The following is a 56,989-nucleotide window of genomic DNA, read 5'->3' on the forward strand; positions in this document are numbered from 1 at the left end:
ATTGGTGGTTTTAATGGTAAAAAGTCCCAATTTGAAGAACAGACTTTATAATTTGGTTTATGCAATTGGGAAGTGGTCCATGGCAGATGTATTTGTGGTGGGTATCTTTATCGCATTTTTATCAACAAGGTCCAATACCGCCATTGATGCATTGCTTCTTCCTGGTTTTAATTATTTTGTGGCGTACTGTATTATATCATTAATAGGCATCCAAATGGTAAAAATTGATAGAAAAGTGTTATTTTAAAAGGTATTTTGATAGTGAATAACAGTTTATGAGTAAGATTAGAATTTTGGTGGTAGAGGATGACCCATTGCATATGGAAAAGCTGGAAATGGCAATTGAACAACTCGATTACCATATGATCAGTGTAGCAGATAACGCAGAAGAGGCGATGAGGGTGATAAGAGCTACTAAACCTGACCTGATTCTGGTGGATATCAATTTGAATGGAGAAACTGATGGTATTACTTTGGTTGAAAAGCTAAAAGATGTCAAGCTAATGCCTGTTATATTTACAACATCTTATGCAGACAAGGAAACAATTGATAGAGCCAAAGTAACGAATCCATACGCATACCTGATTAAGCCATTAGAATTGAAATCACTTCAAGCGGCAATAGAGTTGGCTATATACAACTTTTCTAATGATAAGGTTCAACAAAGTCCTGCCGATGATATGGACTTTGCCTGGGAAGATGATGTACTGTTCAAAGATTCATTCTTTATTAAAGTGGCTGATAGAATAGAAAAAGTAAAATACGATGAAGTATTGTGGATAGAGTTGGCTGAAGAGAAGTACATTAACATAGTTACCAATGACAAAAAATTGAGAATGCGTTGTTCTTTACGTCAATTAAAAGATAAGATCTCATCCAATGTCCTTGTAAGGGTCAATAGAACACACATTGCTAATGCTGCAAAAATTGATAGCATCAATGAAGGCAAGCAGACAATTATAGTAGGTGGAACCGAAATACCTCTTGGTAGGACTTATAAGCAGCAACTTCTAAATAAGCTAAATCTTTTGAATTGATTGATGAGCATTACAGATTCTTAATTCAGGATTTCATCTATTTCTGTCAAATATAATATTCCTCATTATTATCGTTAATATTGTCTAACAAAGGGACAGATATGATATTGAAGAGCATTCCAATTTTATTCATTTTTTGTTTATTCGTTTTTACCGATGCTTTGGCTCAGACCACCCGGGAGTCAGATACAAAACAAGAAATACCGTCAAATATTCAGACTGTAAAGAAGAAGAAAAAAGCGAACAAAAACAGCTATAAGTATAAAATGGATAATGCCATTAAGGAATATGAAGAGCTACAGAAGACAAACGCCAAGAAGAAATCCAAAATGCAGAAAGACATGCAAAAACCACAGTATTCTGATCCTACCTATTTTGGTCATAAAAAGAAACCTAAAAAGAGGCCCCTCAAAAAAAGAAAAATGTGCAAAGAGTGTGGAATTGTTCATTAGTGTAAGTTGAAAATGTAATGAAAATCAATGAATATATTGAACACACTAAACTCAATCCTGATTTAAGAGAAACTGATGTTGATAGGCTTATTGAAGAAGCAATTACATATTCTTTTGCAGGAGTATGCCTTCCTCCATTTTGGGTAAAGCGAGCCGGGCGAGAGTTGGAAGATACTGATGTCAAATTGATAACTGTAGTCGGATTTCCACTAGGCTACCAAATGACAGAAGCTAAATTGAAGGAATGTGAAATGGCTATAGAAAATGGGGCTGATGAGATTGACATTGTAATGAACATATCTGCTTTTAAATCGGGCTTGCCCTGGGTCAAAATTGAATTGGCAAAATGTTCAGCATTACTTCACCAAAGTAATGTTGTAATGAAAGTGATTATAGAAACCAGTCTTCTTACCAATGAGGAGATTGTAACTGTAGCTAAAATGTGTGTTGATTCGGGTGCAGATTTCGTAAAAACTTCTACAGGATTTTCTTCTGCAGGAGCCAAAACAGAACATATCAGGCTTATAAAAAGTGTTATTCCATCTCAAGTACAAATTAAGGCATCAGGTGGTATAAAAACATACGATCAGGCTATGTCAATGATAGAGGCAGGTGCTGCCCGCATTGGAACATCTTCAGGAATCAATATAATCAAATCATTAGCCGGGTAAATGTGAAAAGCATAGAAGTAACAGTAATTGGAATTGTTCAGGGTGTTTTCTTTAGAATCTCTACTCTGGAAAAGGCTACTTCAATAGGAATAAAAGGGTGGGTAAAAAATTCTCCTGATGGGAGTGTTTTGATTCGGGCTGAAGGCACGGAAAAAAACATTAGTGAATTTCTTGATTGGTGTAGAATAGGATCCAAAAATGCGGTTGTCAAAAACGTTCTTATCAAAGAAAAGGGCTATGAGGGATTTGAAGGATTCAAAGTAATTCGTTAGCCAACTTTACACGTAGCAGGCATTTTTACATACAATCTTTTGACTCCATTACGTGAAAGGACTTTCAAATCAAAGTATTCGTTGATTATAGCCTTGAGGCTGTTTTCGATAAAAAAGGTGTTTTTACCTTTTTCATTGAATACAGTCATTTGCAGAATGCCTTTTACAAATGTTTTGTTATTTAGTAATTCAGCTAGCCACTCCTTATATACACTGCTCCAATCTTCCGTAAATTTATCGAAGTGACTTTTTCCATCCCAAATGATTTCCAGTTGAGTATCGCCATATTGATACCTGTAAATAGCTGCAAGATTTTCATAAATCCCTTCCAATATAGTGGAGTCTTCTAATTGATGAGTTTGGATTTGTCTGGTAGTGTCATCAATTATTCCAATAGGATTGAAAAGCCTGCCATAGGCAGCTACAGTTTGTTTAAACAAGTGGTGGCACAAAATATTGGTGCTAACCATTTGAGCCTCTTTCAGGATGTAATTTTTATCCTTTTTGAAAAAAAAATGCGATATGAAATGGCTTTCCAGAATTTTAACTTTGCGGTTAATAAGTGTATGCAAAATTATATATTCCCTGAGTTAATAAAAAATTAATAAAAAATTTATCTTCTCAGGAGTTTGATTAGTTAAAATGGACATTAATATTGCATTGAAATCGACAACAAGATGTGTTTTTTAATAAGGATTGGTTTCTTATTTAATTTGTTGTAAATTTTCATAAGAAAATTGATTTCGTCCAGCTCTATGTATTTAACAAGTTATTTGAATTACCCATTCTTAATTATTTGGGTGATTTACAGATAATAAATTCCTATTTTTAAACAATAAATTTTGTGTTATTTTTTTTAAAATGATTAACCCTATTGATTATTTAAACAGTCTTATTATGAAACAAACAATTCTACTTTTATGCATCCTGATAGGTTCTTCCATATTAGGAAGTCAATTGGCTTTTGGCCAGGGAGTTACCACTGGTGGGCTAAACGGCCAGATTACAGATGGTACAGGTGAAACTCTTCCTGGAGCTACCGTTGTAGCAGTTCATGTGCCTACAGGATCAAGATATGGCAATGTGTCCGATTTGTCTGGTTTTTATAGAATTCCGAACATGAAGGCAGGAGGGCCATACAAAATCACAATTTCTTTTGTTGGTTTTGAGAATTACGAAAAGGAAGACATATACATCACGTTGGGTCGAAATGTCAAATTGGATGCAGTATTGTCTCAGTCAGCTACTGAATTAGAAGAAATTATTGTTTCTGCTGGTCAGGGAGGTGTATTTGATGGTAATAGAAATGGAGCTTCGACTGCTGTTTCGGCTGATCAGCTGGCTCAGCTACCAAATGCTTCCAGAACATTGAATGATTTTGTGAGGTTAACTCCTCAGGCAGCATTTACTTCTACAGGAGGAATTTCTATAGCAGGTTCAAATAACAGGTACAATTCCATTTTTATAGATGGAGCAGTAAGTAATGACGTTTTTGGTCTGGCAGGAAATGGCCAGAATGGTGGTCAGGTTTCTGGGTTGTCATTAATTAGTATGGATGCGCTGGAGCAGATTCAGGTAGATGTATCCCCTTATAATGTAACTCTTGGGGGTTTTTCCGGAGGTAGTATCAGTGCCGTGACCAGAAGTGGAACAAATGAGTTTGAAGGATCTGCTTACTATCTGGTGAGAAACGAAAGTTTATCAGGTAAAACGCCTGGTTTTCTTGAAGTAGCAGGCCAGGAAAGAAAGAAGCTTGAAGATTTTACTGCCAAAACTTATGGTTTCAGACTGGGAGGACCAATTATCAAAGACAAACTTTTCTTTTTTGTAAATGGTGAGATTCAAAGAGATGAAACACCAAATCCATTTGATTTTGGCACCTACACTGGCGGAGTGTCAAGAGCTGAAATAGAGTCCTTAATTGACGCTGTAAATGCAATGGGATACGACCCAGGTTCGTATGAAGACACTAAGAGCGAATTAAAAGCGGAAAAAGTAATGTTTAAGTTGGATTGGAATATCAATGACAACCATAAATTAACATTCAGACATAGTTACAACAAGGGGGAGAATTTCTCACCTGGCAGGTCATCGACATCCAGTATTAGGTTTGCGAATCAAGGTGTGTTCTTTCCAACTACCACACATTCAAGTGCCTTGGAGTTGAATAGTAGCTTCGGTAATAAATCGAACAAATTGATTATCGGAAGAACTTCAGTAATTGATAACAGAGATCCATTGGGAAATCCGTTCCCTTACGTAGATATTGTTGCAGGGGATATAGAATTGGGTAGTGAAGAATTTTCTACAGGAAACTATTTAAAACAAAACATAATTACCATTACTGATAATTTTAATGTTTACAAGGGCAAGCATACATTCACATTTGGAACTCACAATGAGTTTTATGATATGAATAACGTATTCATTCGTCAGAATTTTGGTTCCTACGATTTTGATGATATAGCTGGATTTTTGGCAAATGAACCAACCTCTTTTGCCAGAAGTTACTCTTTAGTAGATGATAAAACTGGAGATGAAACTGACGCAGCAGCAAAATTTAAAGCAATGCAGTTGGGTTTCTATGCTCAGGATGAGATTCAGGTAAATGACAAATTAAGAGTGACTGGAGGAATCAGGGTTGATATTCCAATGTTTACTGATGATCCTATTGACGATGGCTATTTTAATAGCACTGCTGCACCGGCTATTGAAGCTGCCGGATATGATCTGAAAGGGGCTGAGGCAGGAAAAGCTCCGGGAGCACAGTTGTTATTTGCTCCCAGGCTTGGATTTAATTATGACGTAAATGGAGACCAGACTACACAACTTAGGGGAGGTCTGGGAGTATTCACAAGCCGAGTACCTTTTGTATGGCCGGGTGCTATGTACAACAACAATGGAGCTACAGTAGGTGGTACTTTCCAAAGTTCAAATTTAGATGGAGAGTTCAACCCTGACCCTTATGATCAGAAAACGGTTGCTGATTTTGGAGGAACTGATGCAATTCCACAAGGACAAATGGATTTATTCGCTAAGAATTTTAAATATCCACAGGTAATCAGAACAAGTTTTGGGGTGGATCACAAGCCATTCTGGGGATTAATAGCTTCAGCTGAATTTATTTATACAAAAACACTGAACAATGTATTTTATGAGCAGGTGAATCTTGCTCCTCCAACCCAGAGATTTGGTGGAACTCCGGATAACAGATACAGGTTTACAAATGGAAGTATAGATAGCAATTATACAGCGGTGTATTTAGGATCAAATACAAGCAAAGGACATACTGCAAATTATACATTGTCTCTTCAAAAGCCATTTGATAATGGTTTGACAGCCAGTTTGTCTTACAACTACGGAACAGCTACATCAATATTTGAAGGTACATCATCTCAAAATTCATCTCAATGGAGAGGCGTTTATGCGATCAATGGCAGAAACAATGCTACTGTTGGTACTTCGGATTTCTCTGCCGGATCCAGGATTTTGGCTGCTGTGTCGTACAGAAAAGAATATGCAGGTTTTATGGCTTCTACTATTTCTGTGTTCTACAATGGACAATCTGGAAGTCCCTTTTCATATACTTACAACAGTGGTAGATGGACTGGTGAAGACTCAAGAGAAAGATCACTTATCTATGTACCTGCAAACAGTAGCGAAATAGTATTTGATGAGAGTGACAGATCGGCAGCAGCTCAATGGGCGGATTTGGATGCTTATTTATCAAACGATCCATACTTGAAAAACAAAAGAGGACAGTATGCTGAGAAAAATGAAGCAAGACTGCCTTTCTCAAATATCGTTGATATGAAATTTTTGCAAGAGTTTTTTCTGGAAAACACAAACGGTAAAAAGCATACTTTACAGGTTTCATTTGATATTTTCAATTTTACCAATTTGCTGAACAAAAATTGGGGTAAAAGATGGCAGGTGCCAAATGGAGACGGAACTTCATTGCAGATATTAGATTATGAAGGAAATATTAGCGGATCTAATGGTGAAACAATTCCTACTTTTTCTTTCCCTTCAGGAGTGGATAAAATGGAAGACAAACTTACCAAAGATGATTCCGGCATAATTAGTTCAAGATGGCAGATGCAATTTGGCTTGAGATACAGCTTCTGATTTTAAGAAAATAGTCAATATTGAGGCTGCCTTTTCGGGTAGCCTCTTTTTTTGTCTTAACTTTGATTCATGAATAAATCAATACTTATAGCCGGATCGGTTTTTGGTCTGCTTACTGTCGTTGTTGGAGCTTTTGGTGCCCATGCACTTCATGTCACGTTACTGGAAAATGGAAGGATTGATACCTTTGAAACTGCGGTGAAGTATCAGGGTATTCATGCTTTGGCACTTCTTATCATTGGGGTGTTGTCAGAAAAAGTTGATTCTTCCAAAATAATCTATGCCGGGTACTCAATGGTAATTGGTGTATTGATTTTTAGTGGCTCACTTTACATTTTATCCATCACGAATATGACCTTTCTGGGAGCCATCACACCGATAGGAGGATTATTTATGATAGCAGGATGGGTTCTGTTGATATTGGGAATATTAAAAACAAAATAGGGTTTTATTCATTGATTAAATTGATCGAATGACATGCGATAACTCCTGCAGTTTCTGTTCTCAATACACTTTTACCAAGGCTGATTTTTTGAAAACCTTTAGACAGAGCTACTGCTACTTCTTCTTCAGTAAAATCACCCTCAGGCCCTATTAAAATCAGTGTATCAGTACCCGATTTGGCTATTTTATGTAGGTAGTCGGGATTTTTATTATCTACAAAAGCAATGAATTTTTGTTGTGCATTTGACGTAGTTTCTAAAAATTCTTTTAGAGATGAAAGTTTATTTATTTTAGTCTTAAATAAATTTTTAGATTGTTTTAATGCACTTAATGTTTTCCTGTCTAGCCTTTCCAGATTGATTTTTTTTCGTTCTGTTCTTTTGGTCGTAATGAATGATATTTCGTCAACACCTAATTCAGAGGATTTTTCTACAAACCATTCCAATCGGTCATGGTTTTTAGTAGGGGCAATTGCGATATGTACGGTATGAGGTTTGTGTTTATTTGAGGCCTTTTTATCAAGAATACTAAATTCGCATTTTCTGAAATTATCGGCAGTGATTTCACAAGAAAATACATTTCCTTTACCATCAATTACATCAATTACATCTCCCTTTTTTTTTCTTAAAACTTTGATACAATGATTGGATTCTTCGCTATTCAAAAAGTTAAAATGTTCGGGATCGTCATTGTAAAAGTAGTTCATCGATTTTTTTGTGCTAAGATAGAATATAGTTTCCATTTGCTATAAAACCATAGCTCATTGTGGTAGTAACTTTTCTTTTCATTTACCCTCTTTTAATTTTATTTGCACCAAAAATGAAAATATTACGAATAATTCTCCCTTGATTGGAAACAATTTGCGTTTTTTGTTAAAATTTTACAGGAAACACACCCACTAGTCCTGATATTGTTGAATTCCCTATTTTAAAAACTATTTACTATGGCACAATTACGTTTTAAGGCACTGGAATTGGTGCAATCAAGAAAGAAGATAGAAGTGAAATTGCCATCTGGAAAGATATCGGATTATTTTGGCACTAAAGCTTTTGGCAGAGAGCAAATGCAGGTTGCACTTTCTCCTCAGGCTTTTAGAAAGCTCGATAAAGCTATAAAAAAAGGACAAAAAATAGATTCGGAAACAGCCGAATCCGTTGCGGCTGCATTGAAAACATGGGCCATAAGCAAAGGAATTACACACTATACCCATTGGTTTCAACCATTAACAGGAGCTACAGCCGAAAAACACGATTCCTTTTTCAACCCTTTGAAGGGAATAGAGGAATTTAAAAACAGTGAACTTGTACAACAAGAACCGGATGCTTCGTCCTTTCCGAGTGGGGGTATCAGAAGTACTTTTGAAGCTCGTGGTTATACAGCCTGGGATCCAAGTTCTCCTATTTTTATTATAGATACTACGTTATGTATCCCTACAATATTTGTGGCATATACGGGAGAAGCATTAGACTACAAAGCACCTCTCCTTAAGTCTATTCAGGCAGTTAATGATGCCGCAACTAAGATATGTAAGTTGTTTGATAGGAATGTATCGCAAGTAATACCTTCATTAGGTTGGGAGCAGGAGTATTTTGTAGTGGATAGGGCACTTTATGACGCACGTCCCGATTTGGTGTTAGCCGGACGTACTGTATTTGGGCACAATCCAGCCAGGGGGCAACAACTTGATGATCATTATTTTGGATCAATCACTCCCAGAGTATTTGAATTTATTAAAGACTTTGAAGTGGAAGCGCATCAATTGGGTATTCCGATTATGACCAGACACAACGAAGTAGCTCCGGGGCAGTTTGAGTGTACTCCAATGTACGAGGAAATCAATAAGGCGGTGGATCACAATCAATTGCTGAAAGATGTGATGGAACGAGTGGCATTGAAACATGATCTGAAAATATTGTTTCATGAAAAACCATTTGCCGGATTGAATGGGAGTGGTAAGCACAACAATTGGTCGTTACAGACAGACACAGGTGTTAACCTATTTCAGCCTAGCAGCAGTGCCCGTGAAAACCTGCAATTTTTGGTGTTTTTTGTTTGTACCATTAAAGCTGTCTATGAACATGCTGATTTGCTCAGGGCAAGTATTGCCTCTGCTGGTAATGACCACCGACTTGGGGCCAACGAAGCTCCTCCGGCTATCACCTCCGTTTTTATTGGTCAACAGTTGACTAGCGTGCTGGACGAAATGGATAGCAAAGGGGATGTTAAAGTGGAAAAGGGGGATAATATCTACATGAAAATGGGAATAGATAAAATTCCTGAAATCATTTTAGACAATACAGATCGCAACAGAACTTCACCTTTTGCTTTTACGGGAAATAAATTTGAGTTCAGAGCTGTAGGCTCTGATGCCAACGTATCCAATCCGATGATGGTACTCAATCTGATTGTAGCAGATCAACTGGAAAAATTCTATAAAATTGTCTCAAAAGACCTGGAAGCAGGAAGAGATAAAAGAGTTGCGATAGTCGAAGTTTTGAGAGATTATATTAAAAAATCAAAACCAATACGATTTGAAGGGGACGGCTATTCTGAAGAGTGGGTGAAAGAAGCGAAAAAGAGGAAGCTTACCAATGCGAGGAATACACCATTGGCTCTTGATGCGTATTTATCTAAGAAGACATTGGATTTGTTTAGGAAAAATAAGATTTTGAGCGAATTGGAAGTGGAGGCAAGACATGAAATCATGCTGGAAAACTATATCAAAATGATGCAAATTGAGTCCAGAGTAATAGGGGATTTGGCGTTGAATCATATTATTCCTACTGCCATTTCCTATCAAAACAGATTAATCGAAAATGCAAAAGGACTGAAAGAATTAGGAATCGAAAACAAAGAAAACCTTCAGACTATATCTAAAATTTCCGAGTATATAAACAACATCAGATCACTTACTCAGGAGATGACTGAAGAAAGAAAACGAGTGAATAAAATTGAAGACCCCAGGGCAAAAGCAATAGCCTATTGTGATGAGGTGAAAGATAAATACTTTGATAAAATTCGATATTCGGTAGATAAACTAGAGTTGTATGTTGATGATGAAGACTGGCCTTTGGTAAAATACCGCGAGTTGTTATTCCTCAGATAGAACTAGTCTTTTGTCAGCCTGTAAATTAGTACTGCGGCTCTTTTGGTTTGCATTGGCAATGTGCTCAGATCACCTGTTTCGTCAATGGTATGACCATGACTTCCACCAAGCCCAAGACCATCAAGTCCCATGTCAATGTACTCTGAGGTGAACGAAATGTCGGCTGCTCCGGCATCTCCCGGATCAACAGGGTTTACTTTGCCAAATCCAAGATCCTGACTGACCTGGCTGAATTTTTCCAGAAGTTCATAATTACTGTCAGTAAGGGAAAAAGGAGGATACCCTCCTGAAAATGTGATGGTAGCATTTGTTTGAGGTAGATGATTGGCAACTATGGTTTTCATTGCTTTCTGAGTTTTTTGGAGCTGCTCAACAGAGATACACCTGATGTCTCCAGCTACAGATAATTCTTTAGATACGACATTATCTTTTCCAAATGCAGTGCCACTATTCAGGTTCGTGTCATGGGTAATGGTGGTTCCACCAACGATTACACCGGGATTAAAGGTCAGATATTTTTCAGATGACAATTGTTCGTAAAACTGATGGAGTATTCTTGATGCCTCATTGATGGCACCAGCCCCAACTTGAGGTTTGAAAATCTGTGATGAGTGAGATGCTTTTCCTGATACGTTGAGTATCCAGTCGGAGGAGCTTCTGCGGGCAACTACAGCTGTTGAGGGATTACCATCTCCATTTTCAAATCCGAGTGCAATGTCTGCCCATTTAGCGGCATCCACCAGAGCTTTTTTGGATAAATCTAAAGGCCTTCCACTTTTTTCCTCATCACCTGTTAGTACTACTGTAATATTTAATTTGCTTAAAAGTCCTTGTTTATGCAGTGCAGTTAGTGTTTGGAGTATGATCACATTTCCTCCTTTCATATCAGCAACACCAGGCCCTTTTACCATATTTCCTTCCAATGGAATCCATTCCTGATTAGGGCTGTCTTTTTCAAATACAGTATCGAGATGACCAATCATCATTATTTTTTTTCCTGTGCCTCCTTCAATTTTAGCAACTACATGCCCTGACCTGTTGAAAGCACTGCCGTCTTGCCAATATGCTTCCATTCCAAGTGCTTCGAATTTCTCAATAAATACCTGCCCTACTTCTCTTACACCTTTAAAATTCATCGTGCCACTGTTGATGTTCACCACTTCTTTGAGCAGAGATATGGCTGTATCATTTTCTTCATCAATGAGTTTAACTAGTTTTTTTTCAACTTTTGACAATTGAGCAAAACCTGAGATATTTAAAAAGAAGAATAGAAGTACGTAAATCGTGAGTTTGTAGAAGTACATGTAACTGTAGTGTTTTTTTGAAGAGTAAGTATAAATAAGATTTTTTATTATTTGTACCTTTAATCTACTTTGTGTCCAATTTTAAAAAGTTAATTCGTCTATATACCACAGTCTCAAATCAAATTAAATGAAAAAAACACTTTTTTTGTTACTAATATTAATTGGTTTTTCATGCTCAAAAAGTACTCAGACCAAGAGCATAGATGATATATCATGGTTGTTGGGAGAGTGGGTGAGTGATGATTCAAAAGAAGGAGTAGTCACAAAAGAACTCTGGTGGAATGAAGGAGGTAACATGCTTGGAAAAGGCCAGGTGATCAAAAATGGAGAGGCTGCTTTTACAGAACTCCTGTCATTGAAAATGGTAAATGATACTTTGACTTATGTGGCAGACGTTCCACATAATTCTGAACCAGTTGCCTTTAAATTGACCAAATATACTAATGACAGTTGGACATTTGAGAATCCTGACAATGATTTTCCCAAATCTATAGAATACATCAGAAATGAGATGGGGTTTAAGGCGATTGTGTCGGGTAAAAAAAGAAGCTTTACTTTAAATTTTAAAAAGATCTAACATGCCTGTTGTGAAGTTTACAGCTAATTTGAAGCGGTTTTATCCTGCCCTCAATACGATGACAGTTGAGGTTGATTCTATCCCTGAATTGCTTGATAGGCTGGAAAGTAAATTCCCGAAATTCAGGCATTATATAGTGGATGAGCAGGGTAGGCTAAGAAAGCATGTGAATATTTTTATAGGTGAAGAACTGATTAGGGACAGAATAAAATTGACTGATCCGATAGGACGGAATGATGAAGTGTACATTATGCAGGCACTTTCAGGAGGGTGATTTGTTACAAAATTATCAACGATCAAAATATTGAAAAATGACTACTTCAAAACAAAATTTATTGCTTGGTACCCGCAAGGGATTGATCATTTACAAACGTGAGTCCGAATCATGGAAGTATGACAGTACTCATTTTCTTGGGATACCTGTTTCCTTAACTTTTATTGATGAACGGAGCGACACTTGGTGGGCGTGTCTTGATCATGGACATTGGGGAGTTAAGCTGCATCGGTCTGTAAATCAGGGAAAAGATTGGGTAGAAGTAGAAGCACCAAAGATACCGGAAGGAGAGGAGGTAAAGGAAGGTGTTCCTGCTTCAGTGACCTACATCTGGGCATTTGCACATGGAGGAATGGACAGGCCGGGAGTATTGTATCTCGGTACTGATCCGGGAGCTCTTTTCAAATCAGAAGACAATGGTGATACCTGGTTTTTGGTAAGATCGCTATGGGATCATCCGACAAGGAAGAATCAATGGTTTGGTGGAGGTAGAGACAATCCCGGTATTCATTCTATCATTGTTGACTCCAGAGATTCCCGGCATATTTATGTAGGGATCAGTTGTGCAGGAGTATTTGAAACAAAGGATGAAGGAGTCTCATGGAATCCGTCTAATAAAGGCATGACTGCCGAATTTTTACCAAAACCTGACGCTGAAGTAGGGCAGGATCCACACCTGGTAGTTGGATCACCGTCTAATCCCGATGTGCTTTGGAATCAGAACCATTGTGGAATTTATGTAACACATGATGGAGCTAAAACCTGGAAACCTGTGCATGAAAAAGGTGGAATTGCCAATTTTGGCTTTGCTGTTGCTGTTCATGAGGAAAATCCTGATATGGCCTGGGTAGTACCGGGAATATCAGATGAAATCAGAGTGGCAGTCGATAAAGCACTGTGTGTCTGTCGTACCACTGATGGAGGAAAAAACTGGACGGATTTTAGAAAAGGTCTTCCTCAGGAAAATTGCTATGATATTGTATATAGACATGCTTTGGATATTGATGGTGATTCCCTTGTATTCGGCTCTACAACCGGAAATGTCTATACATCAAGTGATCTGGGAGAATCCTGGAGTTTGATTTCTTCCGATTTACCGATGGTGTATTCTGTAGAGTTGGGGTAACGGTTAACTCATAATCGATAGTATATAGTGTTAAATCAGAATAGGCTATTATTCTCACTTTTACAAACTGTTTTTAATTTGGCATAAAAAAAGTCGCTCCTGATAAGGAGCGACTTTAAACAATTACAAATTAAGTTTTTAATATGGCTTGCCTGTTCCTTGTAGCAACCATTGTTTAGAATAAGGACTGTCTTTTCCTAACGCACCAGAATATTCTGTGATTTCCAGATTTGATATGGCACTGTTTACATTGGTTGTGTTGTTAACCAATTCATCACCACCATAACCAAATCTGATTGCGGGCACATCAGCTGTAGCCCCATTACCCACACTCATAACAGGAAATCCTGTTCTTTTATAGTCATTCCATGCTTCAGTAGCGGATGTAAAGCTCGCAACCCATTTTTGAGTGATTATTTGCTCTACTGTTCCGGCAAAGGGTACATCTGCTATAAATGTAGCATATTCATCTTCTACACCCCATGTTTCAAGTGAACTCATAATAGCAGTTTCATAGTGAGTTTGAGCATCGCCTACATTCCAGCCATTTATAGCCATTTCAGCTAATGTAAAATGCATTTCAGCTGCAGAAACCAACCTTGATTGTAGCATATCTCCTGTTGTAGCATCACCATCCATAAACGTTTCCGTTAACATTGATGCATGAATATTGTGTCTTCCCTGTCCACCAACTGTATTGCCGTTGTAAGTATTATTTGCAGAAAGTAAAATGCCTGGTGCAATTCCCACGTATTCACTGTCATCAAAAGTAACATCATTGGGATTGTAGTGCCTGGTAAATTCCTCGGTTCGTCCCCTATAATCACTCCAGTTTCGTAAAATGTCACTTACGACACCATCAATTCTCATTTTATCTTCATCATATCCGGTTATTAATAAATCTTGTTCCCATCTCACTTGTACCGGAGCAAACCAAACACTTATTCGAGGATCATTAGTAGCATTCATCTGATCAATTAGTGTTTTACATGCCTGATATCGCGTTGAACTTGCCTCATCCGTGTAAAATAATGGCCAAATATCATTCGACTTACCAGTATAATCAAGCGTGGCATCTTCGGATGAAGCTGAAATGAATTTTCCACTTGAAACAATTGCTTCTATGGCAGCCTTAGAGGCTGTGGATTTCTCAGATATTCTTACATAATATCTGATGAGCAGAGAATTTGCAAATTTTTCCCATGCTGCCATATCTCCCTCAAAATATAAATCTACACTACTGTCAATACCAGTTTCATTACCAGTTTCAAACAGTGTAGCTGCTGCTTTCAAATCATCTATTACTGACATATAAACATCTTCTTGTGAGTCATATTGTGGATAAGTAAATTCATCACCACCTTCATCACCTTTTAGTGCATAAGTATAAGGAGCATCTCCCCAGTAGTCGGCTATTTGTCCGAATAAAAAGGCTCTCATAGTTAAGCCCACTCCTTCGTGAAATGGAAAACCGTCTCTATTGGCAGTTTTTATCAACAATTCATTTGTTCTTAAAATATTGAAGTAACCAGTCCAGTCTTCACCACCCCAATCATAAAAGTTGTGTCCTCCTGCCCATCCGGACAATTGGGTATGCTGCATTGCTCCTCCCATATTACCTAAACCTAAATTGAGGTAGTTTACAGCAGAAGGTCCCAGCACTGAGGGCATTAATAAATTAACATTTGCATTTACAGGGTCAATGGCAAACGGATTGGTGTTTATTTCCGATAATTTGTCATCACAAGCAGACATTGTCAAAAATGCCAATGCCATGACCAGAATTCCTTTTTTATATGATATATTTTTCATTTTTATTGAATTACAGGTTTATTAAAAACTTAGATTTAGCTTGAAGCCGAGCGAGCCACTCCAGGGCATTACATTTTGCCTTTCGTATCCTTGTTTGAATTGGCTTGCGGTATTTCCCTGAGTCCCACCATTGGCCTGGAAAGCTCTTTCGGAATCAACTCCGATATCAGCGGCATTCCATAGCATGATGTTTCTTGTATAGATAGAAACAGTAGCAGAGTTGATTCCTTTTATTTGAGGTAATTTGTATCCGATTGATAATTCTCTCAATTTGATGAAAGAAGCATCAAAAGTGATGTTTTTGTTGTAACTCCAAGGATATGCCTCAGTTATAGGAATAATGGTAGTTCCGGGACCTCCAAGGTGTTCTGTATATTCGTCATCAGAGAAATCGTCAGGAGTATCTGCACCTGCTGTTTGTACCACGCCTGGTATAAATGCACCGTCGTGTTCACCATCGTATTCTAATCCTCCAGTTTCAGCAGTATGACCACCTACTCTTGGATAGTAACCCGTTCTAGGGATTATGTATTCTTCAGGGTTGGATTTTAAGAACGCTATCAGTTCACTTTCTGACATTAGACCACCCTGGATCAATTGATCCAACTGTCGTTGTGATTTCCAATCAGACTCACCATATCTATAAGTGTAAGAAAGGAATTCTCCTCCTTGTCTCCAGTCAAAACTTGCATTTAATGTGAACCTACCATAAGTTAAGCTGGTCTGCATGCCCAGAAGAAAATCAGGATTGAAATTTCCAACTTTTTCCCAATCTTCTACATCTTCCAGACCGATCCATTCGGGACCATCAATGATAGGCCACTTGTAGTATTCAGAATTGGGATCTTGCACCTGAGCTATGCCATAGCCATAAATATCACCAATTTTCTCACCCAAAAATGTATATGCTCCGCCATTATCCTTCCAGATTTCTATCCGGTCAAGATCGCCTGTTAATTCTTCTACTGTTGTAGAGTTTTTTGAGAAGTTAAAATTTAAATCCCATGTAATTCCATCCTTATTTGCGATCGGAGTGCCACCGATTACAAATTCAAGACCCTGACTTCTTAACAAACCTCCGTTTACTATTCTACTGCTATAACCTGAAGATAAAGGGGTTACTTGTGGGAAAATTTGATTTTCGTTATCTACACTGTAATAGGTTCCACTAAACCTCAATTTATTATCAAACATATTGAAGTCGATTCCAGCTTCTATAGAAGTTGCTGTTTCTGGCTTTAAGTTTGGGTTTTTCTGAGTGCCTGATACACTCTGAGTAATTAAAGAATTCCAGGTCCCTGTGGATAAAGATTGTTCTAAATTATACGGATTGGTATCATTACCTACCTGAGCCCACCCTGTTCTAAACTTCAATAAACTAACCTTCTCTGGTAAATTGAATGTGTAATTTGCCAACCAACTCAATGATGCAGAAGGATAAAAGTACGAATTGTGTTCAACTGGTAATGTACTTGACCAGTCATTTCTGGCTGTCAAATCTAAATACAACATACCTTTGTATCCAAGAGAAGCCAATGCATATAAACTGTATATGGCCTTTTCTGAATATTCATCGCTTACGCTAATGTTATCTAGTGGGATGTTGCTGACAGTATAAAGTCCTGGTACAACCAATCCATTATTTCTATTGTCTGACCCAATTCCAGATCCTATTTGAACACTTTGTCTTTTTTGTTTCATCATATTACCTCCAACAGAAAAGTTTAGATCTAAATCTCCCATTGTTTTTGTATAGGCAGCAAGAAAGTCGGTATTAGACTCCTGATAGTTAATATCAGCGACTGTATAATTTCCTTTACGCATACGGTCAGCACTGAATGGGATTTTAGTTTCACGGTTTTCACTGTAAGAGTCCAAAGACTGACGAACTTTCAATGAAATATTATCTGTGAATTTATAAGTCAGTGCTACATTTCCATATATCCTGTCCCTTACAAATGCGTTTGTCATACCATAAGCAATAAAATATGGGTTATCTCCTTCCGGTGGTTTATTTTGTTGTATTCCTTCCTGACCGGGCATCCAGTAATCTTTCAACAAGTTCATGTCAATATAAGAAGAAGAATATACGGCCTGCAAAGGATTGTTATTACGATCACCAGTACTTGGAATGTCGTTTGAATTCGCTCTGCTAATAGTAATATTGGAAGTGAAATTTAATTTTTCAGTAAGGTTGTGATTGATACTGGTTTTAAGACTATTAGTAAATCTATCCTGATTAGGAATCATGCCTCGCATGGACATATTAGAATAAGATATCCTGAAATTTCCTTTTTCATTTCCTCCTGTTAAAGCCACACTATTTGTAGAGGTGATTCCTGTTTGCAAGAATTCTTTCATGTTGTTTGGATATGATCTTAACTCTGTTGGTTCATCATATCCAAACTGATTGACAACATTACCTGCATCCAATTCAGGACCAGCCCAGTAGGCAGTTCCCTCATCTAAAGTGGAATTACGTTCTCCATTAGCATATTTATAATGGAAGTCCAATAATTTAGTCGGCCACTCGAATAGCGTACTTGAAGAAACTGTCACTCCTAATTTTTTGGAGCCTGAGCCAGATTTGGTAGTGATAATAATTACCCCATTACCTGCCCGAGTGCCATATAATGCCGCTGCACTGGGTCCTTTCAACACAGTCATACTGGCTATGTCATTGGGGTTGATATCCGATATTGCATTACCATAATCAACCTGATTGTTGTTTCCATTTTCTGATACATTATTTAGACCATTGTTCATTGGCACTCCATCTACTACAAATAATGGTTGATTGTCTGTAGTCAATGAGCTGGCACCTCTTATTACCACACTTACAGAAGAACCTGCACCTCCGGTTTGGTTAATGGTAACACCTGCTACTCTACCAGCCAGGGAGTTTACAACATTATCTTGAGAAACCTGATTTAGTGCATCTCCACCAACTTCCTGAACAGAATATCCTAAGGACTTAGTTTCTCTTTCTATACCTAAAGCTGTCACTACTACTTCGCTTAGTTCTGAAATGTTCTCAGACAATGCCACATCAATTACTTTACGGTTTCCAACGGTTATCTCTTGAGCATTGTACCCCACAAATGAAAATACTAAAACGGTATTTTCTCCCGCAACTTCCAGACTATATTCACCATTGATATCAGTAATAGTACCTGACTGCTCTCCTTTTACTATTACGTTTACACCAGGAATTCCTTCTCCATCTACAGAGCTGGTAACTTTTCCTGATACCGCAATGTCCCTTAGCCCATCAGCCATTGCTGATGGTAGCAATACAATTAGTAATCCTAAAGTCACCATAGTGAAAATAGGGGATACTAATTTTTTACATAAGTATTCGTATTTCATAATTTTGATTGTTTGTTTTAAAACCTGTACATTTTACTTTCTTCACATCAAATACCTGCTACCAAATTCTAAACATGGAATTTATATGGCATAAATAAGGTATTATTAGTGTTGTTTATTTTCGCTGTATAGCATCGTATTTTTAAATAAGACGGTATTTTCCCCTGCTGTTGCTATTGAAAAAAAAGATCAGTAGTAAGCAGAAGGGCATAAGTTTTTCTGGTTATGTTATTCTCATGTTTAAATGTTTATGTTAAAAATCTATTATTATATTCATTGTTTTACTTAAGGAAACCAAGGTCATCAGTAATAGGTGTACACGAGCTGTAAGCATGTGATTTTTTGAACCTGTAAAGAGTTTGCATACACAACATACACTGCTATTAATGCCAGCTAAAAAAACATTGGTTTTACGAATGAAACGTGTAATATATCTCTTTCCTGTTTTCAATAATTAAGCCTGTTTTAATAACACTAACGAAAATACAATATATATATGTAATCTTAATTCAGAATATAGGCGTATTATGATGGTATATTGACTCTGTTTAAAACCTTATAATTTCTTAATATAAGGTCTTCTTTTATTGCCATGTTTTAACACAAGCATAAAGAATGAGACACATTTTATTAATTTTTTTATTATAAAATGCACTTGAATAGAAATTGTACTAATTGGAGATGTGATACTAAAAACTTTTAAATGGGAGGAGTGTGATGGCCTGAAGAGTTTAGTGAAAATGAATAATAAATCCAGTCAGCAGGCAGAGGATTTTTTAGTTTATCGGGTTGATTTTTCTGATCTCTAAAATGGATGATTCGGCAGGGTTGTTTTAAAAATTATTTTAGTTAGAGGCTAAATTAGTTGTTGTTTATTGATGTTATATAATTATTTTAATAATTACATATAAAAATTTAATCCGTTTCTTTTTCCATTATTTTTTATTCAAATCATTTAATGTATTGGTAGAGATAACAATTTATTAAATAAGACTTAAATCAAAATAGCTATGGGTAGTTTCTATATGGTTGACATGGTGTCGCCTAAATTACATAGGGGATCGCTTTCAAATAAATGAGCCAATATAGTATAACAATACGCCTATATTCTGAAGAATAGTAAGGGATATTAATTGTATTTTCGTTAAATTTAAGAATGTTGAATAGGGTACTTTTTAATTAATCAATGGATATACCTTCAAATAGAATGAATTGCTATTTGGAATTTTAATAAACTAAAACAATTATTTCAATAACTTTTAACTAAACACATGACCATGAAAAAACATCGACTAAAGTATTTTGGTCTTCTTATTTTTCTTTCGCTACTGATATATTCGTGTGGTGAGGATGAAAAATTAGAATTCCCAACATCAGCTCAAATTTTTTACTCCCTCAGTGATGATCCTGATGAAGCAAAAAAGGTGGCATTTACAGCTATTACTCATAGCGCAGATTCCTATTTATGGGATTTTGGAGATGGTACCACAAGTACAGAGCCTGTAGTTGTACACGAGTATAGTGATGGAGGGTATTATACTGTCTCCCTTACAGTTACTGGTAGCACCGGAACAGATAGTGAGGAAGTAAATCTTGCTATTGATTTGACTCCTTATGTTTTATTAACGGGGGGACCTACCAATACGGAAGGAAAAAAGTGGAAACTCTCTGCAGCACATGGAGCAGGAGGTAATTATTTTGCAAATTCTGATGCCTCTTTTTCATTGTATGGCGATACGCCTAAACCGCTTCCCGATGGTATTTTCGCCACTGAATTTGGAATGGGTAAAGTTTATGATGATGTATATACTTTTCATTTTGATGGTAACTATGAAATTGACACTAAGGATGATCAGGCGGTATTTTCAGGTTATGTTCATCAACTATTGACAGGAGGGAATGTCGTAAATGCTAATGGAGCTTCATATGGGCTTGTTATTGCTTCATACACACCGGATGCAAGTGCCACTTTTACCTATGTTGAGAACGAAGATTTTGAGGTAGCAACAGTTTACGGACCAGAAGGTAAATTAACCTATGAAGGGGTTAGTACATTGGATTTCTCAGGAACTTCTTTTGTAGGTTTTAAAGACTATGAAACTAAAGTGATAGTGAGTGATGTAAAGGACAAATCATTTAATATAGTTGTCTTTGTGTCAGCTGATCCTGGTGCTTATCCTAAGGCAACTAATGCTATAATCCTTACCATGCAGGCAGTAGATTAATGCCCATGAAACTTGACTAGAATTTATTTAACTATTAAATAATAAGACATGAAACAAAAATACATTTTTCAACAAAAGGTCAATCCACTCTTCACGTTAGTGACTTTGGGATTGATGATTGCATTTTCACTGTCGGTTCAGGCTGGTGATAATTTAGACAAGTCCATATCAGGAAAAGTAACCAGCTCTGTAGATGGAGAGGGGATACCCGGAGTAAATGTAGTAATCAAAGGAGTTCAGGAGGGTACTATTACCGATATAGAGGGAAACTATAGCCTTAGTGTAGCTGATGAAACTGCAGTTCTGGTATTTTCCTTCGTTGGCTACAATGCCCAAGAGGTTGTTGTTGGCAATAGATCAGTTGTGGACGTAAAGATGACAGAAAACGTGGAGCAACTGAATGAGGTTGTCGTTACTGCCTTAGGTATCAAAAGAGAAGAAAGGTCATTGGGCTTTTCAGTGGGAAGAGTAGATGGCGCAGAAGCCAATAGAGTGGCTCAGGATAACGTGCTAAATTCCCTGTCAGGTAAGGTAGCGGGAGTTACCATCAACCAAACCGGGGGAGCTGGCTCATCAGTAAGTATGGTCATCAGAGGAGCCTCCTCACTAAGTACCGACAATCAACCACTGTTTGTAGTTGATGGTGTTCCAATAACGAACGGACTAAATAACGTTGCGGAATTCGGAAGCCAAAATAATGTGGATTACGGTAACGCCATATCGGATATAAATCCAGACAATATTGAAAGTATTACGGTACTTAAAGGGCCAAGTGCGGCAGCATTGTATGGTACCAGGGCAGGTAATGGAGTGGTATTGATTACTACTAAAACGGCAGCTAAAGGAGATAAAGCCAAAGTGTCTTTCTCGTCAAATACAGTGTTTGATGTTCCCTTTAAATTTCTTAAAACCCAGAAAAAATTTGCTACGGGTTATTTTTCTTATACACCGGATAATTTTGGCCCGGGAGAATTTCCTGTAGTTACTCCTGCAGAGGCTGCAGGTGCTGGAATGGAACTGGACAGAGGGTATTATGCCATCCAATGGGATTCTCCTCGTGATGCGAATGGCAATCAAATTCCTACTGAACTGGTGTCACACCCAAATAATGTGAAGGATTTTGTACAGACTGGTATTAACACTACCAACAGTGTAGCTGTATCAGGAAGCAATGAAATAATCAACTACAGGATAGGTTATACCAACATGAGAAGTCGTGGATTGATTCCTAACGCTGACTTGTTAAAGGACAATTTTTCATTGAACTCTTCCATTAAAGCAAATAAATCTTTAACCATTAGTAGTACTATAAACGCTGGCAGAACCTGGTCTAACAATAGACCAAATACTGGGAACAGGGGAAGTAATCCTTTGGAAGCTGCCTATAAAATTCCTCAAAATCTGGATATCAATGATTTCAAGAATTATTGGGCACCTGGTCAGGAAGGAGTACAGCAGTACGCACCTGAAAACTATAACAATCCGTACTTTCTTGCAAATGAAGTAAAAAACGGCTTTTCAAGAGATCGTATTATTGGAAATGTTAAAGCTGATTTGAAAATCACAGAAGACCTGTCTTTGATGGGTAGGTATTCAGTGGATTATTATACTGAGGTTCGTGAAACTAAAATTTCACCAAGCTATACCAGAGAGCCCAACAACGGAGCTTATGGTCTTGCCAATAGCAGTAATTTGGAGAAAAATATAGATTTCTTACTGACTTATACTAAGGACTTGGGTGACTTTGGTTTGGTCGTGTCAGGAGGAGGTAATAGCAGGTACACCAAAGGTAAATATTTGTCCAATTCTTCAGGATCAGGAAATGGGCTTATTGTACCTAATGTATATAGTGTAAGCAATATTAGTTCAGGGGCATTGAGCTTCAATAGTAGTTTGTCTGAAAGGGTCATATACAGTGTCTATGGAATAGCTAATTTGTCTTATAAAAATTTCATATACCTGGACTTAACAGCTAGGAACGACTGGTCTAGTACATTAAGGGCAAATGAAAGGTCATATTATTATCCTTCTACTTCTTTAAGCTTGTTGCTTGATGAGGCATTCGATTTGGGAGGAAATGTTGATATGCTCAAATTAAGAGGTGGTTGGGCAAAGGTAGGAAATGATACCAGCCCTTATAATTTGAATGCAGTGTATAACAATGGTGGTCAATGGGGAGATGCTACCATGTTGACTTATTCAACTACCCGTTTACTTCCAAATTTAAGACCTGAGACTGCCACTTCATGGGAGGCTGGAGTCGAGGCTAAGTTCCTTGGTAACCGATTGAGGTTAGAAGGAACATACTATACCCTAGACAATGTAGACCAAGTTTTGCAAATATCTACACCTGGTTCTTCAAAGTACACTGCTAATAATATAAATGCAGGTTTGATCCAGAGTAGCGGATGGGAACTGATGCTAGGAGGCACACCCTTAAAGAATAATGATTGGTCTTGGGATGTAAGTATGAATTTATCCAGAAATAGAACCAAGATTATCGAGCTGGCAGAAGGTGTAGAGTTTTACGAATTTTGGAGTGAGGCAAAATCACGTGCCAGAACATATGTTGGTGAAACAATAGGTGATATATATGACGCCAAGATGGTAGTAGTAGAAGATCCTAATTCACCATACTATCAGTATCCTATTATAGGAGGAGGTGATTCTGAATGGCAGGCCATACAATCAGCCGATACAAGGAATAAGGTTGGAAACTTTAACCCTGATTTTATATTGGGTATGCAATCAACCCTGGCCTGGAAGAATTTCAGTTTAAGTATGACACTTGACTGGAGAAAAGGCGGGCAATATCAGTCTCAGACGTATAGGTATAGTACGGAAGATGCCAGTTCACAAATATGGTTGGATAATGCAATCAACCCAAATGGTTTGGAAGGTGCTGAATTAAGTGCCTGGTTGAAAGAAAATGAAGATCAGTATATCAGGAATGGATTTCATATAGTTGGAGGGTTGACAAAGGAGACTGGTGGTTTACCTGAAAACTTTAGTGGAAAGGTAGTAAATGACGGTTATTTTATTCCGGGTGTAGTACAAACTGCGGGAGCAGATACTCCTAATGATTTCGAGGATGATGTGTATGTTGAAAATCTTGGAGAGTCTGGTACCTTGGTGCTTCCGTATATTGTAAGTTACCCTTGGGATTTCGGTGCTCCATCCTTGTTTGATGCTGACTTTATTAAATTGAGAGAACTATCTATTGGATATAGACTTCCTACCACTTTTACCAATAAATTGAAAATTCAGAGTGCTAATGTTTCGGTATATACCAGAAATGTGATTATATGGACAAAAGGAAAAAATGGAATAGATCCTGAAAGAGCCTTCCAGAATAATTCCTCACGTTTTGTTCAGGGTGTAGAAAGGTACAATGTGGAGCCATGGGTATTTCCTATTGGAGTGAAACTAAATTTAACATTTTAATTACTAAAATTAAATGATCATGTATTTCATAAAAAATAAAATATTAATTGTAGTAGGCTTGATGTTAACAATGGTGTTTTCATGTAAAGACTTAGATGAATTGAATATCAACCCCAATGGGCCAGATCCTGAGGATACAGATCCCTATCTATTGATGGCTACTGTATTGAGTGGAGCAGGTACTTCAGTAGTCAATTTGGGCTATGGAGACTTAGCAGGCGTAATGCAACATACCCAAAAGGATGGATGGGGAGGAAGTCATAATTCTTACGAATGGACATCATCCAGCCAGGGATGGAATGGTTATTACAGGATTTTAGGTAACAACCAGGATATGTTTTTGAAATCAGAGGCATTGGGTTATGAGTTTGCTATGGGTGTGGGGCTGGTAATGAAATCTTATGTATTTGGCCTCATTACAGATTTGTATGGTGATGCACCATATTCAGAAGCACTATTAGGAGATGATGATGCTTATAGAGAACCTAAGTTTGACCGTCAGCAGGATATTCTTAATGGAATTTTTGCTGATTTGGAAACTGCCAATACCCTGTTGTCAAAAAGTGTAAGTGAATACAATTACATTAATAAAACTCAGGATATAATATATGAAGGTAGCCCTTCCAAGTGGAGAAAGTTTGCCAATTCACTGGCTTTGAGGTATTACATGAGATTGTCCGTGAAAGATCCAGGGACTGCTCAGACTGGTATAGCCAAAATAGTAGGAGATCCTACAACATATCCTATTATTACTTCTGCTAATGATGATGCCAATATGGATTATGTAGGAGCCAACTCATCTAATTCATGGCCTAAAAACTATGTATTCGATACAGGAGGTGGATCTGATTTCAGGAGAGTGAAGATGTGTGCTACATTGGTAGATGCCATGAAGTTGTTAAATGATCCAAGGTTGGATCAATGGGCTGCAAGAGTTGAGATTCCTATTGAAGTAAATGAGGATGAAAATAGTACTGATGAAATAACTGACGGCATTCGTTATGTATCCAGAAATCTTGTGGATGATTATGAAGCTGATTTTGGTATTCCTTTGAATACAAGTACTGATTTTGTGGGGATGCCACCTGCAGCTCTACAGACCCCTTCAGCATTTAATATGAGTCCAGATTTGAATCAGGCATCAACTAATCCACACGTTTCCTGGGTGAATGCTCAATTCACTGAAGCTTCCGGGGACAACCTGAAAGCCAGATTAATCACTGCGGCTGAAGTCAATTTTATTTTGGCAGAAGCTGCACTTAACGGATGGATTGGTAATGCTGAAGAATACTATAATGCGGGTATTCAAGCTTCCTTTGAAGCATGGGGCATAGGAGATGAATATGATGACTATATGACTGAAACAGGTGTGGCTTATGATGCTACCCAGGCACAGATTATCAATCAAAAATGGATATCTTCTTGGGCCCATGCTGCTGAGTCTTGGTTTGATTACCGTAGAACAGGCTTACCGGATTTACAGACAGGTCAGTGGGTTAAAAGAGATGCGATACCTGTTAAATTCTATTACCCATTGGATGAGGAGTTTTATAACCAGAGTAATGCAGAAGCCGCCATTGCAAATTTGGAAAAAACTACATTTAATGGAGCTGATCCTCAGAATAGTGCATGGTCAAAACCATGGATTATACAAGGAACAGGAAAGCCCTGGTAAGATTTATAAAATATAAGTAGAATCAAAAAAAAGAGGCTGTCTCAAAAGTCAAATGATTCCCAGATTCCTGACTGTCGTCAGACAGGTATTCTAGGATACAGCCATTGCTGCGTTTCCAAAGGGATGCCGGAACAAGTCCGGCAACTGCTTAATCCTTTTGAGACAGTCTCTTTTTTTATCACATTACAGTATGAAAGTTATAGATGTTTGTCAAGAAACTGATCAATATAAAATTGACAATATTCATTTACCTTGGCAGACAAATCCATTGTATGAGGCCATCCTTTTAATCTGTGATAATCATGTGGTACCCCTGCTTTTTTAAGCCATATATCCAGAGAGTCTGATTGACTAACCGGAACGATTGAATCAATAGTGCCATGAAATGTTAAAGTAGGAGGGTCGTCTGAAGTAATAAAAAATCTCGGAGAAGCCATTTTGTACATTTCAGGTTTTTCATCATATTTCGCTCCTATAAAATTTAAGGGCTCTTTTCTGATTTTAGATTCAGGGGTGGTAAGATCAGCCACACCATATAGGTTAATTACTGCTTTTACTTTTGCGGAATTTTGCGCATAACAACCTTCATTGAACATAGGCTCATCTTCTGCATAGCCTGCCATCATAGATAAGTGTCCTCCGGCAGAACCACCAATCAATACCATTTTGTCAGCATCAATATTATATTCATGAGCATGATCTCTAACCCATTGGACTGCACAGTTGACATCCTGAACCGCTGCAGGAAACTTTGCCACTTTTGCTAATCTGTAAGAGACCGTGACAGTAACATATCCTTTCCTTGCATAATCAATCAAATAACTCAGGTAATCAGACCTTTTTCCGGATTTCCATGCTCCTCCATGGATGAAAATCATAACAGGAGCTGGTTCTTGTTGTTTTTTAGCTTTGTATATATCTAATTGAAGCGAAATGGTATCTATTTTCTTGTATTCAATATTTTTTATTTCCAGAATGTCATCAGGAACCGCTGGTTTTGCTTCTATCAGATCGAGCATTCCTAAAGCGTAAGAAATTTTCAAGAAAGTTTCGTTCATGTACCCGGACGGAGCTTCTAGTGTTCTGTTTGGATCAGTTGTTTTTTTACTACAACTGAATAAGAAAATCAGCCAAGCAAAATTTAAAATTATTACTTTGAATTTCATAGATATATGGGTTTGTTATAAAGTCTTTTTATGTTATAAATTACATGGTGATTTTGTAATTCCCAGCTTCATACTCACTGGTTTTTATTATCAATTTCTTTTTTGTCGGATAATAATTGTAATCTGTATTTTCAGTTAGAGAGATGTTATCTAATTCCACTTTTACTGGTTTTTTGGCCATGGCAATATTCAATATGTGAGGGCATTTTTCACCCAATAGATCAATGTTTATAATATCTTCTTTATTTGAATATTTGAGGGTAGTGCTAATTGATTTTTCTCGGAAAACCTCAAAAGAGTTTTGGTCTTGGTCGGGGTAAACTAAGAAAGTCAAATAACCTTCATCTTTCGGATTTCCAATTCCTGTGTAAGATCTTTTGATATTCATAGGTATAATTGAACCCTCTTTTATGAAAATAGGATACTCATCTAATGGAAACTCCATTTTTAGTGTAGCTGATCCTTCTATGATTTTGGTGTTGTCAAACCAGTATCTCCATTTCCCATCAGGAAGATAGACTTCATTTTCCAGATCATCTTTATAAATTGGGGCGATCAAAAGATTGTCTCCGAACATGTAATGGTATTTTCCTTCTTTGGGAGTTTGAAGTCTGGTGCCTCCTTGATTGGCTGTAACTACATAATGGTACATGTAAGGGATTAGCTCTGTATGTAACCATGAATATTCACGAATGATGTCAAGTTCTTCTTTGCTTCTTTTCCATAACCTGCGTTCTCCATGTCCTCCATTTAAAAACAAACCACAAAATGTTGAAAATTGAGCCCATCTGATGTATAATCTGGGTGGAATATTGCTGCCAGAAAAACCAGCAACATCTGAACCAATTATGCTGTAGCCCAGTTCAGCACTTTTAAGAGTGTTGTCTATGGCAGATTCAAATCCTTGCACACCTTTCATGGCAATATCCACTTTCTCTTCATCTTCTACGATCATTTCATTTGTGACCCACTTATGTTCCTGATCACCAACCCAGTTGACGGGTGATGCGTCGATAGGGGAAAAACCTTCAGGGTGAAAACCCCTGTCCATGGCTCTGGACAATGTAATAAATTCAGGGTTTTGAGAAAGACCATGATTGTATTCATCTCTGTAATAATGATCCATGTATTTGCGGGTGGTCATCCACCCTGATGCTGTCTGATTGTAGAAAAGCGGGAGAGGCCCTAGTTTCTTCCAAAATAATGTTGCTGCACCGTCAAGTTTCCAGCCATCTATTCCCAGGTCAAAAACCCGTTGCTGCATGCCACGCCACCATTTCATAGCTTCAGGATTGGAATAATCTATAAAGCCACCCTTGCCTTTCCACCATTTATTTTCTTTTCCGTCATTAGCCAGATACCCATTACTTTTAGCCTGAGTGTACCAGTCTTCAGATTTTTCGAGCTTCAACCCTTTGTTGTAGCTGTTGACCATAGATGTCATCCAAAGTACTACCCGGTAGCCATTATCCTCCATTTTTTTAAACCATCGATCAGGATTTGGATAGAGTGTGGTGTCAATGTCAAAATCGTTGTACCTATAACTCCACGGGCTGTCAAGAATGATCGTCCTCACAGGAATGTCATGCTCAGCATATCCTGACAATAATTCATCTACATATTCTGCTGTGTTTACGTCATCTTCCCAGAGCCAGCATTCCAAAGCCCACTCAGGTGTTAATGGTGGATTGCCATGCCTTTGTTTGTTGAATGGTATTCCCCAAAATGGATAAACCAAATAGAAGTATGCCAATATGAGTAAGAGCACACAAGTGATGACCAGGTATTTTGCAATTTTCTTAAGCATGGTTTTGCTTGTTTATAGGTTTAATAGATATAGATAGGGTTGGTCAATACCCATGTTGTCCATTTGTCGTCAAAATAAATACTAGCTGTGATCCTGTAATTTCCCGGTTGATTGTTAGTAGGGAATTCATAGTCATACACATTTTCTTTTTCATCTACTATTAAACCGTTTTTGAATAGCTGAAACTTAACGGGATAGGGAGAGAATGCTTTTAGTTTTGGAGCATTTTGAACTAAAACCGAATCACCCAAAATAGCGGTAACACTGTTGTTTTCATCTGTAGAAAAATATTGAAATCCCTGAGCCTTAGCCAGGCTTTCGAAGGATACAAACAGGTGGCCTTTGATGATGTTGTCTTTAATGTTCACATTGGAAAATGTATCACAAAAAACCTGATTACTTACGTGATTGAAAGAATCGAAATAAGAATCTAAATCCCACCTGAATGCCCATCCATATTCATCGGGCTTACCTAATAGCAACTTATCCATCCAATTTTCCTCTTTTATGGAAATGGTGTCGGCATTCGGCCCAACCCATTCTACCAATCCATTTTCCAGGTATCTTGCCCTGAAGTTGTGGTTGTTGTGGGCATCTACGGCTCCTACGCCTACTATCCTTCGATTTTGATTCAAAGAATCCCAAAGGGAATGGATTTTAGTTTGGTCATCATAAAACTCCCTGTAGCACCAGTTCATATATTTGCCACCATTGATGGCATTGTTAATTAAAAGAGAGCTAATGCCATTTTCATCCAAAACGTCAGTATGGATGTTGTAGATTTCCATAGCATGATAATCAGGATTGTCCCAGGGATGAGGCTTTTCTGAGTGCACATAAGTCGCAAGTCCCCCATTGGTTACTACATCGTGAATGATTTTAGTTTCACCATTTTTCCAATCTAAAACCGTACTGTCAAACGGGTTGATCATAAATCCGGAACTGTACTCTGTACCCGACTCAATGATGACACCATCGAACTTGCCGTGAAACCCACGGGGGTAAACGTCCAGTTTTCCGTGGGGATGATCAGAGAGGAAAATGAATTCAAGCTCTGCTTTTTTTGCTGCTGCGAGTATTTCTGGCAGCAGACCTCTGCTATCGTGCGACCAGTAAGAGTGGGAGTGCAGTACTCCTTTGTGAGACTGGAGAGGAATGTATTGTGTTGTTTTTTTGTACTTTAACCTGAAATCTGTGATTTCCTTTTCCAGTTTTGGATATGTTACAAAATAATTCCAAATACCAGGACTGACAAATTTTAATATTATGATCAATAGGAGTGTCAGCAATGAAAATAAAATGTATTTGATCAGATTTAAAATCTTTATTTTCATAATTAGGATTGGTTAATTCATACTTTTTATAAATGAGATAAGAGCTTCAGGTTGGTCAGTTTGGATGCCGTCAACTTTCATATCGATGAGTGTTTTCCACTCTTCTTGCCATTTATCAGGATTATCTTCATCGTCATCTACAAACACTTTGATCTGACTTGTATGTGCTTGTTCAATATAAGAATTTGAAATGTTGCCCATATCACTTGCCAGAAATTTGGGATCGAATATTTCCAAGACCTGTTTGATGTTTTCTTCCTTTCCCGGATCTGGCATGATCAGGCACTTAGGACAATTGGTTTTAATATCCATAAGCAATTTTCCGGCTGATGCCGGTAAATACCATACGGTGCTTTCTTCCATTTTGTACCTCTTGATAATGTCTATTAAAGCCTTGGGATCAGCATCTTTCAAGTCCAGATAGATGCCTATTTTTCCCTGACAAAGTTTTAATATCTGTTGAAACGTAGGAATTCTGGCCTTTTTCCATTCCTTTCCTATTTTTTTGCCCAAATCTAATTTGAGTAATTCCTTTAAAGTAAAATCCCTTACTTTTCCGGTTTTGTTATCCACGTAAGCATCAATGGTTGAATTGTGTACACTGACAAACTTATTGTCTTTTGTAGTTCTGACATCTATTTCTACAAAGTCACATCCAAGGTCAATCGCTTTTTGATAGGCAGCTAATGTGTTTTCAGGAATTCCATTGTGAACTCCTCTGTGCGCAATAACATAAGTGTTGCCGTTTTTTGGTATTGGTAATTTGTTTTGTGCGTAACTTGTATAACTGCTGGTTAGTACAAAGAGCAAAGCAGTCAATAAACCATTTTTCGTTTTTTTTATTCTTCTTATCATAGGTATTGCTTGTACCATTCTACTCCGTCACCAAAGGCTTTATCTATTGGTAAATCCCGGTGTTTGGAAGGATACCATTTAATATCCTTTGGTTCGTTCGCTCTGCTGAAAAGTAATTTACTTGTGATTGGAGAGATGATTTCGTCGTTTTCTGAATTGATCATTAAAAATGGTCTGGGCTGGATGTTTTCCACAAAATTGATTGGATCGATGATACTAAAGAAGTCTTTGGTGTCTTCAGTAAGTGCATCCAGTCCAAACATCAGGCTGAGGTTGCCGCCTGCCAAAGCAATGACAGGGGCTTTTACCCTGTCATCTACTCCGCAAAATATTGTTCCGATAATCCCTCCCAAGCTTATTCCGTAATAACCTATTCTATTGGCATCAACATCATCTCTGGTTTGTAAAAGGTCGATAGATCTTCTCAAATCAAAAACAGTTTGGGTGATGATGTCTCTGGTCCAATAGCGGTAACCATCCGTAAGGTTGAAATCATAATCTTTTTCTTTCCTCACCCCGTGGTTGGCAATATCAATCCGTAATACTGCATATCCACGGTCAACCAAATATTGATGTCCAAATTCGATATAGTCCACTGTCTTTTTATCTCCCAATCCATGAAGCAGGATGACCACAGGTAATGGTTCTTCTTCGCTTTTTGGAATCGTCAACAAAGCATCCACCCTTTTATTGTGGACGCTTGTGTAGCCTATTTCATACAATTTGTAATCGGTTGAATCTGCTATCAATTTAGTGGAATCTTCCAATGGAAGGGAGAAATCATAGTTATAGTATTTCAATACAGATATTTCCTGTTTGGATATGCAGGAAATAAAATTTACCATTAAAGCACATAGAATTATACTTCTAAACATCATAAGAATTAGATGATTTTATCTGGTCTAAACCAAAGTGCTGCCAATTAATGGACATAGACTTTTACACTGTCTGCCACAAACATCCTGGTACTTTCTACATATCCTTCGCCATTTGGATCTGTGTATTTTAAATCAATATAAAATGCTTTGAACCCTGATTTAGGGTAGTCAACACTGGTTTCTACGTTTTCTATGTTTGAAACAGACAAATCCTGGCTTGTCCATTCCTCATCCCTGAAGTCCCTGTCTTCCGAGTCGGCACTCCATATCAAAGCACCTTTCAGTTGGTCAGGTGAAGCAATGGCGGTCAGGTTTATTTTGGAATTTTCTTCATTTATTTTCCAACCGCAAACCGGATATGGTTTTTTCAGAAGAGTGTTACTGAAAAAAGAACTTACCGACTGAAGTGCCTGGGTCTTGTCACCTAAGCCGTGACCAGCATTGGGCACATATTGAATAAAGTTTTGTCCCGGAATACTGTCAATATAGTTTTTGATTGCATCTACCGGCCAGTATTCATCTATCGTGCCGATAATAATCATTTTTGGCATGGTAAGTTTTTCTCTATAAGAATACGGATCCACCATTTTAGTGATGGCGTCACCAGCTTCTGTATGTACCTGCTGAGGGATTTCCAATTTCACATAATCTTCAATTTGGATGCTGTATTCCTTCCAGACTTCTATCTGATAGTTAAGACTGACAGGCATATTGAGTACGTCAATGACCATAGGGGCAATAGCCTCAACTCTGGCATCATTGGCACCTGTAAGCCAGGTTGTCCATCCACGTTTAGATGCTCCTGACACAACAAACCGATTGATTTTGGTTTCCAACTTTTGCTCAGCAAATTCCTGTATGGCATCCATAGATCTTACTGCTGTTTTTACCATTGGAAACAACAACGGCCAGGTATAATCTCCATCATTTTTAAAATTGTGAAGTGTGAATGAAATGAGCTGATCTTCAACCAGGCCGTCATAAAGCGGTTGATTTGGAGTTTGTCTGATGATGGCGCAAATAGCCTTGTTTTTGGCTGCTATCACTCCGAACGCAGCAGCGGTTTCGTCTGTCTGTTTAGATAAATTTGGTTCTCCATCTTTAACCGATCCACCTGTAATAAAAAGCAATCCTCCATCATGTTCTATCACTTCCGGAACCAAAATAGTTAATTGGTGTTTCCATACATGTTCTCTCCATTTTTGAGAGGTAAGTTTGAGGTCGTAGGCAGTTATGGGCATACCTTCAATCGGGTATGACTCCAATACTTCCCATTTATATGATTTATCATCATTGTTGAGGTAACTCTGAAGTGCTGTTTCTGCAGTTACGGGTACGTCAATTTTTACTTCTTCCGCTTTTTCTTTTTTCGTTGAACATTGACTGTAAAGTAAGCACGATGCAATTGCAAGGGATAAAAATAGTTTTTTGGTTTTCATTTTATAATTAATGGTTTAATGTGCCAGGATTTTCCTGAATTAATTTAAGTGCTTCTTGAATATATATTTCACCTGTCATTTCTCCTAAACTGGTTCTGCTGACATATTTATATCTGTCAAAGCTGTTGAAATCTTCCTTGGTAAGGATATATCCAAATGCGTCATTGGTAAGACCGAATAAAAACGGATTTTCAGTTTTCATTTTTCTCTTAAGGTAATACCCAATGTTAGGAAGTGCTTCTCCGGGAATTGTTAGAATTTGAGCTGTTCCTATGTTTAGAAGATTTACCTTAGTTTGGATGATATAGTCTTTTGATATTTTAATATCCATTGAAGCGTGATCCAGTATCATCCGCATTAGTTCTGATTCAACCGGAAATTCCACTGTTTTAGAAACCGATAATAAATCAGGATTTTCCTGTGGTTCTGCCGATTCGATAATAGACAGAGCCTGATCAGCCAGTAATTCACCAATACGCTGGCACTCCTGCCAATCATTGGCTTCTTCTCCTTCTGGCCTTCGGTTGTCAGCAGTGACCATTCCTCCCTGTGCTCCATTCATAAACACGGCAATGCCTCCAGCTTTAGATTCTATTCTATCATACAAAGGACCACATAAGTCCGGAGTGAGGATTCCTCTTCCGGATCCTACTACCTCAGGATGTACTGCATAATTCACCAAAGTTGAAATCACTTTGTCTTTATTTTTACCAGAAGTGCCAATGGCTTGAATTACACCACACCTGGGATCGTAGAGGTCGGGTGCATAATAGTTGTAGGCGATTTGTCCTTTAGCTTCTCCTACTGCAATCTTTAAAGTAGCAGGTTCCAGGTTTTTTACTGCTTCATTTACGGCATCAGCCATTTGTTTAACACACCATTCTAAATATTTAAAGTCAGCCAGTACTTCTCCCTTTTCATTAGGAAAACCATAAGCATCCGGTGCGCTGTGAGTGTGAGTTGCTCCAATCAGGATATTTTCAGGTAAAATACCTTTGATCAGTTTTCTTGACTGGTCGCCAAGGGCAGCCGGCCATCCAAGATTGTCTATCCCAACAATGGCAACTCTTGTGCCTCCTTTTTCCAATACCAGTGCCCTTACATATAAATCCCCTTTGTTTTCAGATACTTGTTTGGGTGTACCAATACCTCCTGAGACAGGTAGTAATGGGTTAGGTGTAATTACCCTTAATGCAGCTCCTGCTTTGAAGTTTTGGGCAAAAGAAAATTGACTGATTAAAATCGAAAATAGTAAAATACAAATTTTTTTCTTGTTCATTTTTAAGTGGTTGTATGTTGTCCGTATTAATTATTGTTTCTCAACTTGAGTATGTTCAAATCACAGTAGTTTATCAAAAAACTACTACTAAAAAGTATCACTTTAGAGTATTGTAATTTAATAATTTCAATGCCCGGTATCATCTGACAAAGCTCTTGTAATATAAAGTGAAAATTTATCGTAAGTGAACTGTTAAATGAAAATATGCTTCATTTTAATGCATTAAATTATGTCTCAATCCACTTCCCATAATACTATGCAAAATGTTTAAATATTATAAATATAACATATTGATTGTTAACATCTTAATATGGTATATTGGCTAATTTCATTTTGCTGTAAAAATCCTTGATTTTGGTGGTGCAAATGTCTGACGATTAGACGTATTTTGATTAAACTTACAGTAAGTAAACTGTAAAAAACAGGCTTAATCATTAACCAAAACTACGACAATTATGAAAACATTATTATCTCTTATAGTATCAATATTTATGATGGCTTCTTGTAGCCAAAAGAAACAAAAGCAGGTTGTTGAAAATGAAACATCAGAGGCTGTAGTTAAGCCGGCTAATTGGGCTGAAAAATTAGGATACCCGGCGGGTAAAAAAGTTATTATGTTACACGCTGATGACATAGGTATGTGTGAAGAGGCAAATATATCGGCCAAGAGGAATTTGCTGGAAGGGTATATTCAGTCTGCTGCTGCCATGCCTCCTTGTCCATATTTTGAAGAGATCATTGAGTGGGCAATAGAACACCCTGAAATAGATATGGGGCTTCACCTTGCCTTAACTAGTGAATGGAAAACGTACAGATGGCCGTCCGTTTTACCTGTAGCGGAAGTGCCTGGTTTGATTGATGAAGAAGGAAAACTTTGGCGGTCGGTAGAAGAGGTAGTACAACATGCTACGGTAGAGGAAGTGGCAAATGAAGTGCGTGCTCAAATTGAAAAATCTATTTCATTGGGATATAGGCCGGATCATATAGACACACACATGGGGACTCTCTATGGTAGTCCGGAATATGCAAAAGCCTATCTGCAAATTGCAATGGAATATGGTATTCCTGCCAACGCCATTGATATGTCCAATCCTGTGGTTGTTGCCGGGTTTAGAGAGAAAGGATACCCTATTACCGATGACGTAGTTGAATTCATGAATGCTTATACACTTCCTAAATTGGATTATTTTACCAGTGCTCCCAATGCCAAAACCTATGAGGAAAAAATACAGGCTTTCAAAGAGTTGATCCAATCATTACCTATAGGATTAACAGAAATTATTTTCCACCCTTCGGAAGGTACTGAAAATCTGAAAACCATTACAGGTTCGTGGCAACAGCGTATGTGGGAGGCCAAGATGTTTGGTGATCCGGATTTGATTCAATTTTTTAAAGATGAAGGAATCATTTTTACCAATTGGAAAGAAATAATGAAACGATTTAAAGAAAGCAAATCTTAGATTATCCTTATTGCATCAAATTTTTCGATCAATAAATACTTGTTCAACAAGTGATTATTCTAATGAATTAGTCTTCTCCGTTGGATTTGATATTACAGTGTTTCGTTTATTTTTCATCAAACTTATATGAAAAAGTCCTTACTTATTTTGTCTTCTATATTGCTTTTTGCTTGCAACAATAACATTGAAACAACTAAAAATGATATAGCCAATAAAGCCAGTGAATTTTATGTTGATGTACCTTTTGTACAGGAATATCATGAAGGATTTATTATTGATGCTAATGAAGAAAAAGCCAATGACATTAGAGCCATTCATGCTGATCAGGATGATAATATTTGGATTGCCACTAAAAATGGGGTTTATGTAAAAAAATCAAATAGCCTGGAGTGGGATTTGATAGTTACGGGCATAGATCAGGGGCCGGCTTATGATGTGAAATCAGACAGGAAAGGTACTGCCTGGATGGCAACATGGAATGGTGTGTATTCTTACAATTCAGGGCAATTAGAAAAAATGATAGGGCCAAAACCTCCATTGGCTAAAGTAGTGGTTGCGGAAGAAGGAGTCTATGCGCTGGGACCATATGGAATATGGTTATTCCAAAACAACGTCTGGAATAAAAAGGATTATAAGGCAGGAAGAAGTATAAGAGCAGCAATTTCTGATGGAAACCAAGGACTTTGGATCGGGACGGATGTTGGGTTATTTCATTGTAACGATCAAAAAACTACCCCATATCAGAAAAATGAAGATGCATTGAGTGCATATATAAAAGGGCTGGATTATAGCGATGTTGGAAACCTTTGGGTAGCTGGATTGGGTGGTATTACCATTAGGAATAAAACACAAAAAATTGGAGAAAAGCTTCCCAAAGACGGCATTACTCATGCAGAGGTAAGGACGGTCAAACGTGCTCCGGATGGCAGGATGTGGGTGGGGACTGACTATGGCATTACCAGATTTACTCCTGGTAAAAAGGAGTACTCTGTAAGATTGAGCAGGCGGTGGTTAATGTCAGATGAGGTAAGAGATATTGCTTTTGACAGCAATGGAAACGCATGGATAGCCACAGCTGAGGGTGTCAGTGCCATCAAAAGGCGAAACATGACACTGGAACAAAAGGCTGATTATTTCTATGATAAATTGATAAAGCGTCATGTCCGGAAGCCATGGATTATTGCCAGGTCAAGATTGACTGTACCGGGAGATACGTCTTCTATTGTATCCGATGATGATGATAATGACGGGGAATTTACCTCAAACTATCTGGCGATGGAATCTTTCAGGTATGCCGCAACCAAAGACCCTAAGGCCAGAGAAAGAGCTAAAAAGGCATTTGATTTTTTACATTATTTGAGGGAGGTGACTGAAATGGACGGTTTTTTCGCCAGAACCATTATTCCTGTTTCATGGGAAAGGTCGCACGATATGAACCGGACATATACCCCTCATGAATTGGCAGATGAAATCATAGAAAACCCGAGACAAAAGCCAGTGGAAGTGCGCTGGCATGTGACAAAAGATGGAAAATGGAAATGGAAAGGAGACACCAGTAGTGACGAATTTTGCGGTCACTTCTTTGGATATTATTGGTACTATACTTTGGTAGCTGATGATGAGGAGAAAAAAAGGATTGCCAATCATGTAAGCAAGATAGTTGATCATCTGATGCGCAACGATTTCAATGCCGTAGATGTGGATGGAACCCATACCAAATGGGGAGTATGGTCGCCTGAAATTCTGAACAATGATCCTGAATGGTCTCCTGAAAGGGCATTGAATTCATTGGAAATGCTTTCCTTCTTAAAATTCACTTACAAAGTGACTGGTGATGAAAAATACCAGAAAGCATATTTGAAGCTCATAAACGAAGAAGGCTATATTAAAAATGCCAAAATGTTACACAATACAAATCCGGCATGGAATACTTACTTTGATATTTATTTAACACTATACCTATACCCAACTCTGATTTCCTTTGAAGATGATCCGGAGATTAAAAAGGAATATCAGGAGCACATGGAAGGATGGTTTCAAAAGTATAAGGAAACCAAAAGCCCATTGATCAATTTTACATATAACTATCTGACAGGGGGAAAGGACGAATTAGACAATTCTATCTTTTTCTTAAAAGACGCACCGCTCGATTTAGTGAACTGGAGAATTGACAATGGAAAAAGGGAAGACCTGCAAATCGTTCGAAGGCCCATTCTTGAAGTTTTGGCAGTTGATGAATTGAGGCCACCCAGCGAATATCGGGTGATCAGATGGGACAGGTATCCGTATCATGCCGTTGACGGTGATCCATCTGAGGAATACGAGCCGGTATATTGGTTGCTTCCTTACTGGATGGGACGATACCAACAACTAATTGTGGCTGAGAAGTAAACAAATCAATTATACAAACACTATTCAAACTGAGTTATGAAAAACAAAGGGACATTGATCAACCTGATTGTGGTGGGTATGACCTTGGGTACTACCTGGGCAATCCGCGGACAATTTGGACATGAGCAGGGAGCTGCATGGGCTGGTGGGGTAGGAGCTGTGTGTATTTTACTTATAGCAAATCGACAAGACTGGTACAGTAAGTTGTTTAAATCCACCTTAGCTGCCGCTATTGGCTGGGGGTTGGGTGGAATCATGAGTTATGGCATAGTTGTAGGTTATGGCAGAGGTTCTAATTTTGTCAATGTCTATTATGGCCTGTTGATGTTGTTTGTCATTGGTGGATTATATGGTTTTTTAGGTGGTGGATTGTTTGGTTTGTCATTGACTGATTCTAAAAAGAATAAGGTGAAATGGTACCAGCTTTTGATCGGAATGACTGTTGGAGGTATTATTACTTACTTTTTTATGATTATGCAGTGGAGTTGGTTAATGACTCCACCAAGGTCGGAAGTATGGGCAGTTTGTTTAGGTATGGCATTTTTTCTTACCTGGTTTGTTGTTCACAATAAGTATTATTCGGCTTTACGAGTAGCTGTTTTTGCCGGTTTGGGAGGAGGGTTTGGTTTTGCTTTTGGCAACTTTCTACAAGTAATGGGAAATACTACAGAAATCCATTTCAATTTCTGGAATGTAATGGAGTATTCACTTGGTTTTTTTGGCGGTTTGGGTATGGCTTACGGTACTTTTACTTCCAAATGGGAAGAGTCGGAATCTGCGCAATCCAAATCATCCAATTTTGTTCCCATGTTACTGGTAGTATTACTTATTCCTTTTGTGGTATGGCATCAGTCTTTTGAGACGGAACGATTGCAAGGCACCCTGTCAAGACTCACTTCAGGTGACGTAGATGTCATTGTTTGTTTTGTTCAAATACTGGCAATATCGTTGATTTTGCTGCAAACGGTATTTGTGGTTTGGAAATATTCGGCTTCCAGAGAACATCAACTACAATATTCGCAAAAGGATGTGAAGACTTTTTTTATGAGCCATTTCGCCTTGTACATGGTTTTTAGTACACTTATTACCGGAGCTTTTTTGAGTTTTTACCGTGTTGAGCAATACTTGTATTTTGCCAACTATATAATTATCCTGATGGTCTTGCCCAAATTAACTCCTACTTTCCAATCCAATGAGATTAATACTAATAAATGGCTAAAAAACTTCCTTTTAGTTATACTATTTATTGGAATTCTGGCACTGATCGCAATCAATTCTCATGAAGTATTAAAAGGCGCACATGAAAGATTTGAATTTTAAAGCCAGACATTTGGAGTTAGTTAATCATTAAAGAGATTTATGAAAGTTAAAAAAGTAGCTGTTGTAGGTTTTGGTTTCATGGGTATGACGCACACGGCGAACATACTAAAGCAAAGTGGGCTTCAATTGGTGGCGATTGTAAGCAAGAATCCGGAGAATATAGAAAGTAAAATAGCCTCACCAACTGGCAATTTTACAACAGGAGACATTGATGTCAATGTACTGATTGCTGTGCATAAGTACAGTAGTTTGGAAGAATGTATAGAAAATGAGGGTCTTGATGCGGTATTTATCTGCGTACATACAGATTTACATTTCGAAATGGCCAAGTTGGCCTTGTCCAATGAAATTCATGTGTTTCTTGAAAAGCCTATGGTTTTAGACATCAATCAGGGTCAGGAGTTGATTGATCTGGCAAAAACACATAATTGTATATTGATGATAGGGCATGTGCTACGGTTTATGTCGCCATATATGAAACTCAAAAAATGGATTGATGATCAAACTTACGGGGAGCTTAAGTTTTTATCTCTTTCCCGATTTTCAGGGCTGCCATCCTGGGGGCAATGGAAGGAGAAAAAGAATGCATTTGGTTCTTCCGGAGGTGCATTGTTTGACCTTTTGATTCATGATATTGATTTTGCACAATACCTTTTTGGCACACCTGATCAGATACAAAGTGCCTATTTACCGGGTGCTCTTAGCGAACATGATTACATAAGTGCATTGTGGTCTTATGACTCAAAAGAAGTGAAAGTAAAAGTAGAAGGTGGGAATACTTTTCATTCCAACTTTCCTTTTCAAGCCGGGTTTATGGCCAATTTTGAGGATGCCAGTATGCTATACACTACCTTAAAACCGGAAACAATTCAGGTAGTCAATAATGATGAAATGCGGGAAGTTGATGCAAATGACGGTGGAGATGGTTTTTTCAACGAAATAGAATATTTCACCTCGTGCCTATTAAACAACCAGCCTCCGGATCAGTGTTTACCGGAATCATCTTTAGAAACAATAAAGATTTGTTACCAACATTTGAATAAAAAATAAACAAGAATAAATGAAAGAAGATTTAGCGTTATATGGAGGGAAGAAAACCCTAAACAAAGAGTTTAAGTGGCCAATATTTGACAATGAAGATGTTAGTGCTGTTACAGAAATTGTCAGTTCAGGCAACTGGGGAAATCCTGACTGTGGGGGAATAGTAGAACAGGTAGAAAAGGAATTTGCTGCATATTGTGGAAGTAAATATGCCATTTCATGTGTAAATGGTTCAGTGTCTTTGAGATTGGCTTTGATCGCCTGTGGTGTTAAACCCGGAGATGAAGTGATACTACCTCCATATACTTTTATTGCCACTGCGTCTGTAGTGTTAGAGGCCAATTGTGTGCCTGTTTTCGTTGACATTGATCCCAATACTTACAATCTGGATAGTACCAAAATAGAAGAAGCGATTACTGCAAAAACCAAAGCGATTATTCCTGTTCATTTCGCAGGGCAGGCATGTGACATGGATGCTATAATGGCTATTGCAACGAAACATGACCTTAGAGTAATTGAAGATGCAGCTCATGCACATGGTGGGGAATACAAAGGGAAAAAGCTGGGAAGTATCGGTGATGCGGGATCTTTCAGTTTTCAGTCTTCTAAAAACCTTACATGCGGTGAGGGAGGCATGGTTGTTACAGACAATGAGAAACTTTACAATATAATGAATTCCCTTCGTAATGTTGGTAGAGTAAAAGGAGGACAATGGTATGAACATCATAATCTCGGATGCAATTATCGATTGACCCAGATGCAGGCAGCTTTATTATCCAAGCAATTGACCAGGTTGGAAGGTCAAACTCAATTACGAAACGAAAATGGTTTGTACCTCAACAAATTGCTGCAGCAAATTGATGGAATTTTACCATTGGTAAGAGGATTAGGTGAGACTTTACATACTTACCATATCTACATTTTCAAATATGATAAGTCTGCATTCAATAATCTCCCCAAACGAGAATTTGCAGCAATGCTTGCAGCAGAAGGTGTACCTTCTTTTATGGGATATCCTGAGCCATTGTATAAGCAACCTCTATTTCAGGAGAAAAACTTCATGAGCTATGTGATTCCTGAAGAAGTGGATTATACCAATGTGACTTGTCCTGAAACAGAAAAGGCCTGCTATGAAGATGCCGTCTGGATATTGCAACATGCCATGTTGGGGAGTAAAGAAGATATGGATTTGATAGCTAAAGCAATTCAAAAAATAAAGGAAGTGGCCTGTGAGTAAGTTGATTTGTTAGCATAAAAAAAGCAACCCATGAAAGTATTGAAGATTTTTGTTTTGCTACTGGGGATATCTTTTGGCACTACTGCCCGGCAAGATGTGTTTCGTTCCCTTGACTTTATGGTTTCACCTAAAATCCAATCCCCACACAAGGAAACATTGGAAAAGGTGATAGCTGAGGAAATTCAAAAAAGAACAGGATTTGAAATCAATTCCCAGAAAAATTGGAAAACAAAAAAGTCAATACTAGCGGTAGCACTGTTATCAGATGAAAAGATATATGGTAAGGAGCTACCTGTTCTTTCAGATGTAGATAAGGCCAAGATTAAACCGGAAGGCTTTAGGTTGTTTGTTGAGGGTGAAACAATATGGGTAATTGGTGCCGACGTGAGGGGCACTCTTTTTGGTATTGGCAAACTATTGAGAGTAGCTGAAATGACAGATGGCCAGATTGCAGTACCTGAAAATTTGGATATCATTACCTCTCCTGAGTACCCGCTTAGAGGACATCAGTTAGGGTATCGCAATACTGCCAATTCATGGGACAAATGGACTCCTGAGCAATACGACCAGTACATCAGAGAGCTGGCACTTTTTGGTGCCAACAGTATAGAGGATATACCTTTTGAAAAAGAAGAGCAAAGTGTGCATATGATCATGCCACACAAAGAAATGCATCCGAAGATTAGTCAAATCTGTGCCAACTACGATTTAGAATATTGGGTGTGGACACCAGCTACTGGCAACTTGTCCGATGAAAGCATCAGGGAAAACGAGTTAAAACTACATGAGGAGTTTTATAAATCCATTCCCAGGCTTGATGGCATTTTCTTTCCCGGAGGAGACCCGGGGGATAACCACCCAAAATATGTGATGCCCCATTTGAAAGAATTGGCTGCATTGTTACACAAATACCATCCCAATGCGGGTGTATGGATTTCCCTTCAGGGTTTTGAACGAGACAAGGTGGAATATTTTTTTAATTACCTGAAAGAGCATGATCCTGATTGGCTGGAGGGTGTGGTTTATGGACCAAGTAGTCCACCCATTGATTTAGAAAGGAGAATGTTGCCTGCAAAATACAAACACAGATTGTATGGAGATTTAACCCATACCGTCAGATGCCAGTATCCCACTGAAGATTGGGATCAGGCATTTGCACTTACTTTGGGGCGTGAAGCACCCAATCCCCAACCATATTATTATGCAAGGATTTTCAAAGAAGAAGCAATTTTTACAGATGGTTTTTTGAGCTATTCCGATGGGGTACACGATGATGTCAACAAGGTAATATGGAATCAAATGGGATGTGATTCAAATATGGATGTCCGGGATGTTTTGACCGAATATGGACGCTTCTTTTTTGAAGCACCAGTAGCTGAGGCTGTAGCCGATGGCATATTGGCGTTGGAAAAAAACTGGGTTGGACCGATAGTCGCAAATGGCGGAATAGAAGCCACATTGCTTTATTGGCAAGACTTAGAAGCGAAATATCCCCGGCTAAGAGACAATTGGCGGTGGCAACTTTTATTGGTACGGGCTTACTATGACGCTTATATCCGACATAGGGCTATTTTTGAAAAAACTCTGGAGAAGGATGTTAATGTAGTGTTGGGAGAAGCCAAAACTAAAAGCCCTGAAGTGGTGATGCAAGAAGCAACTGCCATTCTGAAAAAAGCTGATACAAACCCTGTGAGTGAAGATTTGAAAGATAAAATAATAGAGTTGGCAGAAAGGTTGTTTAACTCCACCGGTTTGCAATCAAGTGTGCCAAAGTATCAGGGGCGAAGTGCCCAACGTGGATGCTTTATCGATTTTTTGGATATTCCACTCAACAACAGGTGGTGGTTGGAAGATGAGTTTGAAAAAACAAAAAAAATGGGCTCGGAAAAAGAAAAATTGGATAGGCTTGAATTGATTGCGAATTGGGAAAATCCGGGTAAAGGTGGCTACTATGACAATGTTTCTGATGTGTCAGCCAGCCCAAACGTAGTGTCCAGAACAGATGATGCTATAGATTATGCATGGTGGGACAATGGAAGAAGCCGGAAAAGACTTTCGACACAGTTGTTTCAGTTTTTACCTGTATTGGAATACAACAAGCTTGATCCGGAAGCCAGCTATTTGATCCGGGTTTCAGGATATAGTGAAGCATTGCTCAGGGCAAATGATGTGAGACTGACTCCAACAAAATATGAAAAGGAATTAGAGACGTTCAAAGAATTTTTACTGCCAAAGGAATTGATCAAAGAAGGAAAACTACGGCTTACATTTGACCAACCAGACGAATTAGAACTCAATTGGAGACAATATTCCAAGGTGATGGAAGTTTGGTTGATCAGGCAATAATTTCTTGCAGAACGATGAAATCTCAATAACCCTCCGGGGATTTTAGGCCTCTGGAGGGTTTTGTTTAAGATATTATATTACTGGCCTGCATTTATCGAATTTCAGAAAAAGTCGTTTACATTTACTTTTTTACAAATATTCAATTTTGGATTATTGAACACACTGTGGGATTCCATAAAAAAAGGAGACAAAGAATCTTATATAGAATTGTATGATCGGTTTTACCAACGGTTGTACATCTATGGATTTAAAATAGCCAGAAACAAAGAATTGGTGAAAGACTGTATTCAGGAAATGTTTCTTGAAATATGGAAGAAAAGAGAGACCCTCAAAAGTGTCAATACCATTCAGCCTTATTTGCTTACCTACCTTCGTCGCAAAATCTACAAAGAGTTAAAGAAAGAAGAAACTCTAAGCTCAGAAACTTACATTCCGGAAGAAGAAGACGCTTCTTATGAAGAATTACTATTGATAAACGAGTCATTAGAAGAGAAAAGAGTAAAGTTGCAATTGGAGCTTGATAACCTTACACCAACTCAAAAAAATATCCTAAAGATGTTGTACTATGAAGGGATGAATCATGACGAAATAGCGGAATACACCTCTTCATCAAAGCGAACTATATACAATCACATCCATCAGGCTTTTGAAACCTTGAAGAAAAACATCAACATGTTAATGCTTCTTATTTCTCCTTTTTTATAAAAAAATAAAAAATATTTCTTTTTATCTGGTAAATCTTAAAAATACCTGACACTTACTTGTATAAGCAGTATAGTATGTGGCAGCTAACATTTTTTTCAGTGTATCTGTTGCGACAGATTTGACTATTGATATTAAATAGTGAAAATGAAATTAAAATTTAAAAATTATTCAATCGAGGATTTCGCTTCTGAAAAATCCTTCATTAATTATTGTTTGAACAATAATGACGATGATGTCAGTTTTTGGAATGAATGGATATTAAATAATCCTGATCGTACAAAAGATGTCAACCAGGCGAAAAGTATTGTAGTAAAGTATTCACTTGGTTTGTCAGAACCTGAGTTGAGTTTTGAAAGAAATGAGTTTATAGCAAAGCTTGATGCGATATCAAATGAACCAGTTGCTAAGAAAACTGTAGTAATTAGCCCGGTATGGTCTTACGTAGGTAGGGTTGCTGCGGTATTAGTGATTGCTTTAGGATTAGGGGTAATTATCAAAATGACATTTGGTGATCAAAAATATGAGGTATTAGCCACTGCTTCCAAGACGATAAAAAGAAATCCCGTTGGCCAGAAGTCAATCATTTATTTGAGTGATGGGACCAAAGTAATCCTGAATGCTGAAAGTAGCATGGAATTCGACGAAGATTTTGGAAATGTATCCAGGGAAGTAACACTGGTAGGAGAAGCTTTTTTTGAGGTGGCCAAAGATGTAAGCAAGCCTTTTGTTATTAAGACAGGTGAAGTAACTACTACAGTATTAGGTACATCATTTAACGTAAATGCGTATCCTGAGATGAATGGAGTGCAGGTAGCTGTGATGACAGGAAAGGTAGCTGTGGAAAACACTTCGGCTACAGACAGTTCTGTTTCTTTAAAACCTACAGAAATGGTTACCTATGATGCCAGAACCGGAATATTGACACCTTCTGTTTTTTTGCCGGAGGAAATCATTTCCTGGAAGGATGGTATTATTTACTTCAAAAATGCTGACGAAAAATCTGTTTTTGCTAAACTGGAGAAATGGTATGGCGTGAAGGTAGAGGCTGAAAATGAAAGTCCCAGATCTTGGAACATCACCGCTGAGTATGATAACCTTTCTTTGGGCAATGTCCTGAAGTCTTTGAGTTATGCAGCCAATTTTGAATATGTAATAGATAAGAAAAAAGTAATTCTGAAATATTAAAATATGACTATGATGACAGGTATGAATTCAAGCTAAAAAAAACAGCAATGCTCAAGGAGCACTGCTGAAAACTTCTTTCCTATTGAAATGACAAGATCCGACCCAAGTACATTTCTCCAGGTTAGAAAACGTTCCAATGTATTTTTCTCACATTAAAACATAACAAAATTATGAATTTAAATCTTTTACTCCTATATAAAAGAATTGTAATGTTCACCGTTTATGGCTTTTTTATACAATTGCTTATGTGCAGTATTCTATTTGCTTCGGGAACAACTAATGCCCAAAAGGTCATTAGTGTCAAAGAAGTGAATGTGAATATGAATATTGAAAACGAAGGGCTTACTTCTGTTTTTGATAAAATCCGAAGTTCTTACGGATACAAGTTTGTCTATGACAAAAAGGATCTTGACCGTGATCTTAAATTAAACGGCCAGTACAAGGATGATTTCCTGTACGATGTTTTGGTAGATATATCAAAAAAATCAAGCCTTGGTTTCAGGCAGGTAAATAATACGATTACAGTAAAGAAGCTGAAGAAGCCGATGTTCAATCTTTCGGCTGTCCCTATGGTGGAGATAGTGGAGGATATTGGTATTTCAGGTAAAGTAACTGATGAAACGGGAGCCGCACTTCCCGGAGTGAACGTTGTGATAGATGGTTCTGCTCAGGGAAGCGTTACCGATCTTGATGGTAACTACAAAATTACTGTACCCGGTAGTAGTACTGTTTTGGTATTCAGCTTTGTTGGCTATGAAAACCAGCAGATAACTGTAGGAAGCCAGATGGTTATTGATGTAAGTTTGACTCCTGATGTTTCTGCCCTGGACGAAGTAGTTGTAACAGCCTTAGGTATTAAAAAAGCAGAAAGGACACTAGGTTATTCAGTGAGTGAAGTGAAGGGACAGGAAATAGCTCAGACTACAACTGTTACGCCAATAGCTGCACTACAAGGAAAGGCTCCAGGTGTTCAAATCAATACTACTTCCGGGGGAACTTATGGTGGTGCGAGAATTACCTTAAGGGGTAATGCTACTTTTGGAAAAAATACTCAGCCTATTTTCGTTGTAGATGGTGTTGCTATGGACAATGATATAAGTGGTGATGGTGGTACTGACTGGGGTAACCAGCTTAAGAATCTAAATCCTGACGATTTTGAGAGTATTTCTGTACTGAAGGGTGCTGCTGCAACTGCGCTATATGGTACACGTGCCTTGCATGGTGTAGTGATTGTTACTACAAAAAGTGGAGCGAAAAGAAAGGGACTTGGTGTAAGTTTTAATCAAAGCTTTGGTATAAGAACTGTATATGATGAGCCTGCATTCCAAAATGATTTTGGTTACGGGCCGGTTGCAGGTATGTTTTCAAACGATGTAACTAATGGACGTCCTGACGGAGATAGTCATGATAACCAGCAGTTTGCATACTACGAAGACGTAAATGGTACTTTTGTTCCTTCATTACAGCACAATATGAGTGAAGAGAATGCAGCAAGTTGGGGGCCAAGGTTTGAAGGTCAGGATTACATTGATTATGATGGTTCTATGGCCAAATGGGTAGCACAACCGGACAACTATAAAAAAATGTTTGAGACTGGTACAATCAGAAACACCAACATTGCTATCGATGGAGGTGGAGAAAACAACACTTTCAGATTGTCTTTTACTAATTTTTCTGACAAGGGTGTGCAGCCAATGAATGATTTCTTAAAGAATTCTTTTAGTTTGAAAGGGACTCAGGATTTGGTGAAAAATGTGATAACAGTAGGTGCTGGTATGAAATACACCGGATCAAAGATGACCAATCCGCCAACGGGTACATTACAGAGTGCATGGTTTCATGATGGATTTCCCCGTAGTTATGATGTGGACAAGTGGAGAAACAATTACAAAGATGTTGACGGTGGAGTTCCATATCCTACAGGAAGTAATAAATACATGTACACCAGAAAAAGTATGTCCTGGTTTTCTGTGTATGAGAACGAAATTGAAAGAAATGAAAGCCAGTTGTTGGCTGATGTATATGTGGACTTTAATATAGCCAAAGGACTGAGTGGAAAAATTAATGGAAATATTAATCAGTTTGACTATAAGAATGAGTCAAAAAATGCAGGTACTAGTTTGAATAGAATAAGCAATGCTAGCTACTCCTTATCACATGGACAGAAAATCCAATCGAGTTACGGTGCAAGTTTGACTTATCAAAAGGAGTTGTCTCAGGATTTGAAATTTGATGCTTCTATAGGAGCGACCACATGGACTACTGATGCCTCTTCTACAGGAGTTTCTACCAATGGAGGTTTAAAGGTTCCATTATGGTATAATCTTGCAAATTCATATAATTCTGTTAATTATAGTGGTGGACAAGGGGCTAAAAAAACCATTAATTCTACTTATGCTTATTTGAACTTTGATTATAAATCAACATTGTATTTGGCAATTACTGGTAGAAATGACTGGTCATCGGCTTTGACTTATGATACCGGGGCAGGACACAATTCTTTTTTCTATCCTTCAGCCAGTTTATCCTGGGTAGTAAATGAAACTCTTGCAATTCCTGAATCTATTTTTACCAAATTAAGAGTTTCCTATGCTCATGTTGGTAATGACACAGACCCTTATACACTTTCTTCGGGTTTTACTCCAGTGAATTTAACTGAAGATCCTACATTAGCAATGTATAAGTTTGAAAACTCTACTGCTATTTCTCCTAATATTAAGCCTGAGACCAAAAAGTCTTTTGAAGTTGGGTTAGATATGCGTTTTATGAATGGCAGAGCAAGGATGGATGTAGCGTATTACAGAGACAATACACACGACCAAATTATTGGATTGAACGTACCAACAGAATCTGGTATTACAAAGCAATTGATCAATGCCGGTAACATGCAAAATCAGGGAGTTGAAATCATGTTGGAAGCGACTCCAATTCAAACAAAAGATTTTTCATGGGATATGGGTTTTGCGTTTACACATAACAGAGATAAAATCATAGAGCTGTACCCTGGCGTAAATGAAGTATTGATTGGAGGATCTCCGAATGATGCAAATTCCGGTACAGGTACCTTTGCTTTTGTTGGTGGTGATTATGGAGTGCTTGCTACCTATCAGGGTTATAAGCCTTATGATGGAACCAATACTGCAAATCATGGTCTTCCTGTTTTGTCTCAGAGAAACAACTGGTCAGTGGCGTATCCTAATGGACGACAAAATACTGATTCATTGGTAAGCATGGGTAATATTCAACCGGATTGGTATGGAGCTTTCAATACTACCTTAAGATATAAAGGATTCAGGTTGTATGCTTTGTTTGACATGTCATTTGGTGGAGAAGTTTATTCCAGTGCATCAAGGTATGGATTGCACCAGGGCGTTACTGAATCCTCTTTACCAAATAGAGACAGAGAGAATGGTGGGATTGTTTGGACAAGTGAAGGAATGGGTAATAACTATTTCGGAAAAGAATATGAAGACGGATACATTCCTGAAGGCGTATTTCCTGATGGCCAAACTGTAAGATTTAGAGATGCAGATGGTAATACCACATTCAGAGATGTTGGAGGTATGACTTATCAGGAAGCTTATGATCAGGGATTGGTAGAGCCAACTCACTGGTCGGGATATATCTACAGGTGGACTTCTGCCAGTACAGGTAGTCCTTTGATGGGAGTGCATGAAAGCAACTGGGTGGTTTTAAGAGAATTGACATTCAGTTATGATTTGCCAGGTAGCTTATTGAGTAATTCTTTTATCAGAACTGCCAATGTTTCATTGACAGGCCGGGATTTGGGCTTCTTGCATAATTCTATGCCTGACAACATCAACCCGGCAATTACAAGTAACCGTGCCGGTGAAGGAAGAGAAATGGGTTTCGCACCTTATGTAAGGTCGGTAACAATGGCACTTAGGTTTACATTTTAATTCTTAAAAACAGAAACATCATGAAAAAAATAATAATATTATTACTTACAGTTGGTATTCTGTTCAGTTGTACTGACGAGTTTGGAGACATTAATACAGATCCGGATGTCATTACGGACATACCAACAGAGGCTTTATTCACTTATGTTGAAAAGAAGTTAGGAGACTACAAGGGTGCTGAGTGGTATCATGACAACCATCAGATCATGACATGGTTACAGTATGTATCGGGTGATCAGGGCAATGCCAATGATATCAATTCATTGGAGCCAAGAGGAGGGAAATACGGCCTTTTATATACAGACATATTGGTGCATTTGGAAGAAGTAAGGAGACAAATATCACTAAAGTCAGCTTCTGATCAGGAGAAGTATAAAAAACTTGGAGCCATTACATACATTGTTCAGGCGTTTCATGGATTAAGAGTAACTGATTTGTTTGGTTCTATTCCATATACTCAGGCGGCAAAAGCAAGAATTGAAGGTATCTTTAATCCTGACTATGACGATCAGGCTACACTTTTCGATACCTGGATTGCTGAGCTGGATGATGCGATAGCTGTCTTAGACGAATCTCAGGTTGACGATATCGATTTATTAACTGCGGATTTTATCTACGGGGGTGACTGGGACAAGTGGATTAAAGCTGCCAATGCAATTAAACTAAGAATTGCACTAAGGCTGGAGTCTCAAAATTTGACCAAAGCACAATCAATTATTGCCTCAGTGGTATCTGATGGAAGGTTGATTTCCAGTATGGATGATGAATTTACTTACAATATTGCTGAAGGATGGAGAGGTACCGGTGGTGCTGATATGGATTGGAAAGGAAGATTGTGGGCGGCTAAGCCAATGGTAGAGTATATGAAAACCACCCTTGATCCACGTTTGAGAGTATTTTATCAGCCTAATGGATACCATCAAGCTACTCTGGATGATATTTCTGCCAACAGTCAGACTGTGCCACCAGCTATAGATGTGGACAATGACAATGCAGTGCTTTATACTGCTGCAGATGGTGAAGATATCCTGGGGTACAGATACATAGGTGCTCCGGTAGATAGAAATGATCCGGATAAAAATGATTACTCTTACATAGAAAATCCTACAACAGTTGGAATCAATGCTACTCAATTGGCCAAGTACAATCAAAGGCTGATTATGAACGTAGGCTACAACTATGGTGATGGAGCAGGAGAAGGTACCTATGTGGATGTATTTATTTCTTATGCAGAAGTATGCTTTATGATGTCAGAATTTATCCTTAAGGGATACACTTCCGGAGATGCGGAGGATTGGTATGAAAAAGGGGTCAGAGCTTCTATAGAAACTTATGAAATGATTGCAGATATTGGACAATTGGACTATAAAATTGCTGGAAAATCTTATCCAAGGGTTCCGATAGCGGATAGTGAAACAGAAGCGTATTTGCTTACCCCGGAAGTGGCATTTGATGGGGTAAATGATTTGGAAAAAGTTTATATCCAGCAATATCTGAATTTTTACAGATTGCCTGATGAAGGATGGGTTTTGGCCCGTCGTACCGGTTATCCTAAATTCGGATCTTCTATATTGGCTCGTGGATATGTGAATGGCACTTCAGATTTACAGTATCCAAGAAGGATGCCGACACCCGACCCGGGAGACTTAAACAGAGTTAAGTGGGAAGCGGCTAGTGCTGCTCAAGGGATATCCGTACTTCTTGAAACACCGTCTGTGCTAAACACAGAGCGCCTTTGGTGGGATAAGAACAACCCTGCAATTGGCAGTGGAGGTAATTAATTAAGATAAAAACAAATATTTAATTCAGCTATGGATATGGGTCAACTTCAACTTTTGGAGTTGACCCTTTTTTATTATTTTTCCAATAGCCTTTGAAATCAGCCTCAATAATGATATACATCATTTGCATATTTATGTGAAAGGTTATAAACTTGGAGTTCGCTCAAATCACATTTTCATAAAAAGAATAATATTCTAATTGTTTTGAATGATAAGGTATTAATACAGCAAGTAGTTGACGGAGACGAAAAGTCTTTTGAAATGCTTTATGACAGACATTGGGAAATGTTGTTTCGTATTGCCAATTCAAAAGTAGGATCCATTGAACTGGCCAAAGAAATTGTCCAGGATTTGTTTGCTGACTTGTGGTTCAAACGAGAAAATCTGATTAACATCAAAGAAGTTAAGCCTTACCTCATTGGTGCATTAAAATACACAGTATTAGATCACATAAGAAAGCAGACTGTAAGGGACAAGTATGTGAAAGAAGTAATGAATACTGTGATAAGGAATGGTTACGACTGTTTCGAAAACGTTTCATACAATGAAACAAAAAATGTTGTTTTTGACCAAATAGAACTACTTCCTGTTCAGTGTAAGAAAGTTTTTAAATTGAGTAGGTTTGAACATTTACCTACCAAAGAAATAGCCTTTAAACTGAATTTATCTCCAAAAACTGTTGAAAACCATATAGGAAGGGCACTTCGGATACTGAAAACCAACCTTAAAGACCATCAAATCCATCTGGATGTTCTGGTTATATTATTTATTTGGTGATTTTTCACCTCTTTTCCCATAGGTATTTGAACTGCTGTCTGTTCCATTAAAATGAGATGTTTTATCTCATTTTCTTCTTCATTTTCCTGACTTCCGGTTTTTTTTACCCTTTCATAATCGCTTCTGTTGTATTCAGAATGGCATTTGCTACTACGGCATAAGCTGCAAGTTTGGCAGGCGGTACGTCAGTGTCTGTCACATACTCTCCGGTTGACAGTAGTTTTTCAGCTAAATCAGGATTGGCTTCATATTCAGCCTGTTCTTTTTGGAACAAGTCGCTTAAAACAAGTACTTCTTTTTCTTGCGGTTGCCGGGAAGTAGCCAGCCTGAAAGCGAACTTTATTCTTTCTTCAAGCGTTTCTCCTCCTTCATTCAACATTCGTGCGGCAAGTAACCTGGATGCCTCAATAAACTGCGGATCATTGAGCAACACCAATGCCTGCATTGGCGTACTGGTAGTTCCCCTCTTGATGGTACACTGCTCTCTGCTTGGAGCATCAAATATAGTCATAGACGGAGGAGGGAGTGTACGCTTCCAGAATGTATAAAGACTCCTTCTGTATAGTTCGTCATTGTGATCCTGAATATATTTCCTTAAACTTTGGTTGCCTGATGCCACCTCAAGCCATAGCCCTTTCGGTTGGTAGGGTTTAACGCTTGGCCCGCCAAGTTGCTTGCTAAGCAGGCCTCCAACTGCCAACGCATGGTCTCTCACCATCTCAGCCGACAGCCGGACTTGTCCTCCTCTTGCCAGGAGTATGTTTTCCGGGTCAATTTGCTGTAAACGATCGTTGGATTTTACCGACTGTCTGTAGGTAGCAGACATCACCATGGTTTTTATCAGTTGTTTGACATTCCAGCCGGATTCCTGAAATTCTATGGCCAGCCAGTCGAGCAGGGCAGGGTGAGACGGGAGTGTTCCCTGGCTGCCAAAATCTCCGGGTGTAGCTACCAATCCACGACCAAATACCATTTGCCAGTAGCGGTTGACTGCCACTCTTGCGGTTAAAGGGTTGTTTGGATTAAAGAGCCATTGCGCCAATCCAAGCCTGTTTTTTTCATAATTTTCATCAAATGCCATCACCGCTTTTGGTGTTCCTGGTTTTACGCTTTCTCCATGAGCATCGTATTGTCCTCTTTTTAGGATGAAAGTTTCTCTGGCACTGTCCATGTCTGCCATGACCATAGTCGGTTTGATGATAATATCTTCCGTACGGCCCTCACGGATTTTGTATTCCCTCAATCTCTGCGTAAGATTTTGGTATTCTTGATTATGATGGGTCAGTTGATAATAGAATAATCTCTTTTTGTCTGATTCACTTAGTTCTTGTTTTGCTAGAAGAGCCTGAATAGGATCGTAGGAGTTGAGCACTTTTACTTCCTTAGTGTCAAGGTATCTGTTAAAAAACATAAATTCATCTAACTGCCCTGCGACCAATCCACCACCGCCCTGATTTCTTCCCAGCAATAATTTTTTTGAAGGAGGAGGAGTGCCACGGAGGTCATCTTGTTGTACATATACCTCCATAGTGTTGCCATCCATATATAGTTTTATTTCATCTCCTTTTCCTGAGGCGTTATAAGCCAGTGTGACCTGAACCCATTTGTTTTCAGGGAGTGTTTCTTTACTCAGCAGTTGTATTCTTGAATTGTTTTTAGGATTGCTCCAGTACAGGCGTAACATTTTATCATTGGTTACCTGAAAATGGAAGTTAGTATTGTCTTCATTGGTTACAGATGTCAAAACCGATCCTCTGATACCTCCATCAAGTGATTTGATCCAAAAGCTGAGTGTAAATGGCTTGAAAAAATTGAAAGATTGAGTTGGGCTTAAGTTTGCGTAGTTGGTACCCATAAACTCCATACCGCCGGAAAACTTCCCTGTAATAGGAATAAGTTCATTGACTACTTCGGCTGGTTTTCCGCTAATTGCCTCCTGAATATTGTCGTTTTCGATGTAGTCGAGTGGGTAAAAAGCAACCAAGCCTTTTGGTGCATTTGAGATGGAAGCGTTTTTGGTATCAAGCTGTAAATTATCAAAACCTTTTGCCCGGCGGCCGCTCGCATATTGTTTTAGTTTGGTTTGTTGATCACTGACCAAACCTTTTACATAACTTCGTAATTCTTCTATTTTTTGATCGGGAAGAGGCAGGGAAGGGGCGGCTACTTCTACACCATAATCGACCCGGCCTCTTTCCGGTACACTATTGAAAAAGCTAAACAACTGGTAGTATTCTTTTTGTGAAATGGGGTCGTACTTGTGGTCATGGCACTGGGCGCACTCTACCGTCAATCCCATGAAAGCAGTCGAGAAAGTATTGACCCTGTCGAGCACATAAGTCACCCGGTATTCTTCATCAATTACTCCTACTTCTTGAGTTATTTTATGGTTTCGATTGAAGCCTGTCGCCAGCTTTTGTTCATAAGTGGCGTCAGGAAGAAGGTCACCTGCCAGTTGCCAGGATACAAATTTGTCATAGGGAAGGTTTTCGTTGAAAGACTTGATCACCCAATCTCTCCATGGCCACATACTTCTTTCAATGTCGTCCTGATAACCATGAGAATCGGCATATCGGGCCAGATCGAGCCATTCCATAGCCATTCGTTCACCGTAGTTTTTTTGTGCTAAAAAATCATCTGCCAGTTGTTCATAGGCGTCTGGTGAGTTGTTGGCTAAAAAGTCGTCTATTTCCTGTAAAGAAGGAGGGAGGCCTCTTAAGTCAAAAGAGAGCTTACGAATCAATTTTTCTTTCGTAGCTTCCTGAGATGGCTCAAGTCCTTCCTGTTCCAGACGGTTTAGGATAAAATTGTCGATTGGATTTTGTACCCATTCTGATTTGTTTACTTTGGGTAATTCTTCTTTTTGAGGAGGAGTATAAGCCCAGTGTGGTTTCCATTTTGCCCCCTGCTCTATCCACCGCTTTAGTATTTCGATTTCCCTGGGCGACAATTCCAGATTGGATTCCGGAGGAGGCATCAGTTCTTCAGGATCCGAAGTGGCTATCCGATGAAAGAGCTGACTCTTTTCCAAATCTCCGGGCACAATGGCAAACCGAGTCTCCAGACTATCCAATGGGGCTAAGGCACTTGCTTCCAGATCAAGTCTCAAATCTCCTTTAAGGGCATTTTCATCCGGGCCATGGCAGGCATAGCAACGATCGGACAGTATAGGTCGCACATGGAAATTGAAGTCTATGGTTTCCGGAATGGAGTTGTTGGCTACTAATTCACTCGTTGTTTGATTGCACCCATTTTCCATAATAAGGAGAAAGAAGCCTATCCAGAAAAGAAAATTTTTGATATTGTATAGTTGATTCATGTCTTGATATATTCTTTTAAAAAGGAGTGTTAGTCTTTGTTTGAATAAAAAAGTTAATCATTCCTTATATTTGAAAAATGATATTATTATCACTTTTCAAATGCTTGTAAGTTTGGTAAATAGCCTAATCAGGTTTAGGTTTTTTGGAGCAAATTTTATTCCATACTAAGGCTTCCATTTTTTCTAAAGTGGGTAAGTTTTTCAGCCAGGCACCAAATACAAATATTGTTCACTTTCCAAGATAGAAATAATAGAGATTTGTAGCCTGATTTTTTTTAAAATGTTTTCAAATCAGGAGTTTACCGTGTCTGGTTATCTATTGTTTACAGGACTTTTTGCGTTGGGTTAAATCTTCGCAAGACACATTCATATTTCGTTCTGTGGGGAAAAGATCGGAGAGGAAATATCTTTCTTTATGGGATGCTTGCCTCTGCAGGTATAACGTGCTTCGTCATTTCTGCGTAGGTAGAAATCTCATGGCGGAGGGCTGCTTTGGTAAGGAAAAACACTTTTACAAACCTGCTACAAGCTAGAAAGATTCCTCCTTCGTCGGGATGGCAATGGTGACATTTACTTTCACAGCTATGGTGGAAACACAGAACGAGAAGAAAAGGCACAAGCAAGACTCATTGTGCCAGTTTTTCCTGAAGTCAAAAAAAAACATGAACGACTATTAAATAGCCGCCCATGCTCCAAGCTGGTTGTAATGTTTCAAAATGACTACCAATTATCTGTATCTGTATGCGCTTTTTTGTCTGTAGTTGCGGCCTCCGAAGTTGTTGTTTAGTTTCAGGATCACTCTGCCGGTGTAGGTTGGTTGCAGGTTTCTCATT

At 38.3% G+C, this 56,989-nt stretch carries 38 protein-coding genes (1 of these 38 running past the window's edge); 25 read left to right on the forward strand and 13 right to left on the reverse strand.

Annotated elements, in window-relative coordinates; all coding sequences use genetic code 11:
• The 5 genes from AAOP42_RS07910 to AAOP42_RS07930 all read left to right on the forward strand — a co-directional run.
• Positions 1 to 247, forward strand: partial view of a paraquat-inducible protein A gene (locus tag AAOP42_RS07910; protein ID WP_349527946.1) — the 3' end only. Its footprint begins 254 nt before the window's first position; only the last 247 of its 501 coding nucleotides appear in the window; its start codon lies off the left edge, out of view; it ends in the stop codon at positions 245 to 247.
• Between the two features lie 28 nt (positions 248 to 275).
• The gene (locus tag AAOP42_RS07915) at positions 276 to 1,037 is read left to right on the forward strand and encodes a LytR/AlgR family response regulator transcription factor (protein ID WP_349527947.1); all 762 of its coding nucleotides are present in this window, start codon (positions 276 to 278) and stop codon (positions 1,035 to 1,037) included.
• A gap of 101 nt (positions 1,038 to 1,138) precedes the next feature.
• Positions 1,139 to 1,489 carry a hypothetical protein gene (locus AAOP42_RS07920; RefSeq protein ID WP_349527948.1) on the forward strand — a complete coding sequence of 117 codons (351 nt, stop codon included), beginning with the start codon at positions 1,139 to 1,141 and terminating at the stop codon, positions 1,487 to 1,489.
• Between the two features lie 17 nt (positions 1,490 to 1,506).
• A complete protein-coding gene (gene deoC, locus AAOP42_RS07925) occupies positions 1,507 to 2,160 on the forward strand; it encodes a deoxyribose-phosphate aldolase (protein WP_349527949.1) in 654 nt (217 codons plus the stop codon).
• A 2-nt stretch (positions 2,161 to 2,162) separates the two neighbouring features.
• A complete protein-coding gene (locus AAOP42_RS07930) occupies positions 2,163 to 2,432 on the forward strand; it encodes an acylphosphatase (RefSeq protein WP_349527950.1) in 270 nt (89 codons plus the stop codon).
• On the opposite strand, the gene AAOP42_RS07935 is transcribed toward AAOP42_RS07930, so the two are convergent.
• A complete protein-coding gene (locus tag AAOP42_RS07935) occupies positions 2,429 to 2,902 on the reverse strand; it encodes a hypothetical protein (protein ID WP_349527951.1) in 474 nt (157 codons plus the stop codon). The genes AAOP42_RS07930 and AAOP42_RS07935 overlap by 4 nt on opposite strands.
• Positions 2,903 to 3,329: 427 nt before the next feature.
• On the opposite strand from AAOP42_RS07935, the gene AAOP42_RS07940 reads away from it, so the two are divergent.
• Together AAOP42_RS07940 and AAOP42_RS07945 are read left to right on the forward strand one after the other, a co-directional pair.
• Positions 3,330 to 6,560: a TonB-dependent receptor gene (locus AAOP42_RS07940; protein WP_349527952.1), complete on the forward strand. Its 3,231-nt coding sequence runs from the start codon at positions 3,330 to 3,332 to the stop codon at positions 6,558 to 6,560.
• Between the two features lie 69 nt (positions 6,561 to 6,629).
• Positions 6,630 to 7,004: a DUF423 domain-containing protein gene (locus tag AAOP42_RS07945; protein ID WP_349527953.1), complete on the forward strand. Its 375-nt coding sequence runs from the start codon at positions 6,630 to 6,632 to the stop codon at positions 7,002 to 7,004.
• Positions 7,005 to 7,008: 4 nt separating this feature from the next.
• Here AAOP42_RS07945 and AAOP42_RS07950 read toward each other — a convergent pair whose 3' ends face one another.
• Complete coding sequence (locus tag AAOP42_RS07950) at positions 7,009 to 7,710, reverse strand: 16S rRNA (uracil(1498)-N(3))-methyltransferase (protein WP_349527954.1); 702 nt, start codon at positions 7,708 to 7,710, stop codon at positions 7,009 to 7,011.
• 237 nt (positions 7,711 to 7,947) lie between these two features.
• On the opposite strand from AAOP42_RS07950, the gene AAOP42_RS07955 reads away from it, so the two are divergent.
• A complete protein-coding gene (locus AAOP42_RS07955; protein ID WP_349527955.1) occupies positions 7,948 to 10,110 on the forward strand; it encodes a glutamine synthetase III family protein in 2,163 nt (720 codons plus the stop codon).
• 2 nt (positions 10,111 to 10,112) lie between these two features.
• Here the strand turns inward: AAOP42_RS07955 and AAOP42_RS07960 are convergent, their stop codons facing one another.
• A complete protein-coding gene (locus AAOP42_RS07960; RefSeq protein WP_349527956.1) occupies positions 10,113 to 11,414 on the reverse strand; it encodes a M20/M25/M40 family metallo-hydrolase in 1,302 nt (433 codons plus the stop codon).
• Positions 11,415 to 11,541: 127 nt separating this feature from the next.
• On the opposite strand from AAOP42_RS07960, the gene AAOP42_RS07965 reads away from it, so the two are divergent.
• From AAOP42_RS07965 to AAOP42_RS07975, 3 genes are read left to right on the forward strand one after another with little or no spacing between them, the layout of a single operon-like run.
• Entirely contained in the window at positions 11,542 to 11,991 is a 450-nt protein-coding gene (locus tag AAOP42_RS07965) for a DUF6265 family protein (protein ID WP_349527957.1), read from the forward strand.
• A 1-nt stretch (position 11,992) separates the two neighbouring features.
• Positions 11,993 to 12,265 carry a MoaD/ThiS family protein gene (locus AAOP42_RS07970; protein ID WP_349527958.1) on the forward strand — a complete coding sequence of 91 codons (273 nt, stop codon included), beginning with the start codon at positions 11,993 to 11,995 and terminating at the stop codon, positions 12,263 to 12,265.
• Between the two features lie 37 nt (positions 12,266 to 12,302).
• Entirely contained in the window at positions 12,303 to 13,391 is a 1,089-nt protein-coding gene (locus AAOP42_RS07975) for a WD40/YVTN/BNR-like repeat-containing protein (RefSeq protein WP_349527959.1), read from the forward strand.
• Positions 13,392 to 13,529: 138 nt separating this feature from the next.
• Here the strand turns inward: AAOP42_RS07975 and AAOP42_RS07980 are convergent, their stop codons facing one another.
• Together AAOP42_RS07980 and AAOP42_RS07985 are read right to left on the reverse strand one after the other, a co-directional pair.
• The gene (locus AAOP42_RS07980; RefSeq protein ID WP_349527960.1) at positions 13,530 to 15,203 is read right to left on the reverse strand and encodes a SusD/RagB family nutrient-binding outer membrane lipoprotein; all 1,674 of its coding nucleotides are present in this window, start codon (positions 15,201 to 15,203) and stop codon (positions 13,530 to 13,532) included.
• A gap of 21 nt (positions 15,204 to 15,224) precedes the next feature.
• A complete protein-coding gene (locus tag AAOP42_RS07985; protein WP_349527961.1) occupies positions 15,225 to 18,572 on the reverse strand; it encodes a SusC/RagA family TonB-linked outer membrane protein in 3,348 nt (1,115 codons plus the stop codon).
• Between the two features lie 1,277 nt (positions 18,573 to 19,849).
• On the opposite strand from AAOP42_RS07985, the gene AAOP42_RS07990 reads away from it, so the two are divergent.
• From AAOP42_RS07990 to AAOP42_RS08000, 3 genes are read left to right on the forward strand one after another with little or no spacing between them, the layout of a single operon-like run.
• Positions 19,850 to 20,797 (forward strand): PKD domain-containing protein, encoded by a 948-nt coding sequence (locus AAOP42_RS07990; RefSeq protein ID WP_349527962.1) that lies wholly within the window; start codon positions 19,850 to 19,852, stop codon positions 20,795 to 20,797.
• Positions 20,798 to 20,845: 48 nt separating this feature from the next.
• A complete protein-coding gene (locus AAOP42_RS07995; protein WP_349527963.1) occupies positions 20,846 to 24,241 on the forward strand; it encodes a SusC/RagA family TonB-linked outer membrane protein in 3,396 nt (1,131 codons plus the stop codon).
• Positions 24,242 to 24,260: 19 nt separating this feature from the next.
• Entirely contained in the window at positions 24,261 to 25,916 is a 1,656-nt protein-coding gene (locus tag AAOP42_RS08000) for a SusD/RagB family nutrient-binding outer membrane lipoprotein (RefSeq protein WP_349527964.1), read from the forward strand.
• Between the two features lie 197 nt (positions 25,917 to 26,113).
• Here the strand turns inward: AAOP42_RS08000 and AAOP42_RS08005 are convergent, their stop codons facing one another.
• The 7 genes from AAOP42_RS08005 to AAOP42_RS08035 form a co-directional block, all read right to left on the reverse strand.
• Positions 26,114 to 27,082 carry an alpha/beta hydrolase fold domain-containing protein gene (locus AAOP42_RS08005; RefSeq protein ID WP_349527965.1) on the reverse strand — a complete coding sequence of 323 codons (969 nt, stop codon included), beginning with the start codon at positions 27,080 to 27,082 and terminating at the stop codon, positions 26,114 to 26,116.
• A 40-nt stretch (positions 27,083 to 27,122) separates the two neighbouring features.
• Positions 27,123 to 28,889 carry a TIM-barrel domain-containing protein gene (locus tag AAOP42_RS08010; protein ID WP_349527966.1) on the reverse strand — a complete coding sequence of 589 codons (1,767 nt, stop codon included), beginning with the start codon at positions 28,887 to 28,889 and terminating at the stop codon, positions 27,123 to 27,125.
• Between the two features lie 20 nt (positions 28,890 to 28,909).
• The gene (locus tag AAOP42_RS08015; RefSeq protein ID WP_349527967.1) at positions 28,910 to 30,223 is read right to left on the reverse strand and encodes a CehA/McbA family metallohydrolase domain-containing protein; all 1,314 of its coding nucleotides are present in this window, start codon (positions 30,221 to 30,223) and stop codon (positions 28,910 to 28,912) included.
• A 12-nt stretch (positions 30,224 to 30,235) separates the two neighbouring features.
• On the reverse strand, positions 30,236 to 31,078 hold the full coding sequence (locus AAOP42_RS08020) for a glycerophosphodiester phosphodiesterase (RefSeq protein WP_349527968.1): 843 nt from the start codon (positions 31,076 to 31,078) through the stop codon (positions 30,236 to 30,238).
• Positions 31,075 to 31,923 (reverse strand): alpha/beta hydrolase family protein, encoded by an 849-nt coding sequence (locus tag AAOP42_RS08025; protein ID WP_349527969.1) that lies wholly within the window; start codon positions 31,921 to 31,923, stop codon positions 31,075 to 31,077. Before AAOP42_RS08025 ends, AAOP42_RS08020 begins: the two co-directional genes overlap by 4 nt.
• Positions 31,924 to 32,000: 77 nt before the next feature.
• Positions 32,001 to 33,395 carry a PhoPQ-activated pathogenicity-related family protein gene (locus AAOP42_RS08030; RefSeq protein ID WP_349527970.1) on the reverse strand — a complete coding sequence of 465 codons (1,395 nt, stop codon included), beginning with the start codon at positions 33,393 to 33,395 and terminating at the stop codon, positions 32,001 to 32,003.
• 7 nt (positions 33,396 to 33,402) lie between these two features.
• Positions 33,403 to 34,674: a hypothetical protein gene (locus AAOP42_RS08035; protein ID WP_349527971.1), complete on the reverse strand. Its 1,272-nt coding sequence runs from the start codon at positions 34,672 to 34,674 to the stop codon at positions 33,403 to 33,405.
• A 455-nt stretch (positions 34,675 to 35,129) separates the two neighbouring features.
• Between AAOP42_RS08035 and AAOP42_RS08040 the strand changes: the two genes are divergently transcribed.
• The 11 genes from AAOP42_RS08040 to AAOP42_RS08090 all read left to right on the forward strand — a co-directional run bounded on the left by AAOP42_RS08040 (position 35,130) and on the right by AAOP42_RS08090 (position 52,837).
• The gene (locus AAOP42_RS08040; RefSeq protein ID WP_349527972.1) at positions 35,130 to 36,134 is read left to right on the forward strand and encodes a polysaccharide deacetylase family protein; all 1,005 of its coding nucleotides are present in this window, start codon (positions 35,130 to 35,132) and stop codon (positions 36,132 to 36,134) included.
• A 126-nt stretch (positions 36,135 to 36,260) separates the two neighbouring features.
• The gene (locus AAOP42_RS08045; RefSeq protein WP_349527973.1) at positions 36,261 to 38,525 is read left to right on the forward strand and encodes a ligand-binding sensor domain-containing protein; all 2,265 of its coding nucleotides are present in this window, start codon (positions 36,261 to 36,263) and stop codon (positions 38,523 to 38,525) included.
• A 36-nt stretch (positions 38,526 to 38,561) separates the two neighbouring features.
• Positions 38,562 to 39,845: a photosystem II biosynthesis protein gene (locus tag AAOP42_RS08050; RefSeq protein ID WP_349527974.1), complete on the forward strand. Its 1,284-nt coding sequence runs from the start codon at positions 38,562 to 38,564 to the stop codon at positions 39,843 to 39,845.
• A gap of 39 nt (positions 39,846 to 39,884) precedes the next feature.
• A complete protein-coding gene (locus AAOP42_RS08055) occupies positions 39,885 to 40,895 on the forward strand; it encodes a Gfo/Idh/MocA family protein (RefSeq protein ID WP_349527975.1) in 1,011 nt (336 codons plus the stop codon).
• Positions 40,896 to 40,905: 10 nt separating this feature from the next.
• Positions 40,906 to 42,123, forward strand: coding sequence for a DegT/DnrJ/EryC1/StrS family aminotransferase (locus AAOP42_RS08060; protein WP_349527976.1), 1,218 nt, complete (start codon positions 40,906 to 40,908; stop codon positions 42,121 to 42,123).
• Positions 42,124 to 42,153: 30 nt separating this feature from the next.
• Positions 42,154 to 44,469, forward strand: a complete 2,316-nt coding sequence (locus AAOP42_RS08065) for a hypothetical protein (RefSeq protein ID WP_349527977.1) — start codon at positions 42,154 to 42,156, stop codon at positions 44,467 to 44,469.
• 153 nt (positions 44,470 to 44,622) lie between these two features.
• A complete protein-coding gene (locus AAOP42_RS08070; protein ID WP_349527978.1) occupies positions 44,623 to 45,174 on the forward strand; it encodes an RNA polymerase sigma factor in 552 nt (183 codons plus the stop codon).
• A gap of 144 nt (positions 45,175 to 45,318) precedes the next feature.
• Positions 45,319 to 46,359, forward strand: a complete 1,041-nt coding sequence (locus tag AAOP42_RS08075) for a FecR family protein (RefSeq protein WP_349527979.1) — start codon at positions 45,319 to 45,321, stop codon at positions 46,357 to 46,359.
• Positions 46,360 to 46,604: 245 nt separating this feature from the next.
• Positions 46,605 to 50,279, forward strand: a complete 3,675-nt coding sequence (locus tag AAOP42_RS08080) for a SusC/RagA family TonB-linked outer membrane protein (protein ID WP_349527981.1) — start codon at positions 46,605 to 46,607, stop codon at positions 50,277 to 50,279.
• A gap of 20 nt (positions 50,280 to 50,299) precedes the next feature.
• Complete coding sequence (locus tag AAOP42_RS08085; RefSeq protein WP_349527982.1) at positions 50,300 to 52,060, forward strand: SusD/RagB family nutrient-binding outer membrane lipoprotein; 1,761 nt, start codon at positions 50,300 to 50,302, stop codon at positions 52,058 to 52,060.
• Positions 52,061 to 52,264: 204 nt separating this feature from the next.
• Positions 52,265 to 52,837: an RNA polymerase sigma-70 factor gene (locus AAOP42_RS08090; RefSeq protein ID WP_349527983.1), complete on the forward strand. Its 573-nt coding sequence runs from the start codon at positions 52,265 to 52,267 to the stop codon at positions 52,835 to 52,837.
• A gap of 103 nt (positions 52,838 to 52,940) precedes the next feature.
• Here AAOP42_RS08090 and AAOP42_RS08095 read toward each other — a convergent pair whose 3' ends face one another.
• Positions 52,941 to 56,156 (reverse strand): DUF1553 domain-containing protein, encoded by a 3,216-nt coding sequence (locus AAOP42_RS08095; RefSeq protein WP_349527984.1) that lies wholly within the window; start codon positions 56,154 to 56,156, stop codon positions 52,941 to 52,943.
• Positions 56,157 to 56,989 lie beyond the last annotated feature (833 nt).

The organism is Reichenbachiella sp. MALMAid0571 (genome assembly GCF_040151475.1).
Classification (GTDB): domain Bacteria; phylum Bacteroidota; class Bacteroidia; order Cytophagales; family Cyclobacteriaceae; genus CAXBNB01.

Coding starts and splice junctions, on each gene's coding strand:
- AAOP42_RS07960 (WP_349527956.1), bottom strand. CDS start 11,414: ATGTACTTCTACAAACTCACGATTTACGTACTTCTATTCTTCTTTTTA.
- AAOP42_RS08015 (WP_349527967.1), bottom strand. CDS start 30,223: ATGAAAATAAAGATTTTAAATCTGATCAAATACATTTTATTTTCATTG.
- AAOP42_RS07920 (WP_349527948.1), top strand. CDS start 1,139: ATGATATTGAAGAGCATTCCAATTTTATTCATTTTTTGTTTATTCGTT.
- AAOP42_RS08085 (WP_349527982.1), top strand. CDS start 50,300: ATGAAAAAAATAATAATATTATTACTTACAGTTGGTATTCTGTTCAGT.
- AAOP42_RS07955 (WP_349527955.1), top strand. CDS start 7,948: ATGGCACAATTACGTTTTAAGGCACTGGAATTGGTGCAATCAAGAAAG.
- AAOP42_RS07990 (WP_349527962.1), top strand. CDS start 19,850: ATGAAAAAACATCGACTAAAGTATTTTGGTCTTCTTATTTTTCTTTCG.
- AAOP42_RS08065 (WP_349527977.1), top strand. CDS start 42,154: ATGAAAGTATTGAAGATTTTTGTTTTGCTACTGGGGATATCTTTTGGC.
- AAOP42_RS08050 (WP_349527974.1), top strand. CDS start 38,562: ATGAAAAACAAAGGGACATTGATCAACCTGATTGTGGTGGGTATGACC.
- AAOP42_RS08025 (WP_349527969.1), bottom strand. CDS start 31,923: ATGGTAAATTTTATTTCCTGCATATCCAAACAGGAAATATCTGTATTG.
- AAOP42_RS08045 (WP_349527973.1), top strand. CDS start 36,261: ATGAAAAAGTCCTTACTTATTTTGTCTTCTATATTGCTTTTTGCTTGC.
- AAOP42_RS08055 (WP_349527975.1), top strand. CDS start 39,885: ATGAAAGTTAAAAAAGTAGCTGTTGTAGGTTTTGGTTTCATGGGTATG.
- AAOP42_RS08010 (WP_349527966.1), bottom strand. CDS start 28,889: ATGCTTAAGAAAATTGCAAAATACCTGGTCATCACTTGTGTGCTCTTA.
- AAOP42_RS08080 (WP_349527981.1), top strand. CDS start 46,605: ATGTGCAGTATTCTATTTGCTTCGGGAACAACTAATGCCCAAAAGGTC.
- AAOP42_RS07980 (WP_349527960.1), bottom strand. CDS start 15,203: ATGAAAAATATATCATATAAAAAAGGAATTCTGGTCATGGCATTGGCA.
- AAOP42_RS08000 (WP_349527964.1), top strand. CDS start 24,261: ATGTATTTCATAAAAAATAAAATATTAATTGTAGTAGGCTTGATGTTA.
- AAOP42_RS08060 (WP_349527976.1), top strand. CDS start 40,906: ATGAAAGAAGATTTAGCGTTATATGGAGGGAAGAAAACCCTAAACAAA.
- AAOP42_RS07940 (WP_349527952.1), top strand. CDS start 3,330: ATGAAACAAACAATTCTACTTTTATGCATCCTGATAGGTTCTTCCATA.
- deoC (WP_349527949.1), top strand. CDS start 1,507: ATGAAAATCAATGAATATATTGAACACACTAAACTCAATCCTGATTTA.
- AAOP42_RS07935 (WP_349527951.1), bottom strand. CDS start 2,902: ATGGTTAGCACCAATATTTTGTGCCACCACTTGTTTAAACAAACTGTA.
- AAOP42_RS08075 (WP_349527979.1), top strand. CDS start 45,319: ATGAAATTAAAATTTAAAAATTATTCAATCGAGGATTTCGCTTCTGAA.
- AAOP42_RS08040 (WP_349527972.1), top strand. CDS start 35,130: ATGAAAACATTATTATCTCTTATAGTATCAATATTTATGATGGCTTCT.
- AAOP42_RS08035 (WP_349527971.1), bottom strand. CDS start 34,674: ATGAACAAGAAAAAAATTTGTATTTTACTATTTTCGATTTTAATCAGT.
- AAOP42_RS07970 (WP_349527958.1), top strand. CDS start 11,993: ATGCCTGTTGTGAAGTTTACAGCTAATTTGAAGCGGTTTTATCCTGCC.
- AAOP42_RS07950 (WP_349527954.1), bottom strand. CDS start 7,710: ATGAACTACTTTTACAATGACGATCCCGAACATTTTAACTTTTTGAAT.
- AAOP42_RS07965 (WP_349527957.1), top strand. CDS start 11,542: ATGAAAAAAACACTTTTTTTGTTACTAATATTAATTGGTTTTTCATGC.
- AAOP42_RS08020 (WP_349527968.1), bottom strand. CDS start 31,078: ATGATAAGAAGAATAAAAAAAACGAAAAATGGTTTATTGACTGCTTTG.
- AAOP42_RS07945 (WP_349527953.1), top strand. CDS start 6,630: ATGAATAAATCAATACTTATAGCCGGATCGGTTTTTGGTCTGCTTACT.
- AAOP42_RS08095 (WP_349527984.1), bottom strand. CDS start 56,156: ATGAATCAACTATACAATATCAAAAATTTTCTTTTCTGGATAGGCTTC.
- AAOP42_RS08030 (WP_349527970.1), bottom strand. CDS start 33,395: ATGAAAACCAAAAAACTATTTTTATCCCTTGCAATTGCATCGTGCTTA.
- AAOP42_RS07985 (WP_349527961.1), bottom strand. CDS start 18,572: ATGAAATACGAATACTTATGTAAAAAATTAGTATCCCCTATTTTCACT.
- AAOP42_RS07915 (WP_349527947.1), top strand. CDS start 276: ATGAGTAAGATTAGAATTTTGGTGGTAGAGGATGACCCATTGCATATG.
- AAOP42_RS07975 (WP_349527959.1), top strand. CDS start 12,303: ATGACTACTTCAAAACAAAATTTATTGCTTGGTACCCGCAAGGGATTG.
- AAOP42_RS08005 (WP_349527965.1), bottom strand. CDS start 27,082: ATGAAATTCAAAGTAATAATTTTAAATTTTGCTTGGCTGATTTTCTTA.
- AAOP42_RS07995 (WP_349527963.1), top strand. CDS start 20,846: ATGAAACAAAAATACATTTTTCAACAAAAGGTCAATCCACTCTTCACG.